General features: G+C 59.7%; 59 protein-coding genes, 1 tRNA gene and 2 pseudogenes (2 of these 62 running past the window's edge). 20 read left to right on the forward strand and 42 right to left on the reverse strand.

The window, feature by feature from the left end; all coding sequences use genetic code 11:
- The 15 genes from ispG to trmJ all read right to left on the reverse strand — a co-directional run.
- Positions 1 to 386: the beginning of a flavodoxin-dependent (E)-4-hydroxy-3-methylbut-2-enyl-diphosphate synthase gene (gene ispG, locus PMI25_RS09720; RefSeq protein WP_007964434.1), read on the reverse strand. It extends 724 nt beyond the left edge of the window; only the first 386 of its 1110 coding nucleotides appear in the window; it begins with the start codon at positions 384 to 386; its stop codon lies off the left edge, out of view.
- Positions 387 to 389: 3 nt separating this feature from the next.
- A complete protein-coding gene (locus PMI25_RS09725; RefSeq protein WP_007964433.1) occupies positions 390 to 1427 on the reverse strand; it encodes a RodZ domain-containing protein in 1038 nt (345 codons plus the stop codon).
- Positions 1427 to 2185, reverse strand: coding sequence for a type IV pilus biogenesis/stability protein PilW (pilW, locus tag PMI25_RS09730; protein ID WP_007964430.1), 759 nt, complete (start codon positions 2183 to 2185; stop codon positions 1427 to 1429). Before pilW ends, PMI25_RS09725 begins: the two co-directional genes overlap by 1 nt.
- Before the next feature lie 12 nt (positions 2186 to 2197).
- The gene (gene rlmN, locus PMI25_RS09735; protein ID WP_007964428.1) at positions 2198 to 3346 is read right to left on the reverse strand and encodes a 23S rRNA (adenine(2503)-C(2))-methyltransferase RlmN; all 1149 of its coding nucleotides are present in this window, start codon (positions 3344 to 3346) and stop codon (positions 2198 to 2200) included.
- 28 nt (positions 3347 to 3374) lie between these two features.
- Complete coding sequence (gene ndk / locus PMI25_RS09740; RefSeq protein WP_007964426.1) at positions 3375 to 3800, reverse strand: nucleoside-diphosphate kinase; 426 nt, start codon at positions 3798 to 3800, stop codon at positions 3375 to 3377.
- An 87-nt stretch (positions 3801 to 3887) separates the two neighbouring features.
- On the reverse strand, positions 3888 to 4088 hold the full coding sequence (iscX, locus tag PMI25_RS09745) for a Fe-S cluster assembly protein IscX (RefSeq protein ID WP_003227895.1): 201 nt from the start codon (positions 4086 to 4088) through the stop codon (positions 3888 to 3890).
- A gap of 14 nt (positions 4089 to 4102) precedes the next feature.
- On the reverse strand, positions 4103 to 4444 hold the full coding sequence (gene fdx, locus PMI25_RS09750; protein ID WP_007964424.1) for an ISC system 2Fe-2S type ferredoxin: 342 nt from the start codon (positions 4442 to 4444) through the stop codon (positions 4103 to 4105).
- Positions 4444 to 6309 carry a Fe-S protein assembly chaperone HscA gene (gene hscA, locus PMI25_RS09755; RefSeq protein WP_003227899.1) on the reverse strand — a complete coding sequence of 622 codons (1866 nt, stop codon included), beginning with the start codon at positions 6307 to 6309 and terminating at the stop codon, positions 4444 to 4446. The genes fdx and hscA overlap by 1 nt, the downstream gene beginning before the upstream one ends.
- A 51-nt stretch (positions 6310 to 6360) precedes the next feature.
- Positions 6361 to 6882: a co-chaperone HscB gene (gene hscB, locus PMI25_RS09760; RefSeq protein WP_003227901.1), complete on the reverse strand. Its 522-nt coding sequence runs from the start codon at positions 6880 to 6882 to the stop codon at positions 6361 to 6363.
- A gap of 8 nt (positions 6883 to 6890) precedes the next feature.
- On the reverse strand, positions 6891 to 7214 hold the full coding sequence (gene iscA, locus PMI25_RS09765; RefSeq protein WP_003227904.1) for an iron-sulfur cluster assembly protein IscA: 324 nt from the start codon (positions 7212 to 7214) through the stop codon (positions 6891 to 6893).
- 28 nt (positions 7215 to 7242) lie between these two features.
- Entirely contained in the window at positions 7243 to 7629 is a 387-nt protein-coding gene (gene iscU, locus PMI25_RS09770; protein WP_003227907.1) for a Fe-S cluster assembly scaffold IscU, read from the reverse strand.
- Positions 7630 to 7712: 83 nt separating this feature from the next.
- Complete coding sequence (locus PMI25_RS09775) at positions 7713 to 8927, reverse strand: IscS subfamily cysteine desulfurase (protein ID WP_007964423.1); 1215 nt, start codon at positions 8925 to 8927, stop codon at positions 7713 to 7715.
- Between the two features lie 47 nt (positions 8928 to 8974).
- The gene (gene iscR / locus PMI25_RS09780) at positions 8975 to 9466 is read right to left on the reverse strand and encodes a Fe-S cluster assembly transcriptional regulator IscR (RefSeq protein ID WP_003227911.1); all 492 of its coding nucleotides are present in this window, start codon (positions 9464 to 9466) and stop codon (positions 8975 to 8977) included.
- 250 nt (positions 9467 to 9716) lie between these two features.
- A complete protein-coding gene (cysE, locus tag PMI25_RS09785) occupies positions 9717 to 10493 on the reverse strand; it encodes a serine O-acetyltransferase (RefSeq protein WP_007964422.1) in 777 nt (258 codons plus the stop codon).
- A gap of 3 nt (positions 10494 to 10496) precedes the next feature.
- Positions 10497 to 11267, reverse strand: a complete 771-nt coding sequence (gene trmJ / locus PMI25_RS09790) for a tRNA (cytosine(32)/uridine(32)-2'-O)-methyltransferase TrmJ (RefSeq protein WP_007964420.1) — start codon at positions 11265 to 11267, stop codon at positions 10497 to 10499.
- Between the two features lie 145 nt (positions 11268 to 11412).
- On the opposite strand from trmJ, the gene suhB reads away from it, so the two are divergent.
- Positions 11413 to 12231 carry a type III secretion system regulator SuhB gene (gene suhB, locus PMI25_RS09795; protein ID WP_007964419.1) on the forward strand — a complete coding sequence of 273 codons (819 nt, stop codon included), beginning with the start codon at positions 11413 to 11415 and terminating at the stop codon, positions 12229 to 12231.
- Between the two features lie 237 nt (positions 12232 to 12468).
- Here suhB and PMI25_RS09800 read toward each other — a convergent pair whose 3' ends face one another.
- The 6 genes from PMI25_RS09800 to queA all read right to left on the reverse strand — a co-directional run bounded on the left by PMI25_RS09800 (position 12469) and on the right by queA (position 18575).
- Complete coding sequence (locus tag PMI25_RS09800) at positions 12469 to 13017, reverse strand: glycine zipper 2TM domain-containing protein (RefSeq protein WP_007964417.1); 549 nt, start codon at positions 13015 to 13017, stop codon at positions 12469 to 12471.
- 121 nt (positions 13018 to 13138) lie between these two features.
- Positions 13139 to 14053 (reverse strand): protein translocase subunit SecF, encoded by a 915-nt coding sequence (secF, locus tag PMI25_RS09805; protein WP_007964416.1) that lies wholly within the window; start codon positions 14051 to 14053, stop codon positions 13139 to 13141.
- Between the two features lie 9 nt (positions 14054 to 14062).
- The gene (gene secD, locus PMI25_RS09810; RefSeq protein ID WP_007964415.1) at positions 14063 to 15934 is read right to left on the reverse strand and encodes a protein translocase subunit SecD; all 1872 of its coding nucleotides are present in this window, start codon (positions 15932 to 15934) and stop codon (positions 14063 to 14065) included.
- A gap of 64 nt (positions 15935 to 15998) precedes the next feature.
- Positions 15999 to 16337: a preprotein translocase subunit YajC gene (yajC, locus tag PMI25_RS09815; RefSeq protein ID WP_003227923.1), complete on the reverse strand. Its 339-nt coding sequence runs from the start codon at positions 16335 to 16337 to the stop codon at positions 15999 to 16001.
- Positions 16338 to 16380: 43 nt separating this feature from the next.
- A complete protein-coding gene (tgt, locus tag PMI25_RS09820; RefSeq protein WP_161794909.1) occupies positions 16381 to 17496 on the reverse strand; it encodes a tRNA guanosine(34) transglycosylase Tgt in 1116 nt (371 codons plus the stop codon).
- A 14-nt stretch (positions 17497 to 17510) separates the two neighbouring features.
- Positions 17511 to 18575 carry a tRNA preQ1(34) S-adenosylmethionine ribosyltransferase-isomerase QueA gene (gene queA / locus PMI25_RS09825; protein WP_007964414.1) on the reverse strand — a complete coding sequence of 355 codons (1065 nt, stop codon included), beginning with the start codon at positions 18573 to 18575 and terminating at the stop codon, positions 17511 to 17513.
- A gap of 108 nt (positions 18576 to 18683) precedes the next feature.
- Between queA and PMI25_RS09830 the strand changes: the two genes are divergently transcribed.
- Positions 18684 to 18768, forward strand: a tRNA-Leu gene (locus PMI25_RS09830).
- A gap of 259 nt (positions 18769 to 19027) precedes the next feature.
- Here PMI25_RS09830 and PMI25_RS09835 read toward each other — a convergent pair.
- Both PMI25_RS09835 and PMI25_RS09840 read right to left on the reverse strand, forming a co-directional pair.
- Positions 19028 to 19384 (reverse strand): DUF7079 family protein, encoded by a 357-nt coding sequence (locus PMI25_RS09835; protein ID WP_007964413.1) that lies wholly within the window; start codon positions 19382 to 19384, stop codon positions 19028 to 19030.
- A gap of 67 nt (positions 19385 to 19451) precedes the next feature.
- Entirely contained in the window at positions 19452 to 19712 is a 261-nt protein-coding gene (locus PMI25_RS09840) for a DUF6429 family protein (RefSeq protein WP_007964412.1), read from the reverse strand.
- Between the two features lie 265 nt (positions 19713 to 19977).
- Here PMI25_RS09840 and PMI25_RS09845 point away from each other — a divergent pair, with 265 nt between their 5' ends.
- A complete protein-coding gene (locus tag PMI25_RS09845) occupies positions 19978 to 20307 on the forward strand; it encodes a hypothetical protein (RefSeq protein ID WP_003227952.1) in 330 nt (109 codons plus the stop codon).
- Between the two features lie 24 nt (positions 20308 to 20331).
- Here PMI25_RS09845 and PMI25_RS09850 read toward each other — a convergent pair whose 3' ends face one another.
- Positions 20332 to 21081, reverse strand: coding sequence for a hypothetical protein (locus PMI25_RS09850; RefSeq protein ID WP_007964411.1), 750 nt, complete (start codon positions 21079 to 21081; stop codon positions 20332 to 20334).
- 118 nt (positions 21082 to 21199) lie between these two features.
- Between PMI25_RS09850 and PMI25_RS09855 the strand changes: the two genes are divergently transcribed.
- From PMI25_RS09855 to PMI25_RS09870, 4 genes are all read left to right on the forward strand, one after another.
- Positions 21200 to 21565, forward strand: a complete 366-nt coding sequence (locus PMI25_RS09855; protein ID WP_007964410.1) for a hypothetical protein — start codon at positions 21200 to 21202, stop codon at positions 21563 to 21565.
- A gap of 96 nt (positions 21566 to 21661) precedes the next feature.
- Entirely contained in the window at positions 21662 to 22393 is a 732-nt protein-coding gene (locus tag PMI25_RS09860; protein WP_007964408.1) for a hypothetical protein, read from the forward strand.
- A gap of 72 nt (positions 22394 to 22465) precedes the next feature.
- The gene (locus PMI25_RS09865; protein WP_007964406.1) at positions 22466 to 24385 is read left to right on the forward strand and encodes an alkaline phosphatase D family protein; all 1920 of its coding nucleotides are present in this window, start codon (positions 22466 to 22468) and stop codon (positions 24383 to 24385) included.
- 31 nt (positions 24386 to 24416) lie between these two features.
- Entirely contained in the window at positions 24417 to 24800 is a 384-nt protein-coding gene (locus PMI25_RS09870; RefSeq protein ID WP_045122032.1) for a hypothetical protein, read from the forward strand.
- A gap of 237 nt (positions 24801 to 25037) precedes the next feature.
- Here the strand turns inward: PMI25_RS09870 and PMI25_RS09875 are convergent, their stop codons facing one another.
- On the reverse strand, positions 25038 to 26210 hold the full coding sequence (locus PMI25_RS09875) for an aspartate aminotransferase family protein (RefSeq protein ID WP_024164445.1): 1173 nt from the start codon (positions 26208 to 26210) through the stop codon (positions 25038 to 25040).
- Positions 26211 to 26312: 102 nt separating this feature from the next.
- Between PMI25_RS09875 and PMI25_RS09880 the strand changes: the two genes are divergently transcribed.
- Positions 26313 to 27218, forward strand: a complete 906-nt coding sequence (locus tag PMI25_RS09880; RefSeq protein ID WP_007962175.1) for a LysR family transcriptional regulator — start codon at positions 26313 to 26315, stop codon at positions 27216 to 27218.
- A gap of 55 nt (positions 27219 to 27273) precedes the next feature.
- Positions 27274 to 27678 (forward strand): GNAT family N-acetyltransferase, encoded by a 405-nt coding sequence (locus tag PMI25_RS09885; RefSeq protein ID WP_007962174.1) that lies wholly within the window; start codon positions 27274 to 27276, stop codon positions 27676 to 27678.
- Positions 27679 to 27688: 10 nt separating this feature from the next.
- On the opposite strand, the gene msrA is transcribed toward PMI25_RS09885, so the two are convergent.
- Genes msrA through msrB form a run of 3 tightly spaced genes read right to left on the reverse strand, consistent with a single transcriptional unit; the run spans position 27689 to position 30746 of the window.
- Positions 27689 to 28393 (reverse strand): peptide-methionine (S)-S-oxide reductase MsrA, encoded by a 705-nt coding sequence (msrA, locus tag PMI25_RS09890; RefSeq protein ID WP_007962173.1) that lies wholly within the window; start codon positions 28391 to 28393, stop codon positions 27689 to 27691.
- 15 nt (positions 28394 to 28408) lie between these two features.
- Entirely contained in the window at positions 28409 to 30184 is a 1776-nt protein-coding gene (locus PMI25_RS09895) for a cytochrome c biogenesis protein DipZ (RefSeq protein ID WP_007962172.1), read from the reverse strand.
- A gap of 43 nt (positions 30185 to 30227) precedes the next feature.
- Positions 30228 to 30746: a peptide-methionine (R)-S-oxide reductase MsrB gene (msrB, locus tag PMI25_RS09900; protein WP_024164446.1), complete on the reverse strand. Its 519-nt coding sequence runs from the start codon at positions 30744 to 30746 to the stop codon at positions 30228 to 30230.
- 151 nt (positions 30747 to 30897) lie between these two features.
- Here msrB and PMI25_RS09905 point away from each other — a divergent pair, with 151 nt between their 5' ends.
- The 3 genes from PMI25_RS09905 to PMI25_RS09915 all read left to right on the forward strand — a co-directional run bounded on the left by PMI25_RS09905 (position 30898) and on the right by PMI25_RS09915 (position 33946).
- Complete coding sequence (locus PMI25_RS09905; RefSeq protein WP_007968369.1) at positions 30898 to 31608, forward strand: response regulator transcription factor; 711 nt, start codon at positions 30898 to 30900, stop codon at positions 31606 to 31608.
- Entirely contained in the window at positions 31605 to 33086 is a 1482-nt protein-coding gene (locus PMI25_RS09910; protein WP_007968371.1) for a sensor histidine kinase, read from the forward strand. Before PMI25_RS09905 ends, PMI25_RS09910 begins: the two co-directional genes overlap by 4 nt.
- A 158-nt stretch (positions 33087 to 33244) precedes the next feature.
- Entirely contained in the window at positions 33245 to 33946 is a 702-nt protein-coding gene (locus PMI25_RS09915) for a hypothetical protein (RefSeq protein WP_007968373.1), read from the forward strand.
- A 67-nt stretch (positions 33947 to 34013) separates the two neighbouring features.
- Here the strand turns inward: PMI25_RS09915 and PMI25_RS09920 are convergent, their stop codons facing one another.
- From PMI25_RS09920 to hmpA, 10 genes and pseudogenes are all read right to left on the reverse strand, one after another.
- The gene (locus PMI25_RS09920; RefSeq protein WP_007968375.1) at positions 34014 to 34505 is read right to left on the reverse strand and encodes a RidA family protein; all 492 of its coding nucleotides are present in this window, start codon (positions 34503 to 34505) and stop codon (positions 34014 to 34016) included.
- Positions 34498 to 34728, reverse strand: a complete 231-nt coding sequence (locus tag PMI25_RS09925) for a hypothetical protein (protein ID WP_045122026.1) — start codon at positions 34726 to 34728, stop codon at positions 34498 to 34500. Before PMI25_RS09925 ends, PMI25_RS09920 begins: the two co-directional genes overlap by 8 nt.
- Positions 34729 to 34942: 214 nt before the next feature.
- On the reverse strand, positions 34943 to 35830 hold the full coding sequence (cyoE, locus tag PMI25_RS09930) for a heme o synthase (RefSeq protein ID WP_007968377.1): 888 nt from the start codon (positions 35828 to 35830) through the stop codon (positions 34943 to 34945).
- Between the two features lie 10 nt (positions 35831 to 35840).
- On the reverse strand, positions 35841 to 36176 hold the full coding sequence (gene cyoD, locus PMI25_RS09935) for a cytochrome o ubiquinol oxidase subunit IV (RefSeq protein ID WP_003227981.1): 336 nt from the start codon (positions 36174 to 36176) through the stop codon (positions 35841 to 35843).
- Positions 36176 to 36799: a cytochrome o ubiquinol oxidase subunit III gene (gene cyoC, locus PMI25_RS09940; RefSeq protein ID WP_003227982.1), complete on the reverse strand. Its 624-nt coding sequence runs from the start codon at positions 36797 to 36799 to the stop codon at positions 36176 to 36178. Before cyoC ends, cyoD begins: the two co-directional genes overlap by 1 nt.
- A 3-nt stretch (positions 36800 to 36802) precedes the next feature.
- Positions 36803 to 38830: a cytochrome o ubiquinol oxidase subunit I gene (cyoB, locus tag PMI25_RS09945; protein ID WP_007968380.1), complete on the reverse strand. Its 2028-nt coding sequence runs from the start codon at positions 38828 to 38830 to the stop codon at positions 36803 to 36805.
- Positions 38831 to 38833: 3 nt separating this feature from the next.
- Positions 38834 to 39775 carry a ubiquinol oxidase subunit II gene (cyoA, locus tag PMI25_RS09950; RefSeq protein ID WP_007968383.1) on the reverse strand — a complete coding sequence of 314 codons (942 nt, stop codon included), beginning with the start codon at positions 39773 to 39775 and terminating at the stop codon, positions 38834 to 38836.
- An 826-nt stretch (positions 39776 to 40601) separates the two neighbouring features.
- Positions 40602 to 41111, reverse strand: a complete 510-nt coding sequence (locus tag PMI25_RS09955) for a disulfide bond formation protein B (RefSeq protein WP_007968385.1) — start codon at positions 41109 to 41111, stop codon at positions 40602 to 40604.
- Between the two features lie 25 nt (positions 41112 to 41136).
- A pseudogene (locus PMI25_RS28065) lies at positions 41137 to 41292 on the reverse strand (ester cyclase); the annotation flags it as partial.
- Between the two features lie 262 nt (positions 41293 to 41554).
- A complete protein-coding gene (gene hmpA / locus PMI25_RS09960; RefSeq protein ID WP_007968387.1) occupies positions 41555 to 42736 on the reverse strand; it encodes an NO-inducible flavohemoprotein in 1182 nt (393 codons plus the stop codon).
- A 163-nt stretch (positions 42737 to 42899) separates the two neighbouring features.
- Between hmpA and norR the strand changes: the two genes are divergently transcribed.
- From norR to PMI25_RS09985, 5 genes are all read left to right on the forward strand, one after another.
- Positions 42900 to 44453 carry a nitric oxide reductase transcriptional regulator NorR gene (norR, locus tag PMI25_RS09965; RefSeq protein ID WP_007968388.1) on the forward strand — a complete coding sequence of 518 codons (1554 nt, stop codon included), beginning with the start codon at positions 42900 to 42902 and terminating at the stop codon, positions 44451 to 44453.
- A gap of 243 nt (positions 44454 to 44696) precedes the next feature.
- Positions 44697 to 45599, forward strand: coding sequence for a chemotaxis protein CheV (locus PMI25_RS09970; RefSeq protein WP_007968390.1), 903 nt, complete (start codon positions 44697 to 44699; stop codon positions 45597 to 45599).
- A 27-nt stretch (positions 45600 to 45626) separates the two neighbouring features.
- Positions 45627 to 46085 (forward strand): GNAT family N-acetyltransferase, encoded by a 459-nt coding sequence (locus tag PMI25_RS09975; RefSeq protein WP_007968392.1) that lies wholly within the window; start codon positions 45627 to 45629, stop codon positions 46083 to 46085.
- A 145-nt stretch (positions 46086 to 46230) separates the two neighbouring features.
- Positions 46231 to 46554 carry a hypothetical protein gene (locus PMI25_RS09980; RefSeq protein WP_007968394.1) on the forward strand — a complete coding sequence of 108 codons (324 nt, stop codon included), beginning with the start codon at positions 46231 to 46233 and terminating at the stop codon, positions 46552 to 46554.
- 86 nt (positions 46555 to 46640) lie between these two features.
- Positions 46641 to 47390: a YkgJ family cysteine cluster protein gene (locus tag PMI25_RS09985; protein ID WP_045122027.1), complete on the forward strand. Its 750-nt coding sequence runs from the start codon at positions 46641 to 46643 to the stop codon at positions 47388 to 47390.
- 114 nt (positions 47391 to 47504) lie between these two features.
- On the opposite strand, the gene PMI25_RS09990 is transcribed toward PMI25_RS09985, so the two are convergent.
- From PMI25_RS09990 to PMI25_RS10000, 4 genes and pseudogenes are all read right to left on the reverse strand, one after another.
- Positions 47505 to 48611: a methyl-accepting chemotaxis protein gene (locus PMI25_RS09990; RefSeq protein ID WP_443200888.1), complete on the reverse strand. Its 1107-nt coding sequence runs from the start codon at positions 48609 to 48611 to the stop codon at positions 47505 to 47507.
- Between the two features lie 201 nt (positions 48612 to 48812).
- A pseudogene (locus PMI25_RS29910) lies at positions 48813 to 49094 on the reverse strand (PAS domain-containing protein); the annotation flags it as partial.
- Between the two features lie 149 nt (positions 49095 to 49243).
- Entirely contained in the window at positions 49244 to 49483 is a 240-nt protein-coding gene (locus PMI25_RS09995) for a hypothetical protein (protein WP_007961647.1), read from the reverse strand.
- Positions 49484 to 49839: 356 nt separating this feature from the next.
- On the reverse strand, positions 49840 to 50202 hold the full coding sequence (locus tag PMI25_RS10000) for a DUF6124 family protein (RefSeq protein WP_007961646.1): 363 nt from the start codon (positions 50200 to 50202) through the stop codon (positions 49840 to 49842).
- 1029 nt (positions 50203 to 51231) lie between these two features.
- Here PMI25_RS10000 and PMI25_RS10005 point away from each other — a divergent pair.
- The 3 genes in view from PMI25_RS10005 to PMI25_RS10015 are tightly spaced (at most 9 nt apart) and all read left to right on the forward strand, a layout consistent with a single transcriptional unit that may run on beyond the window.
- A complete protein-coding gene (locus tag PMI25_RS10005; RefSeq protein WP_007961645.1) occupies positions 51232 to 52389 on the forward strand; it encodes an efflux RND transporter periplasmic adaptor subunit in 1158 nt (385 codons plus the stop codon).
- Entirely contained in the window at positions 52386 to 55487 is a 3102-nt protein-coding gene (locus PMI25_RS10010) for a multidrug efflux RND transporter permease subunit (protein ID WP_007961644.1), read from the forward strand. The genes PMI25_RS10005 and PMI25_RS10010 overlap by 4 nt, the downstream gene beginning before the upstream one ends.
- A gap of 9 nt (positions 55488 to 55496) precedes the next feature.
- Positions 55497 to 55610: the 5' portion of a heavy metal response regulator transcription factor gene (locus PMI25_RS10015; RefSeq protein WP_007916978.1), read on the forward strand. 564 nt of this gene lie beyond the right edge of the window; the window shows 114 of its 678 coding nt (coding positions 1-114); it begins with the start codon at positions 55497 to 55499; its stop codon lies off the right edge, out of view.

Raw genomic sequence — 55610 nt, forward strand, 5'->3', positions numbered from 1 at the left:
CCGCGATCACGGGCGGCATCGACCACAGCGCGCACCCGGTCTTCACGACCGATGTTGCCCGGGTTGATGCGCAGGCAGTCCACACCCAGTTCGGCGACGCGCAGCGCGATCTTGTAGTCGAAGTGGATGTCGGCAACCAGTGGCACCTTGACCAGTTGCTTGATCCTGCCGAACGCCTCGGCGGCGTCCATGTCCGGTACCGAAACGCGGACGATGTCGACGCCGGCGGCTTCCAGACGATTGATCTGCGCGACAGTGGCAGCCACATCATTGGTGTCGCTGTTGGTCATGCTCTGCACAGCGATAGGCGCATCGCCGCCAACAGGCACGTTACCGACCCAGATCTTGCGCGAAACGCGACGTTTGATTGGAGATTCGCCGTGCATGACTTATTGACCCAACTTCAGGCGAGCAGTCTCGCCACTGGTGAACGGAGCGATATCGACCGGTTGGCCGTTGTAGCTGACCTGCGCGGCGCGAGCCACACCCAGGCGCACCGCCAGTGGCGGCTTGCCGGAAACCGAGACGCTGTCGCCTTTATGTTTCAGACCGCTGAACAGCACTTTGCCGCGACCATCGGTGACCTGTGCCCAGCAATCAGCGCTGAACTGCAGTTGCACCTGGCCGTCGCCCGCCGCTGGAACAGCTGCTTCGGCGGTTGGCGCAGGGGTGGCCGCGACTACTGGAGCGGTGACGGTCGGCGCGGGTGTGGCGGGAACGTTTGGTGCAGAAGTGGCCGGGTTGGCGACAACCGGGGCCGGCGTGTGAGCCGGGGAGGCTGGCGTAGTCGCGGCCGGGGCGGCTGGAGCGGTTGCCGGCGCGGCAGGTTCGGCACCGGTCGATTCAGCAGTGGTTTCCGCTTGTGGCAATGCCAGAGCAGTCGCGCCCTCGGCCTGACCTTCGGCCACGGCCTGGTCTTCCGGTTCGTCGATCGGGTGAATCTGCGTGGTGCCGTCGGCGCCTTCGACTTCAACGTGCTCCGGGGCCAGGCTGGTCACTTCCTTGTTGCGCTGCGAGGTCTGATCCTGCCACCAGACGAAACCGCCGCCGATGACCGCAATCAGCAACAGCAGGCTGACGATGCGCAGAATAGTGTGGGAAACCCGCACAGGCTCCTCGATACGACCCAGCGCATGCACATTGCTGCCCTGGGAGTCGGTGCCAGTGGACTGGTCGAATTGCTGGACCAGAACGGTCTGGTCCATGCCGAGCAACTTGGCATAGGCGCGAATGTAACCGCGAGCGAAGGTATGCCCCGGCAGCTTGTCGAAAGCGCCGGCTTCAAGATTGCTCAGGGAAGTCACGGTGAGGTTGAGCTTGAGGGCCACTTCGGCCAGCGACCAGCCATTGCTTTCGCGGGCCTGGCGCAAAGTCTCACCGGGATTAACGCGAGTCGCTGCTACAACTTCGGGATGCGCCGCTTTCATCATTGCTCCGACAGGTATTGCTGATATTCCGGCGTACCGGGATAGAGTCGTTTTAATTGCAGGCCATAACTGGCGGCCTTGTCGCGATCTTCAAACACTTTTGCCAGCCGAACGCCGAGCAATAGACTACGTGCATTTTGCTCGGTTAGCAGGCTGAAACGGTCGTAATAGTCACGCGCGGGCACATAATGCCTGTCTTCGAAGGACAACTCAGCCATTTCCAGCAAAGCACGCGGTTGTTGACGGTTCAGCCGCAGGGCTTTTTCCAGTTGCTGCTGCGCCAGATCCCGTTGCCCGAGCTTCGAGGCGGTCATGCCGAGGTTTTCGAAAACCCGCGAACGCTCAGGATACAGGGTATCGGCGGCTGCCTGCTCAAAACGCTCGTAGGCTTCCTTGTAACGCTGTTCTTCGTAGAGAAAACTGCCGTAGTTATTGAGGATTCGTGCATCGGTGGGACGCGAGGACAGGGCTTTGCGGAAATGTTCGTCGGCCAGCTTCGGCTCCATTTCGGCCTGGAACACCAGCCCGAGGGCAGCGTTGGCATCAGGATCGGAGCCGTCCAGCTCCAGCGCCTTCTTCAGCGGCACCTTCGCGCGCTCGGTCATCCCTTGCTGCAAGTATCCCAGTCCCAGCTGCACGTAGGCGGCACGCGCTTCGTCGCGGCCCTTGCTGGTCTTCATCGGGTTGTAGTCACCCGACAGGACACAACCAGCACACAGGCTGGCCATCAGCAACAGCAGCGCAAAGCGCAGGGACATAGAGATCCTCTCTTAGTTAGTGTTCGCGGCGTTCTGTGCCAAATCGCTGTCGGCGCTCAACTCGCGCACGGCGATGTAACGTTCGCTGCGACGGGTGCGATCCAGCACCTGCCCTACCAATTGACCGCATGCCGCATCGATGTCCTCACCACGGGTGGTGCGCACAGTGACGTTGAAACCGGCCTGATGCAACTGATCCTGGAACCGACGAATGGCGTTATTGCTCGGCCGCTCGTACCCGGAATGCGGGAACGGGTTGAACGGAATCAGGTTGATCTTGCACGGAATGTCTTTGAGCAGCTCGATCATTTCCACCGCATGCTCAAGCTTGTCGTTGACGTCCTTGAGCAAGGTGTACTCGATGGTCAGCACACGTTTCTCGCCCAGGGCGGACATGTAGCGCTGGCACGACTCGAGCAGCATCTTAAGCGGATATTTCTTGTTGATCGGCACCAATTGGTTACGCAATGCGTCATTCGGTGCGTGCAGGGACAACGCCAGGGAGACGTCGATGTGCTTGGCCAGTTCATCGATCATCGGCACCACACCCGACGTGGACAGGGTCACGCGGCGCTTGGAGATCCCGTAGCCCAGGTCATCCATCATCAGATGCATGGCGGCCACGACGTTGTCGAAGTTCAGCAGCGGTTCGCCCATGCCCATCATCACCACGTTGGTGATGGCGCGGTCGATGGTAGCGGGAACACTGCCGAAGGATTTGTTGGCAATCCACACCTGACCGATGACTTCGGCGGCGGTGAGGTTGCTGTTGAAGCCTTGCTTGCCGGTGGAGCAGAAACTGCAGTCCAGGGCACAGCCTGCCTGGGACGAAACGCACAGAGTGCCGCGTTTGCCCTGGGGAATGTACACGGTCTCGACACAGCTGCCGGACGCCACGCGCACCACCCACTTGCGGGTGCCGTCGCTGGAGATGTCCTCGCTGACCACTTCGGGACCACGGACCTCAGCAACAGCCTTGAGCTTTTCGCGCAAGGCCTTGCTGACGTTCGTCATGGCGTCGAAATCATCGACGCCAAAGTGGTGAATCCATTTCATTACCTGACCGGCACGGAAACGCTTCTCCCCGATTGAGTCGAAGAATTTTTCCATTTCCGGCTGGGTCAGACCCAGCAGGTTTGTTTTAACAGTCGATGTAGTCATGGATTCACCTTCACTCTTCAAGCAATGCTTAGCGAGTGGTTACTTCAGTAGCTGCGAAGAAGTACGAGATTTCGCGAGCAGCAGCGGCTTCGGAGTCCGAACCGTGAACGGCGTTGGCGTCGATCGACTCGGCGAAGTCAGCACGGATGGTGCCGGCAGCAGCTTCTTTAGGGTTGGTAGCGCCCATCAGCTCACGGTTCAGAGCGATAGCGTTTTCGCCTTCCAGAACCTGAACAACAACAGGACCGGAGATCATGAAAGCAACCAGGTCGCCGAAGAAACCGCGCTCTTTGTGCTCAGCGTAGAAGCCTTCAGCTTCGGCTTTGGACAGCTGCTTCAGTTTCGAAGCTACAACGCGCAGGCCTGCTTTTTCGAAACGAGTGGTGATCTCGCCGATGACGTTTTTTGCAACAGCGTCAGGCTTGATGATGGAGAAAGTACGTTGAACAGCCATGGTGTAACTCCAGAAACGGTAATTTGCGAAAAATTAAACCCGCGAATTATACGCGGGTTCTTGGGTATTGCCTAACCTGCGAGACGATCAGTCCAATTCTGCGGCCCAAAGCTCCTGAACCCTTTCCAACACCTTCTCGCCAACGCGGCCAGAGGTCTTATCGAAGTCAGGCAGCTCCTCGATCATATGCTGCAGACGGACGAAACCTACAGAGTACGGATCGAGCCCCTCATGGGTCTCGGCCAATTCTTCTGCAATGCGTTGAACATCATTCCAACCGTAGCTCATGACAGTCTTACCAGTCAGTGCGGCGCTTCGGCCGCATGGTTAAGCGAATATTTCGGAATCTCGACGGTGATGTCTTCTTCACCAACGATAGCCTGACAGGCCAGACGCGATTGCGCCTCCAGACCCCAGGCGCGATCGAGGAAGTCCTCTTCCAGCTCGTCCGCCTCTTCCAGCGAGTCGAAACCCTCGCGGATGATGCAGTGGCAAGTGGTGCAGGCGCAGACGCCGCCGCAGGCGCTTTCCATCTCGATGTGGTGTTCGTGAGCCAGCTCGAGAATCGAAGTGCCGGGCTCGGCCTCGACAACCATGCCTTCAGGGCAGAACTTCTCGTGGGGCAGAAAAATGACCTGCGGCATCAGATATCCTCGATTTCATTCAGATTGCGCCCCGACAGAGCGGCTTTCACCGTCAGATCCATGCGGCGGGCAGCAAAAGCATCGGTCACTTGCGACAGACGCTTGGTCTGCTGCTCGATGGCGTAACCATCGGTGCCTTTCATCAGTTCGGCCAGTTCCTGCATCTGCAGCTCGATGACCATGCGCTCTTCGGCGTCGAGCAAACGCTCGCCATCAGCCTCCAGAGCACCCTGCACCGCTTCGATCAGGCGCTGGGCATCGACTTGCTGCTCACGCAGGACGCGGGCGACCTTGTCGTCATTGGCGTGCTGGAACGAGTCCTTGAGCATCTTGGCGATTTCACCGTCGGTCAGACCGTAGGACGGTTTGACCTGAATGCTCGCCTCGACGCCCGAACCCAGTTCGCGGGCAGACACGCTGAGCAGGCCGTCGGCATCGACCTGGAAGGTCACGCGAATCTTCGCCGCACCGGCCACCATCGCCGGAATGCCGCGCAGTTCGAAGCGCGCCAGCGAGCGGCAATCGCTGATCAGCTCGCGCTCACCCTGCAGCACATGGATCGCCATGGCCGACTGGCCGTCTTTATAAGTAGTGAAGTCCTGCGCACGGGCGACCGGGATGGTGGTGTTGCGCGGAATCACCTTCTCCATCAGCCCGCCCATGGTTTCCAGCCCAAGGGACAGTGGAATCACGTCGAGCAGCAGCAGTTCGCCGCCATCACGCTTGTTGCCAGCCAGCGTATCCGCCTGGATCGCGGCCCCGATGGCCACCACTTGATCCGGGTCGATTTCGGTCAGCGGCTGACGACCGAAGGCTTCGGCGACGGCTTCACGAACGCGCGGCACACGGGTCGAACCACCGACCATGACCACGGCATGCACGTCTTCCAGTTCGATACCGGAATCACGCACGGCGCGGCGGCAGGCTTTCAGGCTGCGAGCAACCATCGGCTCGATCAGCGCATCGAAGGCTTCGCGGGTCAGCTGCGCTTTCCAGTCACCGTAGGCGACTTCAACGCTGGCCGCATCGGTGAGGGCTTCTTTAGCCGCGCAGGCGGTTTGCAGCAGATTGCGTTGTGCACCCGGATCGAGATCGGCGGACAGGCCGGCGCTCTCGATGATCCAGCCGGCAATCGCGTGATCGAAGTCATCGCCGCCCAGCGCGCTGTCGCCGCCAGTGGCCAGCACTTCGAAAACACCGCCAGTCAGACGCAGAATCGAAATATCGAACGTACCGCCGCCCAGGTCGTAGATTGCGACCAGGCCTTCGGCGTGCTGATCCAGACCATAAGCCACAGCGGCAGCGGTCGGCTCGTTGAGCAGACGCAGCACGTTCAGACCGGCGAGTTTCGCCGCATCCTTGGTGGCCTGGCGCTGAGCATCGTCGAAATACGCCGGAACGGTGATCACCGCACCGACCAGCTCGCCACCCAAGGTCGCTTCAGCCCGCTGACGCAGCACCTTGAGGATATCGGCGGAGACTTCGACCGGGCTTTTCGGGCCCTGCACGGTGTCGATGAACGGCATGTGCGATTCGCCGCCGACAAAGCGATACGGCAGTTGCTCGCCCAATTGCTTGACGTCGGACAGACCACGCCCCATCAGGCGCTTGACCGACAGCACAGTGTTCAAGGGATCGGAAGACGCGGCCAGTTTGGCCGACTCGCCAACCTCGACGCGGTCGGCGTGGTAACGCACGGCGGACGGCAGGATGACCTGCCCGTCAGCGTCGGCCAGTGGTTCGGAAAGACCACTGCGCAACGCAGCGACCAGCGAATTGGTAGTGCCCAAGTCGATCCCCACAGCCAGACGACGCTGGTGCGGTTGAGGACTTTGGCCGGGTTCGGCGATCTGCAGTAGGGCCATCGTGATCAGGACTTATCTGTATATCAGGCGTGCGACCGGAGCGGCACTGGGTTAATCGTCGAGGCGCTCTTCTAACTGGCGCACTTCGTAGGTGAGCTTGTCGAGGAACTGCATGCGCCGCATCAGGCGTTCGGCCTGTTCGCGTTGCGCTGCATCATCCCAACAGGCTGCGAAGCTTTCGTTCAACTGTTCCTGAGCCACTTTCAGGCGCCGCTTGAACACCGCGACGCCGTCGAGGTCGGCACTGTCCTGAAGGTCTTCGAGCTCTTCGCGCCATTGCATCTGCTGCAAGAGAAACTCGGGATCATGGACCGTGACTTCCATCGGCACTTCATGCCCGCTGATGGTCAGCAGGTAGCGTGCACGCTGGGCAGGGCTCTTGAGCGTCTGGTAGGCATCGTTGAGCCGCGCAGACTGCTCGAGCGCCGAACGCTGCTCGCGCTCGGAAGCGTCGGCAAAGCGGTCAGGATGAACGCCGCGCGCCAACTCACGGTAGCGCGTGGCCAACTGCTCGAGATCCAGGCGAAAGCTCGGCTGCAGCTCGAATAAAGCGAAATGACAAGGAATACCCACGACAAGCCTCAGATGTTGAAGCTTTCGCCGCAGCCACATTCACCGCGTACGTTGGGGTTGTTGAACTTGAAGCCTTCGTTCAACCCTTCCTTGACGAAATCGAGCTCGGTGCCGTCCAGGTAGGCCAGGCTTTTCGGGTCGATGATCACTTTCTCGCCGTGACTTTCGAACACCTGATCCTCGGCAACCACCTCGTCGACAAACTCCAGCACGTAGGCAAGGCCGGAACAGCCTGTGGTGCGAACACCCAGACGAATCCCTTCACCTTTGCCGCGCCCGTCGAGGGAGCGTCGCACGTGTCGAGCAGCCGCTTCTGTCATGCTGATAGCCATCGTTGACTCCTTACTCGTCGCGCAATGCTTAGATCAAGCCTTTCTTCTGCTTGTAGTCGCGAACGGCCGCTTTGATAGCGTCTTCTGCGAGTACCGAGCAGTGGATTTTCACTGGCGGCAGGGCCAGTTCTTCGGCCAGCTGAGTGTTCTTGATGGTCTCGGCTTCGTCCAGCGTCTTGCCCTTCATCCACTCGGTGGCCAGGGAGCTGGAGGCGATTGCCGAACCGCAGCCGTAGGTCTTGAACTTGGCGTCTTCGATAACGCCCTGATCGTTGACCTTGATCTGCAGACGCATCACGTCGCCGCACGCCGGAGCGCCGACCATGCCGGTGCCGACATCCGGGTCTTCCGCGTTCATCTTGCCGACGTTGCGCGGGTTTTCGTAGTGGTCGATGACCTTTTCGCTGTAAGCCATGGTGCTTAATCCTCACTCATCAGAGAGTCGCTCTTTAAGCCCCGGAACCTGAGTTGACGGGGCCGGTTCGCGGCGACTTGAAATCAGTGTGCCGCCCACTCGATTTTCGAAATGTCGACACCGTCTTTGTACATGTCCCACAGCGGCGACAGAGCGCGCAGCTTGGTAACAGCCTCGCAGACTTTCTGCGCGGCATAGTCGATTTCTTCTTCGGTGGTGAAACGGCCGAAGGTGAAACGGATCGAGCTGTGCGCCAGTTCGTCGTTGCGACCCAGGGCGCGCAGAACGTACGAAGGCTCCAGGGACGCCGAGGTGCAGGCCGAACCGGACGATACCGCCAGATCCTTGAGCGCCATGATCAGCGACTCGCCCTCAACGTAGTTGAAGCTCAGGTTCAGGTTGTGCGGAACGCGGGCGGTCAGGCTGCCGTTGACGTACAGCTCTTCCAGGTGCTCGACCTGCTTGTAGAAGCGGTCGCTCAGGGCTTTGATCCGCACGTTTTCGGCAGCCATGTCTTCCTTGGCTACACGGAACGCTTCACCCATGCCGACGATCTGGTGGGTCGCCAGGGTGCCGGAACGCATGCCACGTTCGTGACCGCCGCCGTGCATGGTCGCTTCGATGCGCACACGCGGCTTGCGGCTGACGTACAGCGCGCCGATGCCTTTAGGGCCGTAGGTTTTGTGGGCGGAGAACGACATCATGTCGACTTTCAGCTTCTGCAGGTCGATGTCGACCTTGCCGGTGGACTGAGCCGCGTCAACATGCAGCAGAACGCCCTTGGAGCGGGTCAGCTCGCCGATGGCAGCGATGTCGTTGATGGTGCCGATTTCGTTGTTCACGTGCATCACCGACACCAGAATGGTGTCTTCGCGCAGTGCCGCTTCGATCATCGCCGGGGTGATGAGACCGTCTTCGGTCGGCTCGAGGTAGGTGACTTCGAAACCTTCACGCTCCAGTTGGCGCATGGTGTCGAGGACAGCCTTGTGCTCGATCTTGCTGGTGATCAGGTGCTTGCCCTTGGAGCCATAGAAATGCGCCGCACCCTTGATTGCCAGGTTGTCGGACTCGGTGGCACCGGAGGTCCAGACGATTTCACGCGGGTCGGCGTTGACCAGATCGGCCACCTGACGACGGGCGTTTTCGACGGACTCTTCAGCTTTCCAGCCGAACACGTGGGAACGGGAGGCCGGGTTACCGAAGTTTCCGTCGACCAGCAGGCATTCACTCATCTTTTGCGCAACGCGCGGATCGACCGGGGTGGTCGCAGAGTAATCAAGGTAAATCGGCAATTTCATGGACTATCTCCTAAATCAGGGCTGGCGTTCCGCTAGCTCTTCGGCTGTCATTCGACGGCGGACGCTTCAATCTTGTCCAGGCGTGGCGCCTTGCTGTTGCAACGGCGCTGGTCCTGACGCTGGGCTACTTCCTGCACCTCACGGCGAGTTACAAGATCAGCCAAGCTGATACCACTTAGAAATTCGTGAATCTGCAGGCTCAGGTCGCACCACAAGTGGTGAGTCAGGCAGGTATCGCCGGAATGGCAATCGCCCTGGCCCTGGCACTTGGTAGCATCGACCGATTCGTTGACCGCATCGATCACCTGAGCGACCTGGATGCCCTGCATGTCGCGGGACAACTGGTAGCCACCTCCTGGACCGCGAACACTGGAAACCAGGTTGCTGCGGCGCAGCTTGGCGAAAAGCTGTTCGAGATAGGACAGGGAGATGCCTTGGCGCTCGGAGATATCGGCCAGGGACACCGGCCCGTGCTGCGCGTGCAACGCCAGGTCAAGCATGGCGGTCACGGCGTATCGGCCTTTTGTAGTCAGTCGCATGGACAGTTACCACGGAGTTCGGAATGGGCGGGAGTATGCAATTCCCGAGCATTTAAGTCAACTATAAGACCTAGTGCTTTAGTCGGGTTTACCCGCAAAAGAGCGCGCGAATGATAGCAGGGTCTGCGGCTTAATGGCACACCACCCTGCCGATGGAACCTGTAGGAGCTGCCGAAAGGCTGCGATCTTTTGCTTTTGCTTTAAATAAGATCAAAAGATCGCAGCCTGCGGCAGCTCCTGCAAAAGCGTGTCAGCCGGCTTTGGATTCATCTTTGCCTTTGACGCAGGCGAAGTCTTCTTCGCGCAGCTCAGGCAGATCTTTCGCACAGTAATTACTGCCCAGATCCTTCAGCGCACCGCACATTCCCTCCAGTCGTCCGTCCACCGCTTGCAGGTGATCGAGCAACTGGCCGATGGCGCGGGCCACCGGGTCAGGCATGTCTTCACTGACGCCATAAGCATCGAAACCGATCTTCTCAGCCATGGCCTTGCGCTTGGCGTCCTGTTCTTCATCGGACTTGACGATGATCCGCCCCGGAATTCCCACCACTGTGGCACCCGGCGGCACCTCTTTGGTCACGACGGCGTTGGAACCGACTTTCGCGCCAGCCCCTACCGTGAACGGCCCAAGCACTTTGGCGCCGGCGCCCACGACAACGCCGTCACCCAGCGTCGGGTGGCGCTTGCCCTTGTTCCAGCTGGTGCCACCGAGGGTCACACCCTGATAAATGGTTACGTCATCGCCAATCTCGGCGGTTTCACCAATGACGATGCCCATGCCGTGGTCGATGAAGAAGCGCCGACCGACCTTGGCACCCGGGTGAATCTCGATGCCGGTCAGCCAGCGACCGAAGTTGGACACCAGTCGCGCCAGCCATTTCAGCTCGTTGCGCCACAGCATCCCGGCCAGGCGATGAATCCAGATCGCATGCATGCCGGGATAGCAGGTCAGGACTTCAAAAGCGTTACGCGCCGCCGGGTCCCGATGGAATACGCTCTGGATATCTTCACGCAAACGCTCAAACATCATTCAGTCCTTCCGCTTAAGAAGCTCACCACGGGCCGCTTTCTGGGTTTCCGTGAGGATGCCACGCAAAATGTTCATTTCCGCCCGGCTGACCGAGCTGCGTCCGTACAACCGGCGCAGGCGCGCCATCAAGTGCCGCGGCTTTTCCGGATCAAGAAATTCGATGGCGACCAGCGTCTGCTCCAGATGCTCATAAAAGCGTTCCAGCTCATCCATGGTCGCGAGCTCGGCGCTTTTCACAGAGGCCACTTCTTCTTTCTCGATCTTGGTCGGCTGCCCTTGAGCGGCCAGCCAGGCCATGCGCACTTCATAGCTCAACACCTGCACCGCCGCCCCGAGGTTCAGCGAGCTGAACTCAGGATCGGAGGGGATGTGCACATGAAAGTGACATCGCTGCAGCTCCTCGTTGGTCAGGCCGGAGTCTTCACGACCGAACACCAACGCGATTTGCGCGCCCTGCCCCGCTTCCTCGACCACTTTGCTCCCGCATTCGCGCGGATCGAGCAACGGCCAGGGAATGCGCCGGTCACGGGCGCTGGTGCCGAGCACCAGATTGCAGCCGACCAGAGCGTCTTCCAGAGTGGCGACGACTTGAGCATTTTCAAGGATATCCCCGGCACCGGAAGCTCGAGCATCGGCTTCGTGGTGCGGAAACAACCGCGGTTCGACCAGCACCAGCCGCGACAGACCCATGTTTTTCATGGCGCGCGCGACCCCGCCGATGTTGCCGGGGTGGCTGGTATTGACCAGGACGACACGAATGTTCTGCAGCAAGGGAGGCGCTCTCGGACACAGGAAAGGGGTGCAAATCTTACAGAACAGCCTACCGTTAAGCTATGAAAGCGAACAGCGACCTTCACCTGAAGAAAAGTTCTGATAGAATGCGCGGCTTTCTTTAACAACCTTAGGTGACACATCCATGCAGCCCATGCTGAATATCGCGCTGCGCGCCGCCCGCAGCGCCAGTGAACTGATCTTCCGCTCCATCGAGCGCCTGGATACCATCAAGGTCGACGAAAAAGACGCCAAGGATTATGTATCCGAGGTCGATCGCGCCGCCGAACAGAAAATCATCGATGCTCTGCGCAAGGCTTACCCGAATCACTCGATCCAGGGTGAAGAGACCGGCATGCACGTCGGTAACGGCATCGAAGGCGAAGAGTACTTGTGGATCATCGATCCACTGGACGGCACCACCAACTTCCTGCGTGGCATTCCTCACTTTGCTGTCAGCATTGCCTGCAAATACCGTGGTCGCCTGGAACACGCAGTGGTTCTGGACCCGGTTCGCCAGGAAGAATTCACCGCCAGCCGTGGTCGCGGCGCGCAACTGAACGGTCGCCGTCTGCGCGTCAGCGGTCGCACCAGCCTCGAAGGCGCTTTGCTGGGCACTGGCTTCCCGTTCCGTGACGACCAGATGGACAACCTCGACAACTACCTGGGCATGTTCCGCGCCCTGGTTGGCCAGACTGCCGGCATCCGCCGCGCCGGCTCCGCCAGCCTGGACCTGGCTTACGTGGCTGCCGGTCGTTTCGACGCGTTCTGGGAATCGGGCCTGTCCGAGTGGGACATGGCTGCTGGCGCCCTGCTGATCCAGGAAGCAGGCGGTCTGGTGAGCGACTTCACCGGCGGCCACGACTTCCTTGAAAAAGGCCACATCGTTGCCGGTAACACCAAATGCTTCAAGGCAGTCCTGACGGCGATCCAGCCGCACCTGCCGGCTTCGCTGAAGCGCTAAGCTTCCCGCGAAACGCAAAAAGCACCCTTCGGGGTGCTTTTTTATGCCTGGAGAAATACCACCGGCCCAGTGTAGGAGTGAGCCTGCTCGCGATGGCGGTGTATCAGCCGGCATTAATGTTGACTGATGCACCGCCATCGCGAGCAGGCTCACTCCTACAGGGGATTTGTGGTGGGGCTTGAATCGCAGGCACAAAAAAGCACCCCGCAGGGTGCTTCTTGTTAATACAGTCGGTCCTTACTGGCCCGGCTGATTCTGCGACAGAATCAACTTGCCTTCCTTGTCGACCGGAATCTGGTTGCCCGGATCGCGATCCATCCGCACCTTGCCTTCCTTGCCATCGAGCGAGTAACGCACGTCGTAACCGACGACCTTGTCACTGATGTCATTCACGGTGTTACAGCGAGTCTGAGTAGTGGTGTAGGTGTCACGGTTCTGCATGCCTTCCTGCACCTTGTTACCGGCATAACCGCCACCGACCGCACCAGCGACCGTAGCCAGCTTCTTGCCGTTGCCGCCGCCGATCTGGTTACCCAGCAAACCACCGCCGACAGCACCGATTACCGTGCCGAGGATCTGGTGTTGATCCTGCACCGGTTTTTGCCGGGTTACCGCAACATCCTTGCACACTTCACGTGGAGTCTTGATCTGTGTTTTGACCGGTTCAACGGCCAGCACTTGCGCATACTCAGGGCCGCTTTTAACCAGGCTGTAGGTGGCAACAGCACCCCCGGCAGTCACACCGACAGCACCCAATACCGCACCAACCAGCAACGACTTGTTCACATGAACCTCCTGACCATCACATGCGGGACGCGCCCGCGCTTCTCCCAGCCTTGGAGCATAAAAAAAGGCACGAGTTCAACTCGCGCCTTTTTCGGGCTGACAGCCGGAGAAACGATGGCCGTTATGGACGGTCGTCGACTTCTTTCTCGGTGTTGGCCGGAGGAATCAGATCCTCGGTGCTCAGGTTCAGCCAGATCAACACCACGTTGGCGATGTAGATCGACGAGTAGGTACCCGCCAGAACACCGATGAACAGCGCGATGGAGAAGCCGAACAGGTTGTCGCCACCGAAGAACAGCAGCGCAGCGATCGCCAGCAAGGTGGAGATCGACGTTGCCATGGTCCGCAACAGGGTCTGGGTGGTCGAGATGTTGATGTTCTCGATCAACGAAGCCTTGCGCAGCACACGGAAGTTTTCACGAACCCGGTCGAACACGACGATGGTGTCGTTCAGCGAGTAACCGATGATCGCCAGTACCGCCGCCAGCACCGTCAGGTCGAAGGTGATCTGGAAGAACGACAGGATACCGACAGTCACGATCACGTCGTGAATCAGCGAAACGATGGCGCCGACCGCGAATTTCCACTGAAAGCGGAAAGCCAGGTAGATCAGGATGCCGCCGAGCGCCAGGAGCATGCCGAGGCCGCCCTGATCGCGCAGTTCTTCACCGACCTGCGGGCCGACGAACTCGACGCGCTTGACGGTGGCAGGGTTATCGCCGCCGACTTTCTGCAGCGCGTCTGCTACCTGATGGCCCAACTGCGGGTCCTCACCCGGCATGCGCACCAGCAGGTCGGTGGTTGCACCGAAGTTCTGCACCACGGCCTCGTGGTAACCGGACGTCACCAGCTGCTCACGCACTTTGGTGACGTCAGCCGGACGCTCGTAGGTCAGCTCGATGAGCGTACCGCCGGTGAAGTCCAGACCCCAGTTCATGCCCTTGTGGAAAACACTGAACAAGGCCAGAACGGTGAGAAACACTGTGACGCCGAACGCAAAGTTGCGAACGCCCATGAAGTTGATTGTACGTAACATGGCAGCCCCTTAAATCCACAACTTCTTGAAGTCACGTCCGCCGAAGATCAGGTTGACCATTGCGCGGGTCACCATGATGGCCGTGAACATCGAGGTAAAGATCCCGAGGGACATGGTCACTGCGAAGCCCTTCACCGGGCCGGTGCCCATGGCGAAGAGGATGCCGCCGACCAGCAGAGTGGTCAGGTTGGCGTCGAGAATCGCGGTGAATGCCCGGCCGAAGCCTTCGTTGATTGCACGCTGCACGGTCATGCCGGCGGCGATCTCTTCACGGATCCGCGAGAAGATCAGCACGTTGGCGTCGACCGCCATACCCATGGTCAAGACGATACCGGCGATACCCGGCAGGGTCAGTGTTGCACCCAGCAGCGACATCAAGGCCAGCAGCAGCACCATGTTCACCGCCAGAGCGACGGTCGCGATCACACCGAAGAAGCGGTAGATAGCGATGATGAACAGCGAGACGAACAGCATGCCCCACAGCGATGCATCGATACCCTTGGTGATGTTGTCAGCACCCAGGCTCGGACCGATTGTGCGCTCTTCAGCGAAGTACATCGGGGCGGCCAGACCACCGGCACGCAGCAGCAGCGCCAGTTCGGACGATTCGCCCTGGCCGTTCAGGCCGGTGATACGGAACTGCGCACCCAGCGGCGACTGAATGGTCGCCAGGCTGATGATCTTCTTCTCTTCCTTGAAGGTCTGCACCGGCACGTCTTTCTCGACGCCGTCGACAACCTGCTTGACGTAGGTGGTCACTGGACGCTGTTCGATGAAGATCACCGCCATGCTGCGACCGACGTTCGAACGGGTTGCGCGGCTCATCAGCTCGCCACCGTGACCATCCAGGCGGATGTTCACTTCAGGCGTACCGTGCTGAGAATCAAAACCGGCCTTGGCGTCAGTCACCTGGTCACCAGTGATGATCAGGCCACGTTCGATCTGTGCAGGAGGACGCTTGCCTTCACGGAACTCGAAGGTTTCGGAAGTGGCTTTCGAGGCACCCGGCTCTGCAGCCAGACGGAACTCAAGGTTGGCCGTCTTGCCGAGAATACGCTTGGCTTCGGCAGTGTCCTGCACGCCCGGCAGCTCAACCACGATGCGGTTGGCGCCCTGACGCTGGACGATTGGTTCGGCAACACCCAGCTCGTTGACGCGGTTACGTACCGTGGTCAAGTTCTGCTTGATGGAGTATTCACGGATTTCCGCCAGCTTGGCCGGGGTCATCGCCAGACGCAGCACCGGTTGACCGTTAAGGTCGGCCGGAACAATGTCGAAATCGTTGAAGTTCTTGCGGATCAGCGCACGAGCCTGTTCGCGGGAGTCAGCATCGCTGAAGCCCAACTGAATGGCGCCATTGAGTTGCGGCAGACTGCGATAGCGCAGTTTCTCTTTACGCAGCAGGCTCTTGACGTCGCCTTCGTAGACTTTCAGGCGGGCGTCGAGGGCTTTGTCCATGTCCACTTCGAGCAGGAAGTGCACACCACCGGACAAGTCCAGACCCAGTTTCATCGGGTGCGCGCCGAGGTTGCGCAGCCATTGCGGGGTGGTTTGTGCCAGGTTCAGTGCGACGACGTAGTCATCACCCAATGCCTTGCGCACAACGTCCTTGGCCGGCAGCTGGTCTTCAGCCTTGGTCAGACGGATCAGACCGCCCTTGCCGTTGGCCGCCAGCGAGGCTGCCTTGACGTTGATTCCGGACTCACGCAGCGCGGTGCTGACGCGATCCAGATCGACCTGATTGACCTGCAGTGCCGTGCTGGCGCCGCTGATCTGAATGGCCGGGTCATCGGGGTATAGATTGGGAGCGGAATAAATCAGACCGATCGCCAGCACCGCCAGGATCAGAATGTATTTCCACAGAGGATATTTGTTCAGCATCACGCCGCCCGTTATGAACGCGGGGCGCCTTGCGCGCCCCGTCGATTGAGTAGAAGTTGGAACCTTAGATCGCTTTCAGCGTGCCTTTTGGCAGCGTGGCGGCGATGGCGCCCTTCTGGAACTTCATTTCCACGGTGTCGGAAACTTCCAGAACCACGAAGTCGTCGGCCACTTTGGTGATCTTGCCGGCGATGCCGCCGGTGGTGACCACTTCGTCACCCTTCGCAAGGCTGCTCAGCAGGTTCTTCTGCTCTTTGGCGCGCTTGGCCTGTGGACGCCAGATCATCAGGTAGAAGATGACCAGGAAGCCGACCAGGAAAATCCACTCGAAGCCGCCGCCCATTGGGCCTGCAGCAGCCGGTGCAGCTGCGTCAGCCATGGCGTTAGAGATAAAAAAGCTCATTTAGCACTCCAGTTGCAAATGTTGAATCTTGGGGTCAGAAAACTCAGTCCAAAGGCGGAACGGGGAGCCCGCGTTTGGCGTAGAAGGCATCGACAAAGGCGGCCAATGTACCCTGTTGAATAGCCTCGCGCAAACCAGCCATCAGCACCTGATAATGGCGCAAGTTATGGATGGTATTGAGCATGCTGCCGAGCATTTCGCCGCACTTGTCCAGGTGATGCAGATAAGCGCGGGAGAAGTTCTGGCAGGTATAGCAATCGCAGGTCGGATCCAGCGGCGAATCATCATGGCGATGGAACGCGTTACGGATCTTCAGCACGCCTGTGTCAATGAACAGATGCCCATTGCGGGCATTACGGGTTGGCATCACGCAATCGAACATGTCCACACCGCGGCGCACACCCTCAACCAGATCTTCCGGTTTGCCAACGCCCATAAGGTAACGAGGTTTGTCAGCCGGCATCATGCCCGGCAGATAATCCAGCACCTTGATCATCTCGTGCTTCGGCTCGCCCACCGACAGACCGCCAATGGCCAGGCCATCGAAGCCGATTTTGTCCAGACCTTCCAGCGAGCGCATGCGCAGATCCTGATGCATGCCGCCCTGAACGATGCCGAACAGCGCCGCGGTGTTGTCGCCATGGGCGTTTTTCGAGCGCTGAGCCCAACGCAGCGACAGCTCCATGGATACGCGGGCGACGTCTTCGTCAGCCGGGTACGGCGTGCATTCGTCGAAGATCATCACGATGTCGGAACCGAGATCGCGCTGCACCTGCATCGACTCTTCCGGGCCCATGAACACTTTCGAGCCGTCGACCGGGGAGGCGAAGGTCACGCCCTCCTCCTTGATCTTGCGCATCGCACCCAGGCTGAACACCTGAAAACCGCCGGAGTCGGTGAGGATCGGGCCTTTCCACTGCATGAAATCGTGCAGGTCGCCGTGCTCCTTGATCACCTCGGTACCCGGGCGCAGCCACAGGTGGAAGGTGTTGCCCAGAATGATTTCCGCGCCGGTGGCGACGATGTCGCGCGGCAACATGCCCTTGACCGTGCCGTAGGTGCCCACCGGCATGAACGCCGGGGTCTCGACGGTGCCACGGGGGAAGGTCAGCCGACCACGACGGGCCTTGCCATCGGTGGCCAGAAGTTCAAAGGACATGCGACATTCGCGACTCATTCTGTTTCCTCTGGGCCTGTGTGTTCAGGGGCAGTCGGGGCGGGATTACGGGTGATGAACATCGCATCACCGTAGCTGAAAAAGCGGTAGCCGTTGTCGACGGCGGCTTTATAAGCGGCCATGGTTTCGGGATAACCGGCGAACGCCGAAACCAGCATCAACAGCGTCGATTCCGGCAAATGGAAGTTGGTGACCAGGGCGTCGACCACATGGAACGGCCGGCCCGGGTAGATAAAGATGTCGGTGTCACCGCTGAACGGCTTGAGCACGCCATCGCGCGCGGCACTTTCCAGCGAACGCACGCTGGTGGTGCCCACGGCAATCACTCGTCCGCCACGCTCGCGGCACGCGGCAACGGCGTCGACCACATCCTGGCCGACTTCCAGCCACTCGCTGTGCATGTGGTGATCTTCGATCTTGTCGACGCGCACCGGCTGGAACGTCCCCGCACCGACGTGCAGCGTGACGAACGCGGTCTCGACGCCTTTGGCGGCAATCGCCTCCATCAGCGGCTGATCGAAGTGCAACCCCGCCGTCGGCGCCGCCACCGCACCAAGACGCTGGGCGTACACCGTCTGATAACGCTCGCGATCCGAGCCCTCGTCCGGGCGGTCTATATAAGGAGGCAACGGCATGTGCCCGACGCGATCGAGCAGCGGCAGCACTTCTTCAGCGAAGCCCAGCTCGAACAGCGCATCATGACGCGCGAGCATCTCGGCTTCGCCACCGCCGTCGATGAGGATCTTCGAACCCGGCTTCGGCGACTTGCTGGAGCGCACATGGGCCAGCACGCGGTGCGAATCGAGCACGCGTTCAATGAGGATTTCCAGCTTGCCGCCCGAGGCTTTCTGCCCGAACAGCCGCGCCGGAATCACCCGGGTATTGTTGAATACCATCAAATCGCCCGGGCGCAAATGCTCAAGCAAATCAGTGAATTGACGGTGTGCCAGGGCGCCGCTCGGCCCATCAAGGGTCAGCAGGCGACTACCGCGACGCTCGGCCAAAGGGTGGCGGGCGATCAGCGAATCAGGAAGCTCGAAGGTAAAGTCAGCAACGCGCATGATGGGGTTCGTCTAGCAGGGCCGGAAAGTCTAGCGGAATTATCAAAAATTGACCATGAAACGTGATTGACCAACGGTAATCACCTCTCTATACTTCGCCGCCATTGAGCCCTGATGGCGGAATTGGTAGACGCGGCGGATTCAAAATCCGTTTTCGAAAGGAGTGGGAGTTCGAGTCTCCCTCGGGGCACCAAAATCAAGAAAGGTCTTGCTTAGCAAGGCCTTTTTTTCGTCTGCTGAAAAGTTGGGCAATTATTTTTGCGCAACCGTGCTACGAGAAACGTGGGCGAAACGATGGGCAATTAATCACAGCAATATGCAAGAGAATCAGCAGCTATGACTTTGGCGCCATGCCGTGGTAATGGGTGACTGGCCGCATCGGTTGAACGTATTGCAGGTTGTGCCACAACTGAGTGCTTGTCATAGTCACTTGGACCAATGAACGCTTGGGCTCAAAGCCTACTGGCGATTTCCTTCCAGATGTAGGCGTAGTTGTATTTCAGCCAACGAACCAGCACTTTATCGAACTGCCTACGAAACCAGTTGCGCTCTCTGGCTGCCAGCCTTTTTTCTATCGACTGTCTGAGTTTGTCGGGGTCGAACCCAGTCCAAATCGGAGGCACAGCTGCAACGAGATTGGTAAAGCACACCGGCGCAACCTCTGAATAGAGAATTTCGTAAAGGGTTTCAGGGGTGACACCTCTTACCTGATTCGCCACATAGTCATATTCGACGGGAAAATCGTTGAATGGCTCAGAAAGAGCAGTTCTCACTTTTGTCAGTTGTGGCTCAGTCAGAAAATGCTCCAACGGAAAAACTCCTCCAGTTGCGTTGCACTGGTGTGGCCCAAATCAATTGATTAGCCAAACCAGAACCTCAGATATCCGGGTCAGGCGCACGCTGGGCTTGAACACCTTCCCCAAACAAACGCTCAGCTATCTGACGACCTCGTTCCTGCCCCTCCTCCGTCAACCAGATCGATTTGTTCCTGTTTACCGGATTACTGATGAAACCCTGCTCATGCAATCGGTTCATGACTTCAAAATCGAAGCCTTTCCATGCATTGCCGTCGTCGGAACTGAACGCGGCCAACAGGGCAAGCACAGCCTCTTCAATCAACTTTTCATCGTATTCCATGATCGTCGCTCCGCTCATGTGTCTGAATTAATGTTGAGTTTGTGTGGCACCTCATACTCATCGACCGTCCTGAGAAACCCGCTCTGTAGCTTAGGTCATTGAATATTCCGGCGCTGTCAGTGCAACCTGTGTTGCCTCGGGACTGCATCTGATGCGTCCACTCAGTATAATCACGTCCGCCCGCAGCTGGTCTGCCGCCCCGTTGCGGCTATCGCTGGTCGTACCGACTTTCAAGACTCATGCTTAAGGACCTCCAAGGCCAACCATGGAAACGTCACTGGAAACCGTCGCCCTGTTCTCCCTCAAACTCGCTTACGAGGAAGAAGGCCTGAGCCCGATTCTGCGGGATGACATGGTCATGGGTGATTACCAAAAAGACGTGTTCGAATTGCTGGTGCGACGCGGGGATATCCAAACGATCCAGTTCAAGATGAATGAGTGCCTGGGGTTGGCGATGGACGCCTTGGGCGGTGTCGAGAAACCGCTGGGACGTGAGCTGCACAAGCTGTCAGCCGATTTCCGTCAGGCGCAGTCGCTGGAGCAGCTTGATCAGCCGCTCCTCGCGCTCAAGGGTTATCTGAAAGACATTCTCTGATCAGATGCTTCACGGGCTGACCTTTCAGCGCCGCGCCTTCAACACCCGAATATCCGTGGGAAACCCATCCGCCCCCACAAGCTTCTTCCAGCCCACATACTGAAACTCGCCGCGCTCATCGATGTAATCGCCCTTCTCCACCGACCGGCCACCGACGATGGCCACGCGTTTTTCCTCGCCACAACCACCATCCGAAGGCCGAACGGTGTAGATCACATACGGCTTCACGTATTGCGTGGCGCGGAAGTATTGGCCGCAGATTTCATCGACGGTGATCAGCATGGTTTTCAGGCGGGCTTCGCCGTCCATGTCTTCGTGGAGTTTGAGGAAGGAGATGTCGCCGACGTCGCTGTAGCCCAGTGAACGGGCGCGTTTGTATTCGGGGGAGTTCTGGTGGGCGATGCGGCCTTGTTCGGCTGACTGGTTCATTCTGGCGGCGAACTCGGCATTGCCTTGAGCAATGGTTGCCTCGGCCTGGGCGGCGACGTTTTCGCATTGCGCGAACTCGCGGGAGCCGAGGTATTGGGGCGTCAGGTTCGAGCGGCGCTGGTTCATGCTCCGCAGGCTGTTCTCCAGATCGCCGATCACCTCATAGGCGCTGGGTACGCGACCGCTCTGGACGTCGGCGATTTTTTCCTGCATTCGCTTGCAGTTGGCGAGGTAATACTGCCAGCTGCTTTCCGGGGGCTCCTTCCACTCGGCGAATGCCGGGGTAATGACAGCGGCGCAGGTGATTGCACAGAGCAAGCGCAGAACAGAAGCGGCTTTTGGCATGAGTAGTCCATTACAGGAATCAAGAAAGTGGCGCGAAGCTACTATTTTGATATCTTGCCGTCCACTTTCGCTGGAGGCCTGTCACTGCCTCTGTTATCGCGCACTCGGGAATAAACCAATGGATGCTTTGTTGTGCTTGTCAGTAATGGCCGGAACCTGGTTGTGGGTGGTCAAGCAACGGGGTGAGTGGAACTTGCTACTTGGCAACCTTGCTGGCGCAGGAAGTAGCGTGGTCACTGGCATTGTGTTCACGCTGATTTACAACGCAGTCATTGGTACATCGATGGCGACACCTAACCTGGATCGCAGTCTGGTGGTGTTCACCACAAGCGCGGGCGTTCTGGCGGGGGTGTGGTTGTGGATTGCCAATCGCCATCAACCCGAACATCCGATTGCACGTCAATTGCTGGGCGCGGTGTGTGGCTTTGCCGCCGGCATGGTGGCACTGCTGGTGCTTGCTGTGAATTTTTTCCCCAACACATGATCGAGCGGCGTCACTGTTTTGTTATCTTGGCGCCCTTCGTCAGCGCTCACTTCGGTGTGCGTTGATTTCAGCTTTCGAAATTAAGGAAAGGATCGAATGGCGTTTCTGAGTTTTCTGGCATTTATCGCCGCCTGGGGTTTCATGTGGCGCTGGGTGGTGAAAAACCGCGGCAGCTGGAATCTGTTTTACGGCAACATCGTTGGCGCGGCGGGCGGTTTTATCGTTGGTCTGGTGGTGCTGTCGATCCTCCTGTCGCTGTTCCCGTCGGCGCATAAATCCGAAAAGGCGCCAATCGAAGACGTGATCACACAAAGCGATGTCACCACCAGTCTGTTGCCCGAAGCCGAGACGGATTCAACGTCCGCGGTGCTGGAGAACGCGCCGGGCTTTGCCGCGATCGAGCCGGATAACCAACCTTCCCCGCCGGATTCCGCACTGCTGCCGAATTACGCCAGCCGGGCACCGAAATCGATATCGGAAAAAACCGTCCTCGATCAGAGCGACGCGCAGGGCCGTAAAGCGCTCACCGCGCTGCGCGACAAGCTTGGGCAAAATGCCGACAGCGATAAATCGATGCTCGCGTATGTCATGTGCGGCACGCTGGTCACCGGCACGCTGCGCTTCCCCGCGTCGGAGCGCTTCGCCGACAGTTCTGCCATTATCACCAAGCGCTTCAAGGATCAGGTCTACACCCTCAGTAACAAGGTCACCGCGCGCAACATGAACGGCGATGACGTCACTTATCGCTTCGACTGCTCGGTGCAGGAGCAACCCGCGTCCGCCGAATGGCGCTTGCTGGCGCTGAAGCTGCAGAAGGCCGATTCTTAAGCCTCGTTTAAGGGTTCAAGGCGCTGGCTGCGCTATCATCGCCAGCCTGTGCGCCTTGAGCTTCGCCACCGAATGTCCCCGATACCTGCTGACCTGAACCCGCTGCCTCCCGTCCTGGCCGGCCCGCTGCTGCGTCGGCTGGAACCAACGCGCGTGGTGTTGTGGCTGGTCGGCACCCGCGAACTGTCGCTGAGCCTGCGCTTGCAGGGTGTAGGAGACATTCCTCTCGATGCCGGGAAATGCACGGTCATTCCTGTAGGCCGTCATGCGTTCGTCCATTTGATTGACGTTGCGCTCGACAGCGCCCTGCCCTGCGACACGCGCATCGACTATGACCTGCTGATCGACGGCCAGACACCCATCGCGGAGTGGGCGCCGCACCTGCTGTACGGCAATGCCCGCTCTCCGAACCTCGTCGTGTGCTCACGGATTGATCAGTTGCTGCACGGTTCCTGCCGCAAGCCCCATCATCCGGCGGCAGACGGTCTGCTCTGCGTCGATCAGTTGCTGGCGACAGAAACCGACCCGCAACAACGCCCGGCCCTGTTGATGATGAGCGGCGACCAAATCTACGCCGACGACGTCGCCGGCCCGATGCTGCGGGCAATACACAGCTTGATCGCGCGCCTCGGCCTGTTCGACGAACACCTCGATGGAGCCGTGGTCAGCGACAGCGCCAAACTCTACGAACACCCGGCCAGTTACTACCACCGCGCGGATTTGTTACCGGCGCTAGAGAGCAACGAGACTTTGCGCGAGCGATTTTTCGGCGGTGCGCGTAAGCCGATTTTCACCAGCAGCAGCGCTGACAACCATCTGGTCACGTTTGCCGAAGTGATGGCGATGTATTTGCTGGTGTGGTCGCCGGTTGCCTGGACGCTGATCAATCCTGCTGTTCCGTCACTGACGCCTGAACGCTTGAAGCGCTACGCCTTGGAGCAAACCCGCATTGATGGCTTCAAGGCCGGTTTGGGCAACGTCGCCCGAGCCTTGGCGCATCTGCCGAGCCTGATGATTTTCGATGATCATGACATCACCGATGACTGGAATCTTTCCGCGCAATGGGAGGAAACCGCCTACGGCCACCCGTTCTCCAAACGCATCATCGGCAACGCGCTGATCGCCTATATGTTGTGCCAGGGCTGGGGCAACAATCCGGACGCGTTCAAGGATCTGCTGGAGAACACTCGACGCCTGAGCGCCAGCGGTGATGATCGTTATCTCGACAGCCCGGTGCAGGACGCGCTGATCGACGACTTGCTGCGCTTTCAGCATTGGCATTTCGTGCTGCCGAGCAGCCCCGCGCTGGTGGTGCTCGACACTCGCACCCGTCGTTGGCGCAGCGAGATGGCGCTCAAGCAACCCTCCGGTTTGCTGGACTGGGAAGCGCTGAGCGAACTGCAGCAGGACCTGCTTGATCATCCGTCAGCGATCATCGTTTCCCCTGCGCCGATCTTCGGCGTGAAGCTGATCGAAACCGTGCAGAAGGTTTTCAGCTGGTGCGGCTATCCGCTGCTGGTCGACGCCGAAAACTGGATGGCTCATCGCGGTGCGGCGCAGGTGATCCTGAACATTTTCCGACACACCCGCACACCCGGAAACTACGTGGTGCTGTCGGGCGATGTGCATTACTCCTTCGTCTACGAAGTACTTATCCGACACCGCAAGGCCGGGCCACGGATCTGGCAGATCACCAGCAGCGGGATCAAGAACGAGTTCCCGAAAACCCTGCTGGAATGGTTCGACCGCCTCAACCGCTGGCTCTATTCACCGCGCTCGCCGTTGAACTGGTTCACCAAACGCCGACGCATGCGCATCGTGCCGTACACCCCGGAACATGCTGAAGCGGGTGAGCGGCTGTGGAATTCGGCGGGGATCGGGCAAGTGTTTTTCAATGCGCAGGGGCAGCCGAGCGAGATCATTCAGCACAATTCGAACGGGGCGGTGAAGACGCGGATGCTGGCGCCGGAGTTGGGGGATTATCCTGATTGATATGGCCTCTTTTGCCCACAGTGAGATTGCAATGACGATACCTTCGCGATTACTTATCACCCGCGACAGCGTACATGCCGGCGATGATTGCGAGGCTCCCCATGCGCGCTGGATCAACCTGCAAGAGATTGAAACCCTGGAGGCTGCCCTGCGCCTACTACTCCACAATGGTTATCTGCCAAGCATTGCTGGTGGATGTGCGACATGGATCGTACGCGGGCCTCAGGCCCTTGCTGTAATTGCCCAGCAATGGCAGGAGCCTCGTTTTCTGGTCAACGCCCAGTCGACACTGGTCAATTTGGAAGAGTTGAGGTTTGTATATTGGTGCCAGGTAGATCCGGAGCTTGTTTTCGACTGCCTGCTAACAGGCGCCGAACTTCCTGACAAATACAGCGGATTTAAGACGTCAAAGTAGTCGGAAGGGGACTACAGTTTTTAAGGAAACATCTCTGGAATCGCTGATTCATACTCTGCTTCCCTTACACAGGAAGCAGAGCCATGCGAAAAAGAAAGCCAGACCCTTTAGAAATCGATACAACGACTTACCTTTTAAGCTCCCCGGCCAATGCTAGAAGGCTGCTGAGATCTATCGCAGAAATGCACAATGGAATTCGTGCAAATACGGACGCCTCTTCGTTCAATTTCGTGCCTCTCAGTCAGTTGAGACCGCCAGTCCCACACCTCTGACAATCATCCCCACCTCCCGCTCATCAATCGTCAGCGGCGGCAGCAGCCGTATCGTCTTGCCGCGTGTGACGTTGATCAGCAATCCATGATCCCGCGCCGCAATCAGCGTGAGATCGCGAATCGGCTGTTTCAGCTCGATACCAATCATCAAGCCCTGCCCACGAACCGCCAGCACATTGGGGTTGTCTGCCAGTTCGGCGCACAGGCGGGTCAACAGGCGTTCACCCTGCACCCGGACATTTTCCAGCAAGCCCTGTTCTTCGATGATGTCCAGCACCGTGCAGCCGACCCGGCAGGCCAGCGGATTACCGCCGAACGTACTGCCATGGCTGCCGGGGGTGAACAGGTCCGCCGCTCTGCCCCGCGCCAGACAGGCGCCGATCGGCACGCCATTGCCGAGGCCTTTGGCCAGGGTCATGACGTCCGGCACGATGCCTTCATGCTGGAACGCGAACCACTGGCCGGTGCGGCCGATGCCGGTCTGGATCTCGTCGAGCATCAACAGCCAGGCGTGCCGATTGCACAGTTCGCGCAGGGCTTTGAGGTAGCCGGGCGGCGCCAGTTGCACGCCGCTTTCGCCCTGGATCGGCTCGACCAGAATCGCCACGATGCGCTCGCCATGCTTTTGCTGCACTTGATCCAGTGCAGCCAGATCACCGAAGGGCACTTTGACGAAATCCCCCGGCAGATCATTGAAGCCCAGGCGCACCGCCGGGCCATCACTCGCCGACAACGTGCCCAGCGTGCGGCCATGAAATGCGTTGGCCATGACCACCACCAGCGGCTGTTCAATACCTTTGCTCCAGCCGTACAAGCGCGCCAGTTTCAGTGCTGTTTCATTGGCCTCGGCGCCGGAGTTGTTGAAGAACGCCCGCTCCATTCCCGACAGCTGCGTGAGTTTCTGCGCCAGCTGTTGTTGCCAGTCGATGCTGTACAGGTTGGAGGTGTGCAGCAGCATTCCGGCCTGCTCACTGATGGCCGCGACGATCCGTGGGTGCGAGTGCCCGACATTGGTCACCGCGACTCCGGCGACAGCATCCAGATATTCCCGACCGGCCTGATCCCACAGGCGCGTGCCCAAGCCTCTGGTGAAGCTCAGGGCCAACGGTTGGTAGGTGTTCATCAGGGCGGCGGTCATGACTTCAAACTCCAGTGAAGGTCGGTGTGTTGGCAGTATGGTTAGCCACCAAAACTGGATAAACTCGGCAAAACTTCTTTCATTTAAAAGCCGAGCTTGATAATGGACCTGTTGCAGGCAATGAGCGTCTACGTGAAAGTGGTGGAAGCCGGGAGCATGACGGCAGCTGCGTTGCAGTGCGAAATGTCCACGACCATGGTCGGAAATCACCTGCGCGCACTGGAGCAACGGCTCGGCGTGCAATTGTTGCAGCGCACCACCCGCCGCCAGCGGCTGACCGAATTTGGCAGTGTCTACTACCAGCGCTGTCTGGATGTTTTAGGCCTGGTGGCCGACTCCGAACGCCTCGCCGAACAGGCCCTCGACGAGCCGCGCGGCTTGCTGCGTATCACCGCGCCACTGACTTTTGGCGTCGAACGCCTGGCCCCGGCGCTCAGCGAGTTTTCCCTGCAATACCCGCAGGTGAAAATGGATGTGGTGCTGACCAACCGCCGTCCGGATCTGCTGGAAAGCGGTCTCGACGTGGCATTCAGGCTGGGGCATTTCGAGCAGTCGAACCTGATCGCCCGACCGCTGATCGACTACACCCTCACCGTGTGCGCCTCGCCGGCCTACGTCGCCCGGCGTGGCATGCCGATCACCCCGCAAGACTTGCAGCAACACGACTGCCTGTCGTTCGCCTACCCTGCCGGCGACGATTGGCAATCGGTGGAAAAACGCTGGCGCCTCAGCGGCCCGGATGGCGAAATTCTGGTGGATGTCAGCGGCCCGATGCTGATGAACACCTCCGCCGGCCTGCATCAGGCAGCGCGCACCGGCATGGGCATCGTCATGCTGCCGGATGCGCTGGTGGAACAGGACCTGTGCGACGGCAAACTGGTAACGGTGATCCCCGATTACCAGCCGCCGAGCCGACCTTTGCATTTGCTCTACGCCCCGGACCGTTATCGTTTGCCCAAGCTACGGCGCTTCGTCGAGTTTGCGATGAAAACCTGGGGCAGATCCTGATTTGGACTGCGATTGACTATGCTCCGGTGATTGCCGACAAGGATGCTGCCACTCGATGAAAACCAACCACACCGTACGCGATCTGTTGCCTGCCGAAGTAGAGCCAGTTCGCCTGTTTCTAGGGCAACATGGCTGGGGACACCGAACAAGCTCCAGCGACTATTTCGCTCAACTGCTCGAAAACTCGCAACGCACTGCGCTCGCGCTGAGCGGCGAGCAGATCATCGGTTTCGCCCGAGGCATCACCGATGGTTTGTCCAACGGTTATCTGTCGATGGTCGTGGTTGATAGCCAGCATCGGCGCGCCGGTGTCGGGCGCGCACTGGTCGAGCATGTCATGGGGGACAACCCCGAGATCACTTGGGTACTGCGCGCCGGGCGCGAAGGTGCGGAGGCATTTTTTGCCAGTTTGGGGTTTGAAACATCGGTGATTGCCATGGAGCGCCCAAGGCTCAAGTAACACGTGAGAATCAACTCCCGCTTTTCACCAACACCGGTTTCTCCTGATAACGCTGCGCAAACAACTGCTTCAACTGCGCGACCTTGGGCATGTCGTTGATCACGATGTACGGATAGCTCGGATGTTCGGTGAGGAAATCCTGGTGATAGTCCTCCGCCGGGTAGAAGCCATTGTAGGTTTCCAGTTTCGTAACGATCGGTTTCTTGTAGGCATGCGCCGCGTCGAGTTGGGCGATGTAGGCCTGGGCCACCCGTTGTTGATCGGCGTTGGTCGGGAACAGTGCTGAACGATATTGCGTGCCGCTGTCGGGGCCTTGGCGGTTGAGTTCGGTCGGGTTGTGGGCCACCGAGAAGTAGATCTGCAGCAGGCTGCCGTAGCTGACCTGTGTCGGATCGAAGGTGACTTGCACCGATTCGGCATGACCGGTATCGCCGTCGCTGACCCGCTCATATTGCGCCGTGTCCGCCGCACCGCCGGCATAACCGGAGACGGCTTTCTGCACGCCTTTGACGTGCTGGAAAACCCCTTGCACGCCCCAGAAACAACCACCGGCGAACACCGCGGTTTCACTGTGGGCCTGAGTGTTTTCGTCGAGAGTCGGTGGCGGGATGACCACTGCGTCTTCGGCACCAAAGGAGAACGCCGAGCACTGACCAATCACACCCGCCATGGCGACGCCGAGCAACACACGGCGCCAGTTGTTTTGAACTTTCATGTTGCGCACTCCCGATCAGCCGAAGGTAAAGGCGTAGGCCGATACGCCCGGGTCAAGAAACTCAATGGTGAAGGTGCGATCCTTCACCGCATCGGTTTGCCGCACCAGTTGATACAGGCGCTGCTCGGTCACGCGGCCGCTACCGTCCGGGGCGACATCCACGCCGTGGGCTTCACCCGGCGCCTGACCGTCAATCGACACTTTGAAACGCACCGGTTTGCCATCCGCGCCCGGGCCCAGCACCAGATGCAGATCGCGGGCATGGAAGCGGTAGACGATGCGACTGGCCGGCGCACTGGCGGTGGCGCGCTCGGCACCGACGGCCCACTGGCCGCCGAGGCTCCAGTCATTCAGGGTCAGGTTAGCGGGTGGGTTATAGGTCGCGACCTTGTCAGGCACCAGGCTGGTTTCCGGTACGAAATGTTCCGCACGCTGGTAGCCGACATAGGTTTCCGGTGACAGCACCTGATTCATGTCCGGCGCCTGTTGCACGCCTTGGGCATCGGCATTGATCAGGCCATCGGCGACAGTTTTCGCCCCGGCCTCACGCAGCAACTGCTGTATGACCCGTTCCGATTCGGCGTAGTCCCCTTCGCCAAAGTGGTGGTAACGAATCCGCCCCTGCGCATCGGCAAAATAATGCGCCGGCCAGTATTCGTTGTTGAAAGCGCGCCAGATCTTGTAGTCGTTATCGATGGCCACCGGGTAGTTGATGCCCAGTTCCTTCATGGCTTTGGTAACGTTGCCTACATCACGTTCGAAGGCGAATTCCGGGGCGTGCACGCCGATCACCACCATGCCCTGATCGCGGTACTTTTCGGCCCAGGCTTTGACATACGGCAGGGTGCGCAGGCAGTTGATGCAGGAGTAGGTCCAGAAATCCACCAGCACCACTTTGCCCTTGAGTGCCTGGGCGTCCAGCGCTGGCGAATTGAGCCATTGCACGGCGCCAGTGAGCGGCGGCAACTGGCCTTCGACCGGCAGTGTTCCCGGCGCCTTGTCGGCAACTTTCATCGCCCCGCCGGCCGCAGGAATCTGCGCCATCATTGTGCCGTTGCCCGCCGGGGATTTGCCGGAAAGCTTGCCCACCAAGGCCTGCTCAATCCCGCCAGTGGATGCCGTCGACAACCGCGCCAGCAACCCGGTATCGAGGCCCAGGGCAATCGCTGCGACACCGGCGAGCATCGCTGCCCCCAGGCCGCGGCGGATCCACTCACCGGTGCCGATCGAGCGCTTCATCAAGGCAAAGACCTTACCGCCCAGCAGCAGTGCCGCCGCCAGTGAAGTCGCGGCGCCCGCCGCGTAGGCGAGCAACAACAGCGTGGTGGCGATGCTTGCCCCTTGCAGCGCGGCGCCGGTCAGAATCAAACCTAGGATGGGCCCGGCGCACGGCGCCCACAGCAGCCCCGTGGCGACGCCGATCAGAAACGAGGCGCCGGGACGCGGACGATTGTCCTGGCCGGCGGCTTCGGACAGCCGACTGCCGGCCGACACCAGCGGCCGCATCAGGCGCTCGGCAAGACGCGGCAGCAGCAGCGTCAACCCGAACAGTGCAACGAACAGCAACGCGAGCCAGCGACCGTACTGATTGACTTGCACCACCCAACCGCCGCCCACCGCTGCCAGTGTGGCGACGAGGGCGAAGGTCAGCGCCATCCCGGCCAATAGCGGCAAGCCACTCTTGATAAACGGCTGCCCGGTGCGAGCGAAGACAAAAGGCAGAACAGGCAGGATGCACGGACTGACGATCGTCAGCACACCGCCCAGATAAGCGAGAACCAAGAGCCACATGGTGTCGTCCTGTAGAAAGTGAAAATCGAAAAATAGCCATGGCTCATGCCGCCACGGGTTTGAACGTCATCGCCAGACCATTCATGCAATAACGCAGGCCGGTGGGTTTCGGGCCGTCGTCGAATACATGCCCCATATGCCCGCCGCACCTCCGGCAGTGCACTTCGTTACGCGACATGCCGAAGGAGCGGTCCTGACGTGTGGCCACCGCGTGTTCCAGCGGCGCCCAGAAACTCGGCCAGCCGGTATGGCTGTCGAACTTGGTCGCCGACGCAAACAGCGCCAGGTCGCAGCCCGCGCAGGCAAATGTGCCGTTCCGGTGCTCGTCGTTGAGCGGGCTGCTATAGGCGCGTTCGGTGCTTTCTTCACGAAGGATGGCGTACTGCTCATCAGAGAGTAGCGAGTGCCATTCGCCGTCGCTGTGGCTCACCTCGAAAACCTCATCGGCATGGGCTTGTTCGATCAGTGCGGTGCCCGGGGACAATTTTGGCAATACACCCGCCACCAGGGCTGCAACCCCCAGCCCGCCGCTTGCTACAAGTATCTGTCGCCGTGAAAACATGGCCGTCTCCTAAAATTCCAGGTGCCTGTCATGGAACACAGCCTAGGCTTGGGTTGATCGCCAAATCCTCACGGGAAGTTAACGAATTCGTGATAACTCGCCCCGAGGAAAACCCGCACAATGCGCTCACTGCGCCGAAGGATTGAGCTTGATGGAATTAACCAGACGCATCCTCGTGGTCGAGGATGACCAACACATTGCTGACCTGATTTGCCTGCACCTGCGCGATGAGCATTACGATGTCGTGCATTGCGCCGACGGCGACGAAGGCATGCGCCTGTTGCAACAGGGACAGTGGGATGCATTGATCCTCGACCTGATGTTACCGGGCGTCGACGGCCTGGAAATCTGCCGCCGCGCCCGGGCGATGGCGCGCTACACGCCGATCATCATCACCAGCGCCCGCTCCAGCGAATTGCACCGCATCCTGGGGCTGGAACTGGGGGCCGACGACTACCTCGCCAAACCGTTTTCGATGCTGGAACTGGTGGCCCGGGTCAAAGCCTTGCTGCGCCGGGTTGACGCCATGGCGCGCAATCTGAAGATGGACGCCGGCAGCCTCAGCCTCGACGGCCTGAGCATCGACCCGATCACCCGCGACGTCGCTCTCAATGGCGCACGCCTGGACCTCACTCCACGGGAGTTCGACCTGCTGTATTTCTTCGCCCGCCAACCGGGCAAGGTGTTCTCGCGCATGGACCTGCTCAACGCGGTATGGGGTTACAGCCACGAAGGCTACGAGCACACGGTGAACACGCACATCAATCGCCTGCGGGCGAAGATCGAGACCGACCCGGCGCAACCGACCCGCATCCTCACCGTGTGGGGCCGTGGCTATAAATTCGGTACGGAACAACCATGAAACTGACCCTGTCGCAGCGCCTGTCCGTCGTGTTCGCCGTGTTGCTGCTGGTGTGCTGCGGTACCTCGGCATGGCTGCAGGTGCGCTCCAGCAAGATGCATGAACTGGAAGTGGTGCAAGGCCTGTCGCGGGACCTGGCACAGCACATCGCCCATGACACGGTGCTGATGGACAGCAATGGCCTGATGCCCGGCGCCGTGCGCGAACTGTTCAGCAAGCTGATGCTGGTCAACCCGAGTGTCGAGGTGTACCTGCTCGACAGCGAGGGGCGGATTGTCGGCAATGCGGCGCCGGAAGGACATCTGCGCCGGGAGACCGTCGATCTGGCGCCGATCCGCCGCCTGCTCAATGACCAGCCGCTGCCGATCCTCGGCGATGACCCGCGCAGCGTCGACGGGCGCAAGGTCTTCAGTGCCGCGCCGTTACGGGTCAATGGCAAGCCTGCCGGTTATCTCTACGTGGTGTTGCTCAGCGAAGAACACGATCGCTTCGCTGAACGGGGCGCGACCAGTGCCGCACTCAATACGGCGTTGCTGTCGATCGGGCTGGTGGCGCTGTTGTGCCTGATCGCGGGTCTCACGGCGTTCAACCTGATTACCCGACCCTTGCGCCGATTGACCGAAACCGTCAGCCGCTTCGACATTGATGGCACGCCGCAACCTCTGCCCGCTCCGTCAGCAGCTGTGGATAAAAGCGCTGACCCGGATGAGATCGCCGTGCTTGATGGCGCCTTCCGCCAAATGCAAAAACGCCTCGGTGAGCAGTGGCGCTCATTGACCCGCCAGGATCAGGAGCGACGCGAACTGGTGGCGAACATTTCTCACGACCTGCGCACACCGCTGGCCTCGCTGCACGGTTATCTGGAAACCCTGTCACTCAAGGACGCTACGCTCACCGCCGAAGAACGCCGGCGTTATCTGGGCATCGCTCTGGATCAAAGTCGCAAGGTCGGCGGGCTGGCCCAATCGCTGCTGGAACTGGTGCGCCTGGAACACGGTTTTGTGCAGCCGGTGCTGGAACGCTTTTCCCTGATCGACTTGCTGCAAGACATTTTCCAGAAATTCGAACTGGCCGCCGAAGCACGCCACGTCGAACTCAAGGCCAGCTTCGGTCCGAACCTGCCGACGGTCTGCGCCGACCTTGGCTTGATCGAAAGGGTACTGACCAACTTGGTGGACAATGCCTTGCGCCACACGCCTGCGGGCGGTGAAATCGAGCTGGATTTGAAACCCCTGGGCGCCTTGGTCGAAGTCACGGTCAGCGACACCGGCCCCGGCATCGCTCCCGAGTTGCGCGAAGGCCTGTTCCTGCGTCCGTTCAATATTGGTGGGGCGCGACGTGACGGTGGATTGGGGCTGCGCATCGTCCACCGTATTCTGCAACTGCACGGGCGTGAGATTCAGTTGATCGATGTCGCCGGGCGCGGGGCGACTTTCCGCTTCACGCTGCCGACCGATCAGCAAACCGCCGAACAGTGAATGGTGCGCTCGATGAACCTGAACACGCCGGACAAATAATCCGCACCACCGGACTGTTGTTCCGTGACAACGCCGCCCCGCTCCCCTAAATTAACCGGCCTGAAAAAGACCTCGCGCTTTCTCGTTTCCACTCAAGTTAAAAAAGTAGTGAAATTTCAATGTCCGATTTCAACACCGCTGAATCCGTAGTCACCGAATCGTCCAAAGCGGAATACGAAAACTCCATCAATCTTTCACAACACCTTCCACAAGCCAAAATCATCAGCGAGATGGTGCTGGACGCGTTCCAGTCGACCCGCGAAAGCGACCAGATCCGCGAGCTGCGCGCCGCGATCCGCCAAGCGCACGACAGCTTCGATGACGACAAGGCCTACGAGCTGATGGGCCAGCTCAAGGCGCTGAAAGACGCCGAAGCCGCCGACCTCGCCGCCCTTGAAGACCTGAGCAGCAAGTTCTCGATCGGCCGCATCCTGTCCTGCTTCAAGGACGATCCGGCGTTTCAGGAAATCGTCTACGGCCTCGCGCTCAAAGTGCTGAACCAGACCCATCAGGCGATCAGCAACCCGAGCGGCGGCAAGAGCAAGGCCGCCAAGAAGAAAGAACTGGAAATCTTCACCATCAGCAAGGACGGCAGCAGCGTGACCCTGCCGCTGCGCACCCCGCGTTCGCGTATGAACGTTGACCGTGAAGCGCTGGAGTTCCTCGGTTTCACCTTCGTCGGTGAAGGCGAAGAAGCCGAGTTGGAAGGCGAAACCTTCATCGACAACGCCGGCACCGAACACGCGATCAACCGCAAGAACATCATCACCGCCCTGCAACAGCAGACCGCGTTCGATGGTTACAGCATCGCCGCGCAGTAAATCCGGCGCCGACGAAAAAGCCCCGCACTGAGATTCAGGCGGGGCTTTTTGTTGGGCGGCGTGACGGTCAGACTTCCGGCTGCACCGCCGCGATCATGTCGACTTCAATCGCGGCGTTCTTCGGCAACTGATAGACACCGACCGTGGTGCGGGTATGGCGGCCGGCATCACCGAGCACATGGCTGAACACGTCCGATGCACCGTTGGCCACTTCGCTCAGGTCAACGAAGTCCGGAGTGGACTTCACATACACCGTGACCCGCAACAACGCCCGGATCTTGTCCAGCGAACCCACCGCATCGACGATCAGCGCCAGGCAGCGCATGGCACTGATGCTCGCGGCAGCCTGGGCATCCTTGAGGCTCAACTCCAGCCCCACCCGGCCCGGATACTGAATCTTGCCGTGGGTACGCGGCACCATGCCGCTGATGTACAACTCATCGCGATGACGGATCAGCGGCGCGTAATTGCCGCCGGCGGTGTTCTCGCCATAGATGTCGTAGTTCAGCTCTTGTGCCAGGGCAATGAAGCGTTCGTCGCAGGTCATCCTCTCAGTCATTTCGCCCAGCCTTTTGATCAATGCATGAAAAATCGCAGGTTAAGACCGATGAAAATCGCGGATTCGACTCGATGTAGATCATCGGCATAGTTGGATCCAAATCTAGGTCTTTTACTGACTGATAGCAACCTGCCGCCACCGTAGCAGCGCCAGCCTTTCTGCGCGCAGCAGCCATCTCCTGAATTCCTTGCATCAATTCGTCAAACAGAACGCGTTTTGCCATTTATCAGCGCCTCGATAAAACCAGATGTCGAGTGATCGTAACGAAAGAAAAATCTTCTGGCGGTAGGAGATATCCCTCTTTGGAGAAGGCTCCTTCCCAACTGGCAGAAATTATTGAGTGCTGGAAGTATTCTTTGATAGTTACCTAAATCAGGCCCAACAAAAAACCCCGCACATCTCTCAATGTGCGGGGTTTTTCGTGAAGCCATCCAGCCTTACGGCGCGTACGTCAGCAGCAGCTCGGCCGGCACCTTGAAGTCCAGGGACATCATGACGCTCAGGGCGGTGATGGTGAAGATCGAGAACACGAACAGCTTGCGTGCCCAGACCGTGTCATCCACCGCCTTGTAGCCGGTCCAGGCCATGTACAGCCAGTACATGCCCATGGCCGCGGCGACGGCGAGGTAGCCCATGCCGGCGTAACCGCTGAAGGTCAGCATCAAGGTCGCCACGAGGAACGCCAGGATGTAGAGCAGGATGTGCTTCTTGGCCACTTCGATTCCGCGCTTGACGGGCAGCACCGGAATCGATGCGGCCAGGTAGTCGTTGAAACGGAAGATCGCGATGGCGTAGGAATGCGGCATCTGCCACAGGCTGAACATCACCAGCAGGGTCAGTGCGGCCATGTCGAAGCTGTTGGTGACGGCAACGTAACCGATCACTGGCGGCATGGCGCCCGACAGACTGCCCACCAGCGTGCCGTGAACCGACTTGCGCTTGAGGTACAGGCTGTAGAAGCCGACGTAGATGATGAAGCCGATTACCGCGAACAGGGCGGCCAACGGGTTGGCCACCTTGTACAACAAGGCAACGCCGAGAACACCCAGGATGGTCGCGTAGACCAGGGCCAGTTTCAGGGAGATCAAGCCCTGCACCAGCACCCGGTTTTTAGTGCGTTCCATCTTCAGGTCGATGTCGCGGTCGATGCAGTTGTTGAACACGCAACCGGAGGCCACAACCAGGGATGTGCCGATCATGGCGGCCAGGAACACCGCCAGATCTACATGCCCTTTCGAGGCCAGGAAGAACCCGCCTGCCACAGAAAGCACGTTACCGAAAATGATCCCCGGTTTGGTGATTTGGATAAAGTGCTTGAGCGACATCGGGTCTACCTCACTTCGCCATCATGTACGTGTGGATGCTGAACATGATCCACAGCGACAGGCCAACCAGCAGCAGGATCACGATGGCCGTAAAGACAAACGCGATCACGTTGTTACGTTGTGCAATCGAACGGTCCAGGTGCAGGAAGTAGTACAGGTGAACGATCACCTGGATTACCGCGAACAGCAGGACGATTGCCAGCGTGGTCGACTTCGGCAAGGTCGGAAACATCACCAGGCCGAACGGGATGGCAGTCAGGATCACCGACAGGATGAAGCCGATGGCGTACGACTTTACGCTGCCGTGGCCAGCATCATGGCTGTCATGGGAGTGTGCATTAGCCATTACAGAGTCCCCATCAGGTAAACAACGGTGAATACGCAGATCCACACCACGTCCAGGAAGTGCCAGAACAGGCTCAGGCAGCTCAGACGGGTCTTGTTGGTCGCCGTCAGGCCGTGCTTGTTGACCTGGTACATCATGATGCCCATCCAGATCAGACCCGCGGACACGTGCAGACCGTGGGTACCGACCAGGGTGAAGAACGCCGACAGGAAGCCCGAACGGCTAGGACCGAAGCCCTCGGAGATCAGCAGGTGGAACTCGTTGATCTCCATGGCGATGAAGCCTGCGCCGAGCAGGAAGGTCATGAACAACCAGCCCAGAACCTGCTGCTTCTTGCCTTTGTACAACGCCAGCATGGCGAAGCCGTAGGTGATCGAACTGAACAACAGCAGAGCGGTTTCGCCCAGCACGTATGGCAGTTCGAAAATGTCGTGGCCCGACGGGCCACCGGCGACGTTGTTTACCAGTACTGCGTACACCGCGAAGATCGACGCAAACAGAATGCAGTCGGTCATCAGGTAGAGCCAGAAACCGTATACGGTCATCTCGCCCGAGTCGTGGTGATGGTCATCGTGCCCATGGTCACCATGGGCGTGTCCAACATTGGTCACTAAGTTCGACATGGTTTAAGCCTGTTCCAACGAGGTTACACGGGTGGCATTGGCCGGGATTTTCCCTGCCGCGACCAGACGCTTGTGCTGCTCGGCTTCGATGCGCTCGATCGTTTCAACCGGAACCATGTAGCCCTGGTCGTCACGTGCGGCGTGGATCACGAAGTAGATGACAGTGCCGGCCAGGCTGGCGATCGCCAACCACCAGATGTGCCAGATCATCGCGAAACCGAAGACGGTCAGCAGTGCGCCCATCACCACGCCAGTGGCGGTGTTGTTCGGCATGTGGATCGGCTCGTACTTGGCCGGAGCCTGGTACGCAGTACCGTTTTCCTTGGCTTCGGTGAACGGGTCGATGCAGTCAGCCTTAGGCAGCACAGCGAAGTTGTAGAACGGAGGTGGCGACGAGGTCGACCATTCCAGAGTGTGGGCATTCCACGGGTCACCGTGTTCGCACATGTTCTCTGGCTTGTTGCGGTCACGCACACTGACGTACAGCTGGATCAGTTGGCAGGCGATACCGACAGCGATCATCACCGCACCGAACATGGCAACGTACAGGTACGGTACCCACTCAGGGTTGGTGGTGGCGTTCAGACGACGGGTCATGCCCATGAAGCCCAGTGCATAGAGCGGCATGAACGCGACGAAGAAGCCCGAGATCCAGAACCAGAACGCTGCTTTACCCCAGCCTTCGTGCAGCTTGAAGCCGAACGCTTTCGGGAAGTAGAAGCCGAAACCTGCGATGTAGCCGAATACCGCGCCGCCGATGATCACGTTGTGGAAGTGCGCGATCACGAACAGGCTGTTGTGCAGAACGAAGTCAGCACCCGGGATGGCCAGCAGTACGCCGGTCATGCCGCCGATGGCGAAGGTCACCATGAAGCCCAGGGTCCACAGCACCTGGCTGGTGAAGCGCAGACGGCCCTGGTAGATGGTGAACAGCCAGTTGAACAGTTTCACACCCGTCGGAATGGAAATCAGCATCGTCGCCAGACCGAAGAAGGCGTTGACGCTGGCACCCGAACCCATGGTGAAGAAGTGGTGCAGCCAAACCATGAAGCCCAGTACCGAGATCGCGCCCGAAGCGTAGATCATCGAGTGGTGGCCGAACAGTTTCTTGCCGGTGAACGCCGAGATCACTTCCGAGAAGATGCCGAATGCCGGCAGGATCAGGATGTAAACCTCAGGGTGGCCCCAGGCCCAGAACAGGTTGACGTACATCATTGGATTGCCACCAAGTTCATTGGTGAAAATGTGGAAATCCATGTAACGGTCGAGGGTCAGCAGTGCCAGGGTAGCGGTCAGGATCGGGAACGAAGCCACGATCAGAACGTTGGCCCAGGTGCAGGTCCAGGTGAAGATCGGCATGTCCATCAGTTTCATGCCAGGGGTACGCATTTTCAGCACGGTGGCGAGGAAGTTAACCCCGGTTAACGTTGTACCCAGACCCGATAGCTGTAGCGCCCAGATGTAGTAGTCCATCCCCACGCCAGGGCTGTACTGCAGACCCGACAGCGGCGGATAGGCAACCCAACCGGTCTTGGCGAATTCGCCGACGCCCAGCGACAGGTTGATCAGCACCACGCCGGACACCAGCAGCCAGAAGCTCAGGGAGTTCAGGAACGGGAACGCAACGTCACGCGCGCCGATCTGCAGCGGCACTGCAAGGTTCATCAGGCCGGTGAAGAATGGCATCGCCATGAAGATGATCATGATCACACCGTGAGCGGTGAAGATCTGGTCATAGTGTTCAGGTGGCAGGTAGCCAGGCGAACCCTCGGTGGCCATGGCCAGTTGGGTACGCATCATGATGGCGTCGGCAAAGCCACGCAGCAGCATGACCATGGCAACGATGATGTACATCACACCGATTTTCTTGTGGTCGACCGACGTCAGCCACTCGGTCCACAAGTAGGTCCACTTCTTGAAGTAGGTGATTGCAGCGAACAACGCCAGACCACCGAGCGCGATCATCGAGATGGTGACCATCACGATCGGCTCGTGGAAAGGGATCGCTTCCCAACTTAATTTACCAAACATCGTTTACTCCTCTGCCCCGGCAGCTGAATGCGAATTCGAGTCCATGTCCGTTGCCGCCACTTCTTTCTCTTTCTTCTCGTGCTTCAGCGGCTTGCCCGGTTTCATGCCTTCGTACTTGTCGACGATGGTCTGGAACAGGTTCGGCGTGACCGAGGAGTAGAGCTCGACTGGATTGTTCTGGCTTGGCTTGGCAAGGGCTGCGTATTCAGCTGGTTCAAGCTGTTTAGGTGCCTTTTTGACTTCACTTACCCAGGCGTCGAAATCTTCCTGAGAAGTTGCGATCGCTTTGAATTTCATACCGGTGAAACCAGCGCCGCTGTAGTTGGCGGAGATACCGTCCATTTCAGCGTTGCGGTCAGCGATCAGGTGCAGCCGGGTAGTCATGCCCGCCATTGCGTAGATCTGGCCGCCCAGGCCCGGGATGAAGAACGAGTTCATCACGGCGTCGGAGGTGATCCGGAAGTTGACCGGGGTGTGCGCCGGGAACACGATCTTGTTGACCGTGGCGATGCCTTGTTCCGGGTAGATGAACAGCCACTTCCAGTCCAGCGCCACGACTTCGATGGTCACCGGCTTGACGTCGGATTCAATCGGACGGTACGGGTCCAGCTTGTGGGTCGAAATGTAGGTGATGTAACCCAGGGCGATGATGATCAGGACCGGGATGGTCCACACAGCCACTTCGATTTTGGTCGAGTGCGACCATTTCGGGGTGTAGACGGCATCCTTGTTGGACGCGCGGTACTTCCAGGCGAACAGGAAGGTCATGACGATAACCGGCACAACGACCAACAGCATCAGCAGCGTGGCGGTGATGATCAGGTTGCGCTGTTCCAGGCCGACCTGGCCCGTTGGATTGAGCAGGGTCATGTTGCAGCCTCCCAGCAACAACGTGCCGAGCAGCGGCACTAGGCCTAGTAATCTGGGGTACCTGTTTTTACTCATCTCACGACCTCTAAAGCAGCTTGCGCAATGCAGTTGGGTTTTGATCGCCAACACTTCACCCTGCCAAGGGTTGGCATTTTCTTTGGATTGAATAAGGGCCGCCCGTCGCGCGTCAGACGCTCGACAAAACCTTGGGACAGCGGTCAGTTCTTATTCGAATTCGTGGTCAAAGGCCTTGTTACAGACCAATTCCATTTGGTGCGGAAAGTTGGAAGGCACCGACACCTGGGTGTCGCAAAAGCCTTTCGGCCCGCTCGACACCCGACTTCCTGTCCAGTTCCTTAATAAAGGCTGAACAGTGCCGGGAATTCAGTGCGGGCGATTGTAGATAGGTAGCGCCCTATACACCATGTCTTATCCCGAAATAATTTTTATCGCTCAGAGCAACAATCCATCACCGTTTTTGCAAAAGTTCCGCATGTTATCGAAATCGATTCTCAACAAAAACACCAAAAAATGTAGGCCTATACACCTCAGTTCAGACAGCTCTGAAGGCTTTTCCCCGCCACCGAATCGGCGCAAAGCCCGATATTCAAAGGCCTCTGGCCATCTGCCAGAGCCTGTTAAAACTGCCTGATCTGGCACCCGCGTGCAAAACCAGAAAAATGCCGAAACAGACCAATCCTTTTTTGTAACATTACGCCAATCCGGGTCGCCGAAAGGCCCTGCGACAGGGCGCGTGTGACAACATGTCGCACACCTGCCGCACTCTTCATTGCCGTTCGTCACGGTGATTTCACAATCACTCTGAAATGCAAAACGCCCCGAGCGGCTGATCCGCAAATCGGGGCGTTTTCTGTATCGGCCGATCGGCCGAAGAGTTGATTCAGCGCAGGGCTTTTCGGTTACGCGAGGTCAGCAGCGGCACCAGGATCACCACCAGCACGAACGCCACCAAGGCCCATTGCGCCAGCGACAGACCGAGGATCGGCGGGTACGGCGTCGAGCAGAAACCGTCGACCTGGAAGCCCAGCGGGAAGATCTTCGCCAGTGGCAGGTCATCGACAATCGGCTGCAACACATCGATGCCGCAGCTCACCGCCGGATAGAACTGGGTGTACACGTGATGCCCGGCAACACCGGCGCCGGCGATCGCGCAGATCACCACCAGCACTTCGAACACCGTGATGCTGCGGCGGGTACGCATGGCCGCGCCGATAAACGCGAACAACGCAATCAGCAGCAACGCATAACGCTGCAGGATGCACAGCGGGCATGGCGCCTCGCCCAGCACGACCTGCATGTACAGCGCGCCACCAATCAATGCCAGACAGATGATGCCCAGCAGCACCAGAAAGCGCCGCTCACGTCCCAGTCGAATCGTTTCCTCGCTCATCGCGTTTCCCTTGTATGTCCATGGTTCAGCTGGCTGGCGGCTGCGCTTGCAGTGGCGCCATCAGGCTGATGTTGTCTTCGATATGCCAATTGGCCGCGATGCGACCGTTGTCGATCTGATAGATATCGGTTGCCCGGAAGTCTACACGCTGACCCAGCCCGTTGAGAGCCTTGAACGTACCACGGCGAGGAAAGATGGCGTGCGACCGGGGCGATCCTGATCAGCCAGACGAACGCGCGTCTGTCATCAGCATCGGGGGGAATAAACGATAAGCCGGTTAAGAAACGATTAACCTTGGAACACTTTTCTATAAGTCAGAACTGCATAACGGCCTTCGCGGGCAAGCCCGCTCCCACAGGTTCCGCGTCGTTCACACATTCTGTGCACGCCACAAATCCTGTGGGAGCGAGCCTGCTCGCGAATGAAGGCAACCCGGTTCTGGATTATTCCAAAGCAGCCGCCGGCCCGAAGAACTCATACCGACTCTGCTGCTCCGGCACACCCAGCGCTTTCAGATGCCGCTTGATCGCCCCCATGAACCCTTTCGGCCCAAGGAAATAAGCGTCGACATCCCGTTGCGCAGGCAGCCATTCGCCCAACTGCTCCTGACTGAGGATCCCGACCCTGTCCGCCGCCGGGCTCACGCCGTCATCCTCGGCGTAGCAATAGAAGCGCTTGAGCTGTGGATGTCGCGCCGCCAACCCATCGATCCAGTCGCGGAACGCATGCACGCTGCCGTTGCGCGCGCAGTGAATAAAATGCACCGGGCGCTCGGTTTGCAGCGCCGCTTCGAGCATCGCCAGAGTTGGGGTAATGCCAACGCCACCACTGATCAGCACCAACGGCTTGTCGCTGGCAGTCAGGGTGAACTCGCCCGATGGCGGGAACAGCTGAATGCTCGCGCCGACGTGCAGTTGATCATGCAAGTGGTTGGATGCACGACCACCCGGTTCGCGTTTGACGCTGATGCGGTACTGACCGTTATTGGCCAGCGCCGACAGCGAATAGTTGCGGCGGATTTCTTCACCATCGAGGATCAGCTTCATGCCGATGTACTGACCCGGCTCTGCAGCAAAAATCGGACCTTTGTCCGCAGGCTCGAAGTAGAACGAGATGATTTCCGCGCTCTCCTCGACCTTGTCCACCACGACGAACTCCCGCGCCCCGCGCCAGCCGCCGACCGCTTGTTCTTTCTGGTCGTAGATCGCGGCTTCGGCGCCGATCAGAATCTCGGCCAATTGCCCGTACGCCGCGGCCCACGCGCTCATCACTTCCTGAGTGGCGATCTCGTCGCCGAGCACTTCGGAAATGGCTCGCAGCAGGCAGGTGCCGACAATCGGGTAGTGCTCCGGGAGGATCTGCAGGGCGACGTGCTTGTTGATGATCTTCGCCACCAGATCGCCCAACTGGTCGAGCTGATCGATGTGTCGGGCGTACATCAACACGCCGTTAGCCAACGCACGCGGCTGATCGCCACTGGCCTGGTGCGCCTGGTTGAACAGTGGGCGCACTTCAGGATATTCGGAAAGCATCATGCGGTAGAAGTGGGTGATCAGCGCTTCACCACCGCTTTCCAGCAGGGGCACGGTGGATTTGACGATGGCACGATCCTGGACGCTAAGCATAAGAGTGACTCCTGAGCTTTTTTGAGAATTACCTTAGGCTTATCAGCTTTCGTGCCAGATTATTTTTCCTTATTAATCAATAGTTTATTTTTTAGGTAGTCATTTAGACACGAAGCACTTTATAGTCAACGCGACTACATCGAGTCTCTTTGACTACAAGACCATGACCGCCAAATCCCTGCTCACCGCTTTACTGCCGCTGGTCTCCGACCTGTCCCGCGAACTGCCCGAAGGCGAGCGCTATCGACGCCTGCTCGAAGCCATGCGCGCCCTGCTGCCGTGCGATGCCGCCGCGTTGCTGCGCCTGGACGGCGAATGGCTGGTGCCGCTGGCGGTGGACGGTTTGAGCACCGACACCCTCGGCCGGCGCTTCAAGGTCAGCGAACATCCCCGTTTCGAGATCCTGCTGGACGGCGCCGGGCCAACCCGCTTCGCCGCCGACAGCGACTTGCCCGACCCGTATGACGGCTTGGTCGATGGCCTGGGCGATCATCTGGAAGTGCACGACTGCCTCGGCTGTCCGCTGTTCGTCGATGAAAAACTCTGGGGCCTGATCACCCTCGACGCCCTCGACCCGGAGCGTTTCGAGCCGATCGAACTCGACGCCCTGCAAGCCTTCGCCAGCCTCGCCTCGGCCACGGTCAACGCTGCAGAGCGCATCGAACGCCTGGCGTTGCGCGCCGAGGATGAGCATCAGCGCGCCGAGGTCTACCGGCAGGCCAGTGGTCAGCAGCAGCGCGAAATGATCGGCCAGAGCAAGGCGCACAAGCGTCTGGTGGAGGAAATCAATCTGGTCGGCGGCAGCGACCTGACCGTGCTGATCACCGGCGAAACCGGGGTCGGCAAGGAGTTGGTGGCGCAAGCGATTCACGCCGCCTCCCCGCGCGCCAACAAACCGATCATCAGCCTCAACTGCGCCGCCCTGCCCGATACGTTGGTCGAGAGCGAACTGTTCGGCCACGTGCGCGGCGCCTTCACCGGCGCCACCAGCGACCGCCGCGGCAAGTTCGAACTGGCCAATGGCGGCACGCTGTTTCTCGATGAAGTCGGCGAACTGTCGCTGACCGTGCAGGCCAAGTTGCTACGGGTGCTGCAAAGTGGTCAGTTGCAGCGGCTCGGCTCGGACAAGGAACATCAGGTCGACGTGCGCCTGATCGCCGCCACCAACCGCGATCTGGCCGAAGAAGTGCGCAGCGGCCGCTACCGCGCTGACTTCTATCACCGCCTGAGCGTGTACCCGCTGCGGGTGCCAGCGCTACGTGATCGCGGGCGCGACGTATTGCTGCTCAGCGGCTTCTTTCTGGAACAGAACCGCTCGCGCATGGGCCTCAACAGCCTGCGCCTGAGCAGCGACGCCCAGGACGCGTTGCTCGCCTACACTTGGCCGGGCAACGTGCGTGAACTGGAACACTTGATTGGCCGCAGCGCACTGAAAGCGCTGGGCAACTGCAAGGTACGGCCGAAGATACTCAGTTTGAGCGCGGCGGATCTGGATCTGCCGCGCGAGGTTGTGGATAACTCGCCCGCGCCGGTTGCCGAGGTGCCCGCGATGCCGTTGATCAGCGGCGATCTGCGCAGTGCCACCGAGCAATATCAGCGACAGTTGATCAGTACTGCGCTTGAACGTAACCAGAATAACTGGGCCAGTGCGGCGCGGGAGCTGGGGCTGGACCGGGCGAATCTTGGGCGGATGGCCAAGCGATTAGGCATGAAATAATCACTTCACCCAGTTTGAGTGGATTCCTTGTGGCGAGGGGATTTATCCCCGATGTGCTGCGCAGCGGCACCAAGAAATGGGACTGCTGAGCAGTCCATCGGGGATAAATCCCCTCGCCACAGATGATTCTTGCCCTACCCGATAACCGACCTAAAGCCCACCCCATTAACGCCGATAACCCGGCATCAATAGTTTCTGGCGATTTGCACCCTCGCCCATCACCTTTTTCCACAGAAGGTTTATATGTCTTCCACCAAAGCCCGCGCAGATTCACTTTCGCTTCTGCTGTTTACCTTGCGCAGCGGCAAGCTGATGGCAATCAACCTGCTGAAAGTCAGTGAAATCATCCCCTGCCCGCCGCTGACCAAAATGCCCGAGTCGCATCCGCACATCAAAGGCATCGCCACCCTGCGCGGCGCATCGCTGTCGGTGATCGACCTCAGCCGTGCCATCGGCGAGCGACCGCTGGAAGACCCCAACGGCGGCTGCCTGATCGTCACCGACGTCAGCCGTTCGAAGCAGGGCCTGCACGTGCAGGCGGTGAGCAAAATCGTCCATTGCCTGACCACCGACATCAAGCCGCCGCCGTTCGGCTCCGGCGGCTCGCGCGCCTACATTACCGGCGTGACCTCGGTCGACGGCACACTGGTACAAGTGCTGGACATTGAAAAAGTCATCCACAGCATTGCCCCGGCGCAGATCGAAATGGCCCCGACCGACCTGAGCATGGAAGACGCCGAAGTGCTCGGCAACGCACGGATTCTGGTGGTCGACGACAGCCAGGTGGCGCTGCAGCAATCGGTGCACACCCTGCGCAACCTCGGCCTGCAATGCCACACCGCGCGCAGTGCCAAGGAAGCCATCGACTGCCTGCTGGACCTGCAAGGCACCGCGCAACAGATCAACCTGATCGTCTCCGACATCGAAATGTCCGAGATGGACGGCTACGCCTTCACCCGCACCCTGCGCGAGACGCCGGACTTCGCCCACCTCTACGTGCTGCTGCACACCTCGCTCGACAGTGCGATGAACAGCGAAAAGGCCCGGTTGGCCGGGGCCAACGCGGTGCTGACCAAATTCTCGTCGCCGGAGCTGACCCAACGTCTGATCGAAGCGGCTAAACACGTTGCAGCCAACGGTCACTAAGTCTTGGGCCAGACTTACTGCTTTTTGATGCGGCGCGACCTTCGCCAAGGCGTGCCGGCCATCCACTGGCCGGCAGATATTGAGCTGAGCACTTATCGTCCGGAACTGGCGGCGACCGTGCATCAATTGATGCAACTCGGTTACCGCGAGGGTGGTGGTCGCGTGCCAGCGCTGGACGAGTGGCAACAGCGGTTTGAAAGCGATGCCGAATACGATCCCCAGCTGTGCTGGATTGCCACGGACGCTGAGGGCGTGGTTGGGGTGGCGCAATGCTGGACCAGTTCTTACATCAAGAATCTGGTGGTGCATCCGCGAATGCAGGGTCGTGGACTGGGTCGAGCGCTGCTGCTGAATGCATTCAAGGTGTTTCAGCAACGCCGCGAAGGTTTTGTCGATTTGAAGGTGCTGGAAGACAACCTGCGGGCGCAGCGTTTGTATGAAAGCGCCGGGATGTTTGTGGTTCGCCGGGAACTTGTGCCGGACTGATCGACCGTCTTCGCGAGCAAGCCCGCTCCCACCCTGGAATGCATTTCAAACTGTGGGAGCGAGCTTGCTCGCGAAGAGGCCGGCCCAGGCAACTTCTCCCCCTCAGGCATACTCAAACCTTGGCCAAACCCAAGGATGCCCAACCATGAAAACCCTCTCCCTGAGCCTGCTCTGCCTCACCGCCCTAGCCTCCCAGGCCCACGCCTCCAGCCCCGACGCCTGGGCCGCGTACGACAAAACCGTGCTCGCCAGTTGCACCAAGGCCAGCGGCCTCAAAGACGCCAAACCCGTCGGCACACCCGCGCAATTCGATGACCGCGTCGGCTACACCGCCGTGCTGCTGCAAGGCCAGTACCCGCAAAAACACATGAAAGGCCAGCAAGGCACTGAGCTGTGCCTGTACAGCAAAAAGTCGAAAACCGCGTTCGTCACCGAATGGGACTCGATCCGTCCGACCGCCAAGCCTTGAGGGCTGGCGCACAACTTGCTTCGATCAGTCTCAGCCTGGCGACTTTACGTCGCCGTTTCACACTCTGATTGAAGATTGATCGTGCAATGAATACGACGTTTTCCTGCGTTGGCTGCGGCAAATGCTGCACCGACCATCATGTGCCTCTGACCCTCGCGGAAGCCCGCATGTGGGCGGCGGATGGCGGTCAGGTGATCGTGCTGGTGGAGGCTTTTCTGGGCAACGGTATGGGCCTGCCGGCGCAGCAGCGTGAACACGCCGAGCGGCGTTCGCTGGTGGTGCGCAGCGGCACGGCCGAGGCCCACGTGGCCATCACCTTCGCCGCGTACAACGTCGGCCGCTGCCGGAATCTTGACGAAGAAAACCTGTGCCGCATTTACGAACGCCGACCGCTGGTGTGCAGGATTTATCCGGCGGAAATCAACCCGCACATCCCGCTCAATCCGGCGGCGAAGGATTGCCCGCCAGAGTCGTGGCAACAGGGGCCGCTGCTGATTGTCGGTGGGGATCTGGTCGATCAGGAACTGCTGGAGCTGATCCAGCGCTCGCGCCAGGCGGATCGCGATGACATCCGGATCAAGGATGCGATCTGCGCGGCGCTGGGCATTCGTACCACGGCGCTCAAGGGCGATGGGTTTACCGCGTATTTGCCGCAGATGGACGCGTTCGCGGCCGTGATCGATCAGGTTGCAGCACAGCCACTGAATACAGAATCCAGTGAATGGTTGTTTCATCTGTCCGGTGACGACGTTGCCGGGCAATTGGTGGCGGCCGGCGCACAGGTGGTGACGGAGCCGGCGCAGACGTATGCGTTTATTTCGCTGCGGGCGGCTTGATCCGGAATTTTTGCTGGGGCGAATGGCCCCTTCGCGAGCAAGCTCGCTCCCACAATGGATTGCATTTCAAATGTGGGAGCGAGCTTGCTCGCGAAGAGGCCGGCCCAGACAACTTCAATCCCGAACCTGCCGCCGCCCCCAGAACTCCCGCGCCAACAACCGCAAATCCCCCGCCAGCCCCGCCACATCTTCCGAATTGCGCTGACTCTGCCGCCCCTCATCCACCGTCAATTCCGACGCCGTGCGGATACTGACGATATTACGGTTGATGTCCTCGCTCACCGCACTCTGCTGCTCCACCGCCGCGGCAATCTGCAGGCTCATTTCGGTGATCTGCTCGACCCGTTCACTGATCCCGTCCAGCGCCCGCGCCGCGCGCTGGGCCTGTTCGACGCTGTTATCCACATGCTCGCTGCTCTGCTGCATCACCAGCACCGCATCCCGCGCGCCGTTTTGCAAAGTGCTGATCATCCGCTGAATCTCGTTGGTCGACTGCTGCGTGCGCTGCGCCAGCCCGCGCACCTCATCGGCCACCACCGCGAAGCCGCGCCCGGCATCCCCGGCCCGGGCGGCCTCGATCGCCGCGTTGAGCGCCAGCAGATTGGTCTGCTCGGCGATGCTGCGGATCACCTCCAGTACTCCGGAAATCTCGCTGCTGTGGCCTTCGAGCTGATGAATCACCTCGGTCGCCCGTCGCAGTTCTTCGGCCAGACGCAGCACCGCGCTGCGACTTTCGCCCACCAGCAAATGCCCTTCACGGGTTTCCGTACCGGCCATGTCCGCCGCCACCGACGCCTGCTGCGCATGGCTGGCAACCTGCGCGACACTGGCGGCCATCTGATGAATCGCCGCCGCCACCTGATCGGTTTCAGCCTGTTGCGCCAGCGAACTGCTGTGACTGCTTTGCAGATGATCGACCAACTGCGCCGCATGCCCGGCCAACTGTTGCGACGCATCGCCGATACGCCCGACCACCGCGCCGACCTGCGCTTCGAGCATCTGCAGGGCGAATTCGATCTGGCCGATTTCATCGCGGCGCCCGGTGTAAATGCTCTGGCTCAACGGATTGTCCGCAACCTGCCGCGCCCGTTCGCTCAGCCGCTCCAGCGGCCGCAAGATCCAGCGCACACCCAACGCACAAAGGCTGCTGCCGCAGACAAACAGCACCCCGTCGATCCACGCCGACTCCGGGCGCAACCAGGCTTCAATCCCCAACACCAGCCCCAGCAAAGCACTGGCCGACGCCGTGACCTTGCCGCGCAAACCAAGCCCGGGCAGCGCCCGCCGCCCCTTCGACTCACCGCGCAATTGCGCATACGCCCGCTCTGCCGCCGCCACCTGCCGCGCATCAGGCCGGGTGCGCACCGACTGATACTCCACCGCCACGCCGTTCTGCGTCACCGGCGTGACATACGCGCTGACCCAGTAGTGATCGCCATTCTTGCAACGATTCTTCACCAGCCCCATCCACGAGCGCCCGCGCTTGAGCGTCTGCCACATATGCGCAAACGCCTGCGCCGGCATGTCCGGATGACGCAACAGGTTGTGTGGCATGCCGAGCAATTCGTCGCGGCTGTAACCGCTGATTCTGATGAAGTCTTCGTTGGCGTAGGTGATCGCGCTGGTCAGATCGGTGGTCGAAAGAATGTTCGCATCCAGCGCCACATCGACGTTACGGCCGGTTACCGGGAGATTGATCTTCATGAATGGCGCGCTCGTTTTATTGGAAGAGTCGGCAGGGCTGCTGACTCTAAGCGCACCAATTGGTCAAATATTGATCTGGCTCAGGAACTGAGCACTTAGCCATCACTGCGACCGAAAATCGCAGTCGATGGCCAAAGGCGGGATAAAACTCAGCGCTTGCCCATCGAGCGACGGGTACCCGGCGGCGCCATGCCCGGGGTCTTGGTGTGGCCATTCTTGGCGCCGTTCTTGTACCACGGCTGGTTCGAACCCTTGGCAGCCGCCAGTTCACCTGGTTTGAACGGGAACTTGAAAGCCGGGATCTCGGGTTTGGTTTCGCTGGCGTCAGCCAGTTCAGCCGGGACATCGCTCACGGCGTCGTCAACCGGCGGTTGGGTCGGGGAAGTCATAAAAGCTCCGCAAAGCAAAAAGTCGGGCCCGAACAGTGAGCCGCGAAGGCGCGCAGTATACCTGCGCACCTTGCGACAGCACCCTGAAGATTTGCAGCGCACGCCGAACGGTTTACGGATGTGATGGTGCAATGTCTACCCGTGCATCGGGTTGGATCTTTAGAGGTTTGGTCGGCACAGGAGTCCCGAATCGGGAATGATCGGTCCCTTTTTGGGACCGGCTAACAACAAGAGCCGGCAGAAATGTGTCGCCCGCACAGACGTCTTCGCGAGCAAGCTCGCTCCCACAGGTGGAGTGCGCTTCTCTGTGGGAGTGAGCCTGCTCGCGATGAAGGATGACGCGGTGCTCGGACGGATCAAGTGCGTGGATCAACCCGATCCAGCGCCCGGTTCACCGCCAGTTCGGCGAGCATCACGATCTGCTGGATCGCCAGCGCCGTGCTGCGTTGCGGACCACCGAGTTCATTGGCGAAATTGCTGGCCATGGCACTGACAGAGGCCAACGATTCGTAAGCGTGGGCGAGCAGGGTTTCGGTGTCGATAGCTGGGTTGACCAGAAACATTGTGCTTGGCTGTCGCGGCTGGGCGGGTTGCGGACAGAGGTAAAAGTCGAGCGCGCGTTTGATGGCTTCGCGGTTTTGGGCGAGGTCTTCTGCGCGGATGGCTTCGGCGAGTGGGGATGTGGTTTCTACGGGAGGATCGGGTACGGGTTTCGACATTGGATTGATCTCTAATCATCTGATTAAAGCCATCTCTGTCGTTTCTCACGCGACGAAGAGGTGGCAGCTATGTGCGGAGTGAGAAACCGGTAAGAGATCAACCCGGCCGAACCGAAGTCCGCCCGCACACAGCCGCCATAGAAGCTCGTCGGCAGCTAATAAGCTGGCGGCGATTATGGTGCGGCTGGCGCTTGATTAAAACCTCTTAGCGGGTTCTCACACCCGATCACCGATTTGTGGTGACAACCAAAGACTAGAGACCGCGCTTCCGACGGACAACCTGAAAACCTTGTGGGAAGGTTCTGGTTGTTTGGCACAAAATTAAACAGATCAATGTAATCGGCTGACTGGACAGACCTCTTCGCGAGCAAGCTCGCTCCCACAGTTGAACCGAGTACACCTGCCAGAGATTGGTCGGCTGTCAGGCCGCCATCGCGAGCAGGCTCACTCCTACAATGGGATCGTATGCATTCCGCAAAACCTTGGTCGGCTGTCAGGCCGCCATCGCTGGCAAGCCAGCTCTCACAAAAGATCAAAAGATCGCAGCCTGCGGCAGCTCCTACAGGGAAGATAAGTACAACCCGCACGCGGCGCATGCCGCCCCACTCCAGGATGAGCGCAAGCTCGGCTGCCGCTCTTGATCTTGATCCACGGGCGACGTCGGAAGGCTGAGTGGAGGGGTTGATCCGGGCGTGGGAGCGCAGCGACCGTTTGGCGCAGCCAAACACAGCGAGAGGAGGTGCAGCGAAGCAAACCGTAGGCGCTGCGCCCGGATCGATCCCGGAGCGAAGGGACCCCGAGCTTTAGCGAGCGGGCCGAACGCAGGAGCAAGCGTTTTTGGTTACTTTTTCGGCGTTTGTAAAAAGTGACCCGCCGTAAGGGCGGAACCGTAATCAGCCACACCCGCAGAAACGGATATCCACCCCGGCGAAACTGACAGCGCTGACAGCCAGCCGTCACCCTCCTGACCCCCAAACAAGTTTATAAATACCCAACCTGCCCAAACTCCAGCCCTTGGCGCCCCATTTCATGCGAATCAAGAAAAACCAAGCCCTGCTAGCCCTAGTAATCGCCCTGGCCGCCGCAGGCGCATGGTGGGCAATGAAACCCGCCCCGACCAAACTGGCCACCCCAACCGCCATCCCGGTCCGCGTCGTCACGGTCAGCGAAAAAGACGTCCCCCGCTACACCAGCGGCATCGGCTCCGTACTCTCATTACACAGCGTCGTAGTGCGCCCGCAAGTCGACGGCATCCTCACCAAAATCCTCGTCAAGGAAGGCCAACTGGTAAAGGCCGGCGACCTGCTCGCCACCATCGACGACCGCTCGATCCGCGCCAGCCTCGATCAGGCCCGCGCACAACTGGGCGAAAGCCAGGCGCAATTGCAGGTCGCCCTGGTCAACCTCAAACGCTACAAACTGCTCAGCGTCGACGACGGCGTCTCCAAGCAGACCTACGACCAGCAGCAGGCACTGGTCAACCAATTGAAAGCCACCGCCCAAGGCAACCAGGCCTCGATCGACGCGGCGCAGGTACAACTTTCCTACACGCAGATTCGCTCCCCGGTCACCGGCCGCGTCGGTATTCGCACAGTCGATGAAGGCAACTTCCTGCGCATGACCGACACCGCAGGCCTGTTCACCGTGACCCAGATCGACCCGATCGCCGTCGAGTTCTCGCTGCCCCAGCAAATGCTGCCGACCCTGCAGGGCTTGATCAACGATCCGCAGCGTGCACAGGTCAAGGCTTACATCGGCGCCGACACCGACGGCGAAACCGGCAACCTGCTCGGCGAAGGTCACCTGACCCTGATCGACAACCAGATCAACGCCAACACCGGCACCATCCGCGCCAAGGCCGAGTTCGATAACGCCAGCCAGAAACTCTGGCCGGGCCTGCTGGTGACGGTAAAAATTCAGACGGCGCTGGATAAGGATGCGCTGGTGGTGCCGCCCACCGTCGTACAGCGCGGTCTCGATCAACACTTCGTCTATCGCGTGAATGGCGACAAGGTCGAAGCCGTACAAGTGCAGATGGTTTATCAGGGTAGCGGGCAGGACATCATCAAAGGCGTAAAGGCTGGCGATCAGTTGGTCAGTGACGGTCAGTCGCGGCTCAAACCCGGTTCGACCGTGCAGGTCATGAGCGAGCCGCCGCAGGTGGTGCAAGCGGAGCCGAAGCCATGAAGGAGCACAAAGGCGTCTCCACATGGTGCATCGATCACCCGGTCGCGACGATTCTGCTGACCATCGCATTGGTGCTGGTCGGCGTGATTGCCTTCCCGCGCCTGCCAATTGCCCCACTGCCGGAAGCAGAATTTCCTACAATTCAGGTCTCGGCGCAGTTGCCCGGCGCCAGCCCCGACACCATGGCCTCATCCGTCGCCACGCCGCTGGAGGTGCAATTCAGCGCCATCCCCGGCATGACCCAGATGACCTCCAGCAGTGCGCTCGGCTCCAGCCTGCTGACCCTGCAATTCACCCTCGACAAGAGCATCGACACCGCCGCCCAGGAAGTGCAGGCCGCAATCAATACCGCCGCCGGCAAGCTGCCCAAGGACATGCCGACGCTGCCGACCTGGAAGAAGGTCAACCCGGCCGACAGCCCGGTGCTGATCCTCAGCGTCAGCTCGACGCAGATGCCCGGCACCGAACTCAGCGACCTGGTGGAAACCCTGCTCTCGCGTCAGATCAGTCAGATCGACGGCGTAGGACAAATCAACATCACCGGCCAGCAACGTCCGGCGATCCGCGTGCAAGCCTCGGCCGACAAACTGGCGGCGATTGGCCTGACCCTGGCCGACATTCGTCTGGCGATCCAGCAGACCAGCCTCAACCTCGCCAAAGGTGCGTTGTACGGCGAATCGAGCATCTCGACGCTGTCGACCAACGACCAGTTGTTCCACCCCGAGGATTACAGCCAACTGATCGTTTCCTACAAGGACGGCGCCCCGGTTCACCTGCGCGATGTCGCCAAAGTCGTCAACGGTTCGGAAGATGCCTACGTGCAAGCCTGGGCCGGTGATCAACCCGGGGTGAACCTGGTAATATCGCGGCAACCGGGGGCGAACATCGTCGAAACCGTCGACCGTATTCAAGCCGCCCTGCCCGGCCTCGAAGCCATGCTCCCGGCCTCGGTGCAGGTGAAAACCCTGATCGACCGCACCCAGACCATCCGCGCCTCGCTGCATGAAGTCGAGATCACCCTGTTGATCGCAATTCTGCTGGTGGTGGCGGTGATGGCGCTGTTCCTGCGGCAGTTGTCGGCGACCATGATCGTCTCGGCGGTGCTTGGCGTGTCGCTGACCGCCAGTTTCGCCCTGATGTACCTGCTGGGTTTCAGCCTGAACAACCTGACGCTGGTGGCGATCGTCGTCGCGGTCGGGTTTGTCGTCGACGATGCGATCGTGGTGGTGGAGAACATCCACCGGCATCTGGAGGCCGGCGACAGCATGCGCGAAGCGGCGGTCAAAGGTGCCGGCGAGATCGGCTTTACCGTGGTGTCGATCAGTTTCTCGCTGGTGGCAGCGTTTATTCCGCTGCTGTTCATGGGCGGCGTGGTCGGGCGACTGTTCAAGGAATTCGCCCTGACGGCGACCTCGACCATTTTGATTTCGGTGGTGGTGTCGCTGACCCTGGCACCGACGCTGGCAGCACTGTTCATGCGTAAACCGGTGCACCACGCTCACGACAAACCGGGCTTCAGCGAGCGCTTGCTGGCCTGGTACGAAAAGGGTCTGCGCCGCGCCCTCGCCCATCAGAAGCTGATGATCGGCGTATTCGGCCTGTCGCTGGCAATGGCGATTGCCGGCTACATCTTTATCCCCAAGGGGTTTTTCCCGGTACAGGACACCGGTTTTGTCCTCGGCACCACCGAAGCCGCGGCGGATATCTCCTACGGCGACATGGTGAAAAAACACCTGGCGATGGCCGAAATCGTCGCCGCCGACCCGGCTGTGCAGGCGTTCTCGCACTCGGTGGGGGTGTCCGGTAGTAACCAGACCATTGCCAACGGTCGCTTCTGGATTGCTTTGAAAAAGCGCGGTGACCGCGACGTCTCAGCCAGCCAGTTCATCGACCGGATTCGTCCGCAACTGATGAAAGTCCCGGGCATCGTCCTGTACCTGCGCGCCGGCCAGGACATCAACCTCAGCTCCGGACCGAGCCGCGCACAATACCAATACGTGCTCAAGAGCAACGACGGCGCGACCCTCGCCACCTGGACCCAGCGCCTGACCGAAAAGCTGCGCAGCATCCCGGCGTTCCGCGACATTTCCAACGACCTGCAACTGGGCGGCAGCATCACCCACATCAGCATCGACCGCAGCGCCGCCGCGCGTTTCGGCCTGACCGCCAGCGATGTCGACGAGGCGCTGTACGACGCCTTCGGCCAGCGCCAGATCAACGAGTTCCAGACCCAGGTCAACCAGTACAACGTGATTCTGGAACTGGACACCAAGCAGCGCGGCAAGGCCGAAAGCCTCAACTATTTCTACCTGCGCTCGCCGCTGAGTGGCGAGATGGTGCCGCTGTCGGCGCTGGCCAAGTTCGATGCGCCGACCATCGGCCCGCTGTCGATTGCCCATGACGGCATGTTCCCGGCTGCCAACCTGTCGTTCAACCTCGCGCCCGGCGTGGCGTTGGGTGATGCGGTGATTCTGCTCAATCAGGCCAAGGCCGAGATCGGCATGCCCACCGCCATCAGCGGCAACTTCCAGGGCGCGGCGCAGGCGTTCCAGAGTTCGCTGGCCAGTCAGCCGTGGCTGATTCTCGCGGCGCTGGTGGCGGTGTACATCATTCTCGGCGTGCTTTATGAAAGCTTCGTCCATCCGCTGACAATCATCTCGACCCTGCCGGCGGCCGGTCTCGGTGCAGTGATCATGCTGTGGATCTGCGGTCAGGACTTTTCGATCATGGCGCTGATCGGGCTGGTGTTGCTGATCGGTATTGTCAAGAAGAACGGTATCCTGATGATCGACTTTGCGCTGGAAGCCCAGCGCAATCGCGGACTGGCGCCGCAGGATGCGATTTTCGAAGCGTGCCTGACGCGGTTCCGGCCGATCATCATGACCACCCTCGCCGCGTTGCTCGGCGCGCTGCCACTGATGCTCGGTTACGGCACCGGCGCCGAACTGCGCCAGCCGCTGGGGATCGCGGTGGTGGGCGGCTTGCTGGTCAGCCAGATGCTGACGCTGTTTACCACTCCGGTCATATACTTGTGGCTCGAGCGGCTATTCCACAGGCCCAAACCAATGCCCACGACGGCACTGGCGACCACAGACTGAGGCAGGGTCATGCGCGTTCTGATTATCGAAGACGAGGAAAAAACCGCGGACTATCTGCACCGCGGTCTGACGGAACAGGGTTACACCGTGGATCTGGCCCGCGACGGCGTCGAGGGCCTGCAT

The organism is Pseudomonas sp. GM30 (assembly GCF_000282275.2).
GTDB lineage: Bacteria > Pseudomonadota > Gammaproteobacteria > Pseudomonadales > Pseudomonadaceae > Aquipseudomonas.

Bases quoted from the DNA above. Each gene is read 5' to 3' on its own strand.
- suhB (WP_007964419.1), top strand. From the start codon at position 11,413: ATGCAGCCCATGCTGAATATCGCGCTGCGCGCCGCCCGCAGCGCCAGT.
- PMI25_RS09880 (WP_007962175.1), top strand. From the start codon at position 26,313: ATGGACCTGTTGCAGGCAATGAGCGTCTACGTGAAAGTGGTGGAAGCC.
- cysE (WP_007964422.1), bottom strand. From the start codon at position 10,493: ATGTTTGAGCGTTTGCGTGAAGATATCCAGAGCGTATTCCATCGGGAC.
- PMI25_RS09995 (WP_007961647.1), bottom strand. From the start codon at position 49,483: ATGACTTCCCCGACCCAACCGCCGGTTGACGACGCCGTGAGCGATGTC.
- PMI25_RS09920 (WP_007968375.1), bottom strand. From the start codon at position 34,505: ATGACTGAGAGGATGACCTGCGACGAACGCTTCATTGCCCTGGCACAA.
- hscA (WP_003227899.1), bottom strand. From the start codon at position 6,309: ATGGCCCTACTGCAGATCGCCGAACCCGGCCAAAGTCCTCAACCGCAC.
- PMI25_RS09980 (WP_007968394.1), top strand. From the start codon at position 46,231: ATGAAAACCCTCTCCCTGAGCCTGCTCTGCCTCACCGCCCTAGCCTCC.
- pilW (WP_007964430.1), bottom strand. From the start codon at position 2,185: ATGTCCCTGCGCTTTGCGCTGCTGTTGCTGATGGCCAGCCTGTGTGCT.
- cyoA (WP_007968383.1), bottom strand. From the start codon at position 39,775: ATGAGTAAAAACAGGTACCCCAGATTACTAGGCCTAGTGCCGCTGCTC.
- PMI25_RS09970 (WP_007968390.1), top strand. From the start codon at position 44,697: ATGTCTTCCACCAAAGCCCGCGCAGATTCACTTTCGCTTCTGCTGTTT.
- tgt (WP_161794909.1), bottom strand. From the start codon at position 17,496: ATGTCCTTTGAACTTCTGGCCACCGATGGCAAGGCCCGTCGTGGTCGG.
- PMI25_RS09870 (WP_045122032.1), top strand. From the start codon at position 24,417: ATGACGATACCTTCGCGATTACTTATCACCCGCGACAGCGTACATGCC.
- PMI25_RS09775 (WP_007964423.1), bottom strand. From the start codon at position 8,927: ATGAAATTGCCGATTTACCTTGATTACTCTGCGACCACCCCGGTCGAT.
- iscR (WP_003227911.1), bottom strand. From the start codon at position 9,466: ATGCGACTGACTACAAAAGGCCGATACGCCGTGACCGCCATGCTTGAC.
- PMI25_RS09855 (WP_007964410.1), top strand. From the start codon at position 21,200: ATGGATGCTTTGTTGTGCTTGTCAGTAATGGCCGGAACCTGGTTGTGG.
- PMI25_RS09975 (WP_007968392.1), top strand. From the start codon at position 45,627: ATGCGGCGCGACCTTCGCCAAGGCGTGCCGGCCATCCACTGGCCGGCA.
- PMI25_RS09885 (WP_007962174.1), top strand. From the start codon at position 27,274: ATGAAAACCAACCACACCGTACGCGATCTGTTGCCTGCCGAAGTAGAG.
- rlmN (WP_007964428.1), bottom strand. From the start codon at position 3,346: ATGACTACATCGACTGTTAAAACAAACCTGCTGGGTCTGACCCAGCCG.
- PMI25_RS09985 (WP_045122027.1), top strand. From the start codon at position 46,641: ATGAATACGACGTTTTCCTGCGTTGGCTGCGGCAAATGCTGCACCGAC.
- iscX (WP_003227895.1), bottom strand. From the start codon at position 4,088: ATGAGCTACGGTTGGAATGATGTTCAACGCATTGCAGAAGAATTGGCC.
- PMI25_RS09910 (WP_007968371.1), top strand. From the start codon at position 31,605: ATGAAACTGACCCTGTCGCAGCGCCTGTCCGTCGTGTTCGCCGTGTTG.
- PMI25_RS10000 (WP_007961646.1), bottom strand. From the start codon at position 50,202: ATGTCGAAACCCGTACCCGATCCTCCCGTAGAAACCACATCCCCACTC.
- cyoE (WP_007968377.1), bottom strand. From the start codon at position 35,830: ATGTCGCTCAAGCACTTTATCCAAATCACCAAACCGGGGATCATTTTC.
- PMI25_RS09915 (WP_007968373.1), top strand. From the start codon at position 33,245: ATGTCCGATTTCAACACCGCTGAATCCGTAGTCACCGAATCGTCCAAA.
- PMI25_RS09905 (WP_007968369.1), top strand. From the start codon at position 30,898: ATGGAATTAACCAGACGCATCCTCGTGGTCGAGGATGACCAACACATT.
- PMI25_RS09865 (WP_007964406.1), top strand. From the start codon at position 22,466: ATGTCCCCGATACCTGCTGACCTGAACCCGCTGCCTCCCGTCCTGGCC.
- iscU (WP_003227907.1), bottom strand. From the start codon at position 7,629: ATGGCTTACAGCGAAAAGGTCATCGACCACTACGAAAACCCGCGCAAC.
- fdx (WP_007964424.1), bottom strand. From the start codon at position 4,444: ATGCCGCAGGTCATTTTTCTGCCCCACGAGAAGTTCTGCCCTGAAGGC.
- cyoD (WP_003227981.1), bottom strand. From the start codon at position 36,176: ATGGCTAATGCACACTCCCATGACAGCCATGATGCTGGCCACGGCAGC.
- secF (WP_007964416.1), bottom strand. From the start codon at position 14,053: ATGTTACGTACAATCAACTTCATGGGCGTTCGCAACTTTGCGTTCGGC.
- secD (WP_007964415.1), bottom strand. From the start codon at position 15,934: ATGCTGAACAAATATCCTCTGTGGAAATACATTCTGATCCTGGCGGTG.
- hmpA (WP_007968387.1), bottom strand. From the start codon at position 42,736: ATGCTTAGCGTCCAGGATCGTGCCATCGTCAAATCCACCGTGCCCCTG.
- queA (WP_007964414.1), bottom strand. From the start codon at position 18,575: ATGCGCGTTGCTGACTTTACCTTCGAGCTTCCTGATTCGCTGATCGCC.
- cyoB (WP_007968380.1), bottom strand. From the start codon at position 38,830: ATGTTTGGTAAATTAAGTTGGGAAGCGATCCCTTTCCACGAGCCGATC.
- PMI25_RS09840 (WP_007964412.1), bottom strand. From the start codon at position 19,712: ATGGAATACGATGAAAAGTTGATTGAAGAGGCTGTGCTTGCCCTGTTG.
- PMI25_RS09895 (WP_007962172.1), bottom strand. From the start codon at position 30,184: ATGTGGCTCTTGGTTCTCGCTTATCTGGGCGGTGTGCTGACGATCGTC.
- msrA (WP_007962173.1), bottom strand. From the start codon at position 28,393: ATGAAAGTTCAAAACAACTGGCGCCGTGTGTTGCTCGGCGTCGCCATG.
- PMI25_RS09875 (WP_024164445.1), bottom strand. From the start codon at position 26,210: ATGACCGCCGCCCTGATGAACACCTACCAACCGTTGGCCCTGAGCTTC.
- ndk (WP_007964426.1), bottom strand. From the start codon at position 3,800: ATGGCTGTTCAACGTACTTTCTCCATCATCAAGCCTGACGCTGTTGCA.
- yajC (WP_003227923.1), bottom strand. From the start codon at position 16,337: ATGAGCTTTTTTATCTCTAACGCCATGGCTGACGCAGCTGCACCGGCT.
- PMI25_RS09860 (WP_007964408.1), top strand. From the start codon at position 21,662: ATGGCGTTTCTGAGTTTTCTGGCATTTATCGCCGCCTGGGGTTTCATG.
- PMI25_RS09725 (WP_007964433.1), bottom strand. From the start codon at position 1,427: ATGAAAGCGGCGCATCCCGAAGTTGTAGCAGCGACTCGCGTTAATCCC.
- PMI25_RS09925 (WP_045122026.1), bottom strand. From the start codon at position 34,728: ATGGCAAAACGCGTTCTGTTTGACGAATTGATGCAAGGAATTCAGGAG.
- PMI25_RS09845 (WP_003227952.1), top strand. From the start codon at position 19,978: ATGGAAACGTCACTGGAAACCGTCGCCCTGTTCTCCCTCAAACTCGCT.
- iscA (WP_003227904.1), bottom strand. From the start codon at position 7,214: ATGGCTATCAGCATGACAGAAGCGGCTGCTCGACACGTGCGACGCTCC.
- PMI25_RS09850 (WP_007964411.1), bottom strand. From the start codon at position 21,081: ATGCCAAAAGCCGCTTCTGTTCTGCGCTTGCTCTGTGCAATCACCTGC.
- norR (WP_007968388.1), top strand. From the start codon at position 42,900: ATGACCGCCAAATCCCTGCTCACCGCTTTACTGCCGCTGGTCTCCGAC.
- PMI25_RS09955 (WP_007968385.1), bottom strand. From the start codon at position 41,111: ATGAGCGAGGAAACGATTCGACTGGGACGTGAGCGGCGCTTTCTGGTG.
- PMI25_RS10005 (WP_007961645.1), top strand. From the start codon at position 51,232: ATGCGAATCAAGAAAAACCAAGCCCTGCTAGCCCTAGTAATCGCCCTG.
- msrB (WP_024164446.1), bottom strand. From the start codon at position 30,746: ATGTTTTCACGGCGACAGATACTTGTAGCAAGCGGCGGGCTGGGGGTT.
- PMI25_RS10010 (WP_007961644.1), top strand. From the start codon at position 52,386: ATGAAGGAGCACAAAGGCGTCTCCACATGGTGCATCGATCACCCGGTC.
- cyoC (WP_003227982.1), bottom strand. From the start codon at position 36,799: ATGTCGAACTTAGTGACCAATGTTGGACACGCCCATGGTGACCATGGG.